Genomic DNA, 43,472 nt, shown 5'->3' on the forward strand with positions numbered 1-43,472 from the left:
TGGGATAGTTACACCCAGTTCTTGTGCAGCTTCGATTTTCAATTGTTGCAGTGCTGAGTTTGCTTGAGGTACCACCAAGTTGTTAGAACGAGATCCTTGAGCCATATTTAAAATCTCCCTTCAATCTGTGTCTGTAATGTAATTGCAAGCTTGCAAGATTATTATGGCTCGTGCGCTTCAGGTTATACGGAATTTCATCAAATTTCTATATGGAGGTTTTTCCCAATGAGCAAAGGTTTATCGCTATGGTTTGCATTCTCTTCGATTATGTTGTTAGCGGTTACGGCGATTATGATCTCTTACTCCGGCTGGTTGGCTACGCTGCTGTTTGTCGTGTCCGTTGCCAACATCGGCTGGGGATTCGTTATTCGTGCAAAAAAAGAGCGTCGTGAAGCACGTACCACCTCGGAAACCGCCTCTTGACCGGTAAACTTCATAGGTATAGTACGAAACGATAATAAAGAGGAGCCCCATCAGGGCTCCTCTTTATTATGTGAACGATTCATCTACTTTAAGTTACTTGCCTCGTCCAACTACAACGTACGTCTAGGAACAAACCCCATACGTTCTTTAACCGCATTAAGTGTCTGAGAAGCCACCGCTTCTGCCCGACGAGCTGAAGTTTCCAGGATGTCTGCTAATTCGCCAGACTCACGAATCTCACGATACCGTTCCTGTAAAGGTTCAATAACGGATACGACCACTTCAGCCAGTTCTTTTTTGAACGGACCATACATTTTGCCTTCATAGCGCTCCGCTACTTCTTTCAATGACAGACCTGCGCATTCAGCGTAGATACTCATCAGGTTGCTGACCTCAGGTTTGTTTGCCGGATCATATACAACTTCACGACCGGAATCGGTTGTGGCACGACTGATTTTTTTGCGGATGACATCTGGCGGATCAAGCAAGGCAATGTAGCTGCCTGCATTGGGATTACTTTTGCTCATTTTGGAAGATGCATCATCCAGTGACATTACACGAGCACCCACCTGTGGAATATAAGGGTCTGGAATCGTGAAATACTCACTATAACGGTGGTTAAAACGTCCCGCCAGATCGCGTGTCAGTTCCAGATGCTGCTTCTGATCCTCTCCTACAGGCACAAGATCAGCATTATACAGCAAAATATCAGCAGCCATTAATGAAGGATAGACAAACAGCCCGGCGCCAACGGAATCTTTACCGGATGATTTGTCCTTGAACTGAGTCATGCGTTCGAGCTCGCCCATCGATGTCAGTGTAGTCATCAACCAGCCCAATTCCGCGTGCTGCGGTACATGGGATTGCAGAAACACATTGGATTTCGTAGGATCGATTCCTGCTGCGATGAATAAGGCAGCTACCGCCTCAGATTGCTCACGCAGCGCTGCTGGCTCTTGAGCTACCGTTACAGCGTGAAGATCAACCACCATGAAGTGACATTGGTAGTCATGCTGCAATTTCACAAAGTTCTTAATTGCTCCGATGTAGTTGCCCAATGTGAGCTTGCCACTCGGCTGAATTCCCGAAAGTACTGTTTTCATTTCACATAACGCCTCCTATTTGTTTTGTTCCTATTCTCCGCGAACGCAAAAAGGCCCCACATCCGCAAGGGACGTGAGACCGTGGTGCCACCCTTATTCGCATTTCTCCATTCCTCTAGACCTGATTAAATCATGTAGAAGAAATGCCTTCATTTCTCCGTAACGTGGAGTATACGTCCAATTCTACTAAGGATAGCCCAAGATCAGACTTCGCCTGTTCAAACCAGCACTCAAGGGTCCATTCGGTAAAGAGTTCACACCGGTTCACATCACCCACCGGCTTTCTGAAGAGAGTTCTCTTGGCTTACTTGTCCCTGTCATCGCTTTGCTTATCATTCATTGGATAAAACGCATCGTTCAGAATACCATCTTAATCCGCACGAAGCAGAATGTCAAAATGGGAATAGCTTTTTTTACCCACTTAACAGAAATCTGTTATGATGGAATTGCTTATCCTAATCACCAGCATTCATTCGGTATGCTAATGGGATAAGTGGCATGTACACAATGACACGCCTGCAACGGCAGATAGGAATGGTCGTTTGCAGACAGATTTCAAGTGGGAAAAGGAGCATCGATATGAAAAAAGTGACCAAAGGCCAATGGAATGGTTACGACACGTATATCCTACATAGCCGTGAATTGGAGATTACCCTGCTGCCACGTCTTGGAAATAATATTATTTCGATTCGCGATTTAGTGCAGGGCCGCGATGTCGTTCGCAGTCCGGAAGAAGACGAACTTGCCTTTTATTTGCAGAAGCCGTATCACTTCGGCGTTCCGCTTCTTGTTCCGCCAGGCCGCATTCATCGAGGACAATTCGAATATGAGGGAGTTCATTACCAATTCGATCAGAATACGGCCAATGACAACCATATTCACGGCCTCCACCGCAGCCAGTCCTGGTGTGTCAGCGACATCGAAGAAGATGAAGATGGCTGTGCAATTACAACGGAATTATTAACTGAAAATGAAAAGCATTGGATGGCTCAATTTCCAATTCCTTTGAAGCTTGAGATGACGTTCAGACTACAAAACGCGGTGTTAAGCCAGCGTCTGCGTGTGACCAATCTGAGCTCTACTCCTGCTCCTTTTGGAATGGGATATCATACATGGTTTCTGCTTGACGGCAAACCTGCCGAATGGTCACTTCAACTTCCTGTGTCCGGAATTTACGCTCAGAATGAAGAACAACTGCCTACTGGTGAGATTGAATCTCTCGGAGAATGGTCTTCTTTGAACGAAGGCATGAACATGCAAGGACGAAACTGGGATACCATTTTGAAAGCTGCCGAAGGGCAACCAGCAGTAGCTCACTTGCGCAGACAGGATGGATATACGCTGAAATATTCAGCGGATGAGGCATATTTCAAACATTGGGTCCTCTTTACAAAGGGCGAATCCGATCAATTTCTATGCATTGAACCTTATACCTGGCTTCCTGATGCACCCAATTTGAATTTAACAGACGAGCAAACGGGACTGATTCGTCTAGAACCTAAACAGCCCGTTGAGCTATTTACACGTATTGAGATTGTTCCGCCAACCGAGTAGTAATCTTGTACTCTCAGGGATCTTCTAGGGAACATAACCCCTATTTTTTCCTTTTATTCTACGTAGCCGATCCATACTGGGTCGGCTTTTTTCATGTTATATCTCATTTCTATTATCCAAATTTTCCCTTACGCCATATCATGCATATTTCCTCATTCTCTAACCATACTAACATCACCAAGCCATAAGGAGGTGACACACATGTACGGAGGTCAAAACCAAGGTAGCGGAAGCCGCTCCAACAATCTGGTTGTTCCCCAAGCAAACGCAGCATTGCAACAATTGAAAATTGAAGCTGCACAAGAGCTGGGTGTAACTATTCCCCAAGACGGTTACTACGGTAACTACACTTCCCGTGAGACAGGTTCTCTGGGTGGTTACATCACTAAACGTCTGGTCCAAATCGCTGAGCAGCAATTATCGGGTCGTTCGTAAGCTCGTAATTTGTGCTCGTATATGCAACAACAAAAAGCGGCCTTCCTCGGAAGTGCCGCTTTCCTGTGCTCATCACAATTATGAAGACGACTCCATGCCTGAATCCATGTATGTATTGGTTCTTGGATAACGAATCATCAGGTTCGCCATATTATAGTTGGACTCCATCGTGGCATCAACCAAAATCATGCCTTGTCTTACCGTAAAATCATATGCAATTTCTCCATGAGTCCAATTTCGCTTGAATTTCAAAGTTTCCAGTGCCATTGCGCGGAAAGAAGAGCGCTGGGTTTCGTTTAATCCACCGTCCTCCACTTCCATTTGACCGTCTCGTCCGGTTATCGGATTATGTCGAATCCCAAACTTCCCAATTACATTATTTCGTATTTGCACAAAAACCACACCTGAATCTAACCCTGATAATTCATGATCAAGCTCTTTGAACACCAAATCCAACTGTCGTGCTAATGAAAGCTGGTCAATTTTTACCATAACGCTCCTCCTTTATGCACTTCATCCTACAAAACAAGGACTTACGACTCATTATATGACAACAAATGTGGTCATTCAACAAAGTCAAACAAACTTGGGTAATTATAACTATAATTTGCACAATTAATTGCCATTTTGCGTCCTTTTAGCGAGTTATTTCTCTCAATTGCGACAAAATATTTAGTGGGACCTTAACTTAAAAAAACACAAAAAGGGCCGCAACCCCGTATGCATTTACACAGGATTGCAGCCTCATTTCATATATAGGAATACTATTTTGCGGATTCTGTCATCTCAAGAAATTGATCAATATCGGCAATGACCAGGTTCGCTGCATTTTGCCAGAAATCAGGTTGTGTGAGATCAGTACCCAGATGTTTCTGAGCCAGTTCTTCTACCGTCATTCGGCCTGTATCTCGCAACAAATCATCGTATTTATCGGCAAATGCCGTGCCTTCCTCCTGCGCTCTAGCGTAGATGCCTGCACTGAACATATATCCGAACGTATACGGGAAATTGTAGAATGGTACACCTGTCAGATAGAAATGCAGCTTGGAAGCCCAGAAATGCGGATGATCAGATGCAAGCGCACCACAGAACGCTTCTTGCTGTGCTTCCACCATCAGTTTGGACAACTCATCTGCATTTACCAAACCTTGTTTGCGTTGCTCATAGAAGCGATTTTCGAACAGGAAACGAGCGTGAATATTCATGAAGAACGCAACGCTTCGTTGAATCTTGTCTTCGAGCAGAGCAAGCTTCTCTTGCTCATCCGTTGCTGCCTGAACCAGTGCATCAGCTACAATCAACTCAGCAAAGGTAGATGCCGTTTCCGCCACATTCATGGCGTAGCGTTGATTCAAGGCTGGCAGTTCTTCCATAATGTGCTGATGATATCCGTGACCAAGTTCATGGGCAAGTGTCGACACATTCGACGGCGTCCCAGAGAAGGTCATGAAAATACGTGTTGCTTTGCTGAGTGGCAAGGACGTACAGAATCCCCCTGGACGCTTGCCAGGACGGTCCTCTGCTTCGATCCAACGTTTCTCAAACGCCATCTCTGCAAATTTGGAAAGTTTGGGACTGAACTTGGCGAATTGATCAACAATATTGATGGCTGCCTCGTCATATGTGACTTTTCCACCCGACTTGCCTACGGGTGCATCAACGTCACTCCAACTGAGTTTCTCTACTCCAAGCAGTTTCGCCTTGCGCTCCAAATATCGAACCAACGCAGGTTTGGCACCATTAATTACATCCCACATCGTATCAAGCGTCTGACGCGACATCCGGTTGATCGCCAAAGGTTCCTTGAGAATATCATCCCAGCCGCGCTTCTCATACAATTTGAGACGGAAGCCTGCGAGATGGTTTAATGTATCTGCACAGAAGTCTTCGACATCGGTCCAAGCTTGTTCCCAATTGGCGAATACAGTCTCGCGTACATTCCGGTCACTGTCGCTCAGCTTGTTGGAAGCCTGGCCTGCGGACAGCATAACCGTTTCACCATTTTGCTCAAAGGGAATGTTAACCTTGCTCACAATGGTGTTATAGAATTTGCCCCAGCCATGGTAACCATCGACGCCCAAATCAAGCGCAAGACCTTCAAGCTCAGGAGACAGTTTCTCACGAGCTTGCGTGCGGCTCTCATTCAATGCAAAGGCAAGCGGCTGAATATCCTCCCGAGCAATCCATGCTTCCCATACAGAGTCTGTCGTTTGGCTAAGCGTATTATCGAATTGGGACTTGGTACTGTTCAACATCGCGCCAAGAGAACTCATGGTTCCCTGAAGCTGAACTGCTTTTTTATCATTTTGGTTTTGTGAAGAAAGACAGGACACAAATGCGGACCCTTCCGAAATTCGGATATAACAGCTCTGAAGCAGTTCAAGGATCGGATCAAATGCATTCGTTTCTTCCAGCGACTTGGGTGCAGGTGTTTCTTTCAAAAGAGCTTGCAGCTTGCGTACATCCTGCTCCAGCTCAATCAAATACGCAGCGAACGACTCGGAGGCAGAACCTCCACTAAAAATGGACTCCAGATCCCAGACGGGTTGTAATGGTGTTTTCATTTAAATAAGGCACCTCTCTCAGTAGAATGGATAATTAACCTTGAATTAGAACTGGTTTTATAAGCGCTATATCTCTATACTAGAGAAATAGTTTAAGCTATTTTCAGGAGGTAATCGTATGAAACCTTTACAAGTCTCGGCTGACACAGCCGTCAAATTAGCAGAATCCCTGGGTGTTCCCCTCGAACATCTGATGCATATGCCGCAGCATATTCTGATGCAGAAAATCGCCGAGTTGGCCAAAGAAGAAGCGGCTAAACCTGCCTCTACGGAAGGCGAGCAAGAATGATCCCCTTTGAGAACAGCTGGCCTTACGATATTGTAATGGGGGACATTTATGTACAGCAATGTCCGTACTGCCATGCAAACAATGTACTGCTGCCGCTCAAACCGAAGGAGCTTGTACGCATTCGCGAAGGAAAAAAGAAATTGCTGGTCTTTCCTTGTTGTAATGCCAGCATGACCGTGATCGACAACGATAGTGATTACCTGCTGTCCAGTCGTCCTGTCCGCAATTAGAGAACAACTGTCACTTATCAAATGGGGCTGCGTTTCGCAGCCTCTTTGTCTGCTTCAATCATTTCATCTGGCAATTCCAGCTTGCTCGAAATCATCTGTTCCCGCAGTAATGCCCACTGCTCTCGCGAAGCTCGAATCATGGCAGCATCGGTAATGCGCTTGTCATGAATAACCCTGCCGAACCATTTTACAGCCTCATGGAATCGACCTACCCTGCGGTTCAACTCTCCCAACAGATAAAGAAGCTTGGCTTCATTCCCGCCAGTACCTTCCCGTTCATAAACCTTTACATAAGCCTCAAGGCTAAATTCAAGAAAACGGTTTTCCTGGGTATGATCCTCCATGTACCGATACAGCCAGGCAATATGATGCAGCAGACCCGCAACGACACGATCTTTCTCCTGAATAACCTGCGCAACCAACAGTCCAAGCTTGTACGAATCCATCGCCTGTTCCAGTGTCCGTGCTCCGCTATAGTCTCGTTTCACCCAACGATTGCCGATCTGCTCCTTAAAAGCCTTTCGCTGTTTATCGTTTAATTGTTCTGTCGAATTCTCTGTCGAAGCAAATCCACACTCAGGACAAATTCGAACAACATAGAAATCCGGATTTTCCCGCTTGTAGTACGCACAAAAATCGGAATCCGTCCGATATGGCCGTTTTAAGCTTGGTCTTACGCGTGAGGTATCATACTCAGTCTCGCAATAATGACACTTCACCTTTACCTTATACAGAGGCTCTAATTCCACTCATTCCATCCCTCTCCCATAAGCTTGTAATCGGAACTAAGGTGTATTCACAAAATGATGTGCTGGCCCCGACAATCGCTGCAGGACGAAAGAATGTAACGGCTCTTCCACACCAACTTGTGTCAACGCCTGATCCATACATGCAAGCCAAGCTTCTGCCCGTTCAACTGTCACTTCAAAGTGCATATGGCGGGCACGCATCATCGGATGACCAAAAGCTTCGGAAAACAATGCAGGACCACCGAAGAACTGAGACAAAAACATGTATTGCTTGTCGATTACCGGCTGAATATTCTCCGGAAAAAGAGGTGCCAGCTTCTCATTCTGCTGAACAATCGGATAGAAAGCTTCGACCAGTGCACGAACGCCTGCCTCTCCACCAAGATTGTCGTAGATGCTCAAACTAGGATTCATTCCGCTTTTCCCTCCTTTCAGATGTCGAATTTTGACATATATTACACTCCCATGCTTAATTATGAAAGGAGATTGAAGAACAAGGCCACGAACGCCTTTATCTTCATTCTATCAAAAAAATCCCAAAAGTCCTATATAACATGAAAGGATTATGGTCCCACATAGCCATGACTCATACAGGTCTATCTCGTGCTGAAGGCACAAAAAAAGCGCCAAACAAGAGGTTTGGCGCACCAGATATTTCATTAATAACTTCGCCAGTCCTCTTCTTCAGAGCGCACAAGCGAGGCACGTATAACATAAACAAAAGCACAAACCAGGATTCCGGTGACAAGACTCATAATCATCACTCCATCCGATTTAATTCCACCTTCAAGGTAATTAGGTGACGTTCAGGCGTTTTTATCATTTTAGCATACATCTCTTAAAAACACAGCCACTTTTGCAAGCGCTTTCTAAACATTAATTTGTACTGTTTGTCCGCTTTGTCTCATATATTGATAGCAAAAGCACCTGCGTTCTGCTGCACACTGACCATTCCAAAAATAAAGGAGAAGAATTCATGGCCGCTTCACAACGAATCACCCATGTCCTGATCCCACTAGCTCTCCTGATCCTGTGTGTGTTGATGGTGCTGTTTCCTGCGGAAACCTGGCATGCAGGTGTACGTGGACTATCCATTTGGTGGGACGTGCTGTTTCCCTCCCTTTTTCCCTTTCTGGTGCTCTCCGAGCTGCTTCTTGGCTTCGGCATTGTTCATTTTTTGGGTACACTCTTAAATCCATTGATGCGTCCGCTATTTCGCGTTCCCGGAAGCGGCGGCTTTGTGTTTGCCGTCAGTTGCGCCTCCGGTTATCCCACTGGAGCCAAATTGACTGCACAATTGTGGGAACAAAAATTGCTTACTCGGGAAGAAGGTGAACGCCTCGTTGCTTTCACCACATCATCCGATCCCATCTTCATGATTGGAGCCGTATCGGTCGGTTTTTTTCATAATGTAGCTATTGCTCCCATACTGGTCACATCACATTATGGTGCTGCATTTCTTGTGGGCCTGCTCATGCGGTTCCATGGCGGCATCTCCGCAAAGGATAAACAGCCGAACAACAACTCTCCCTCCGACTCTGAGGAGGTACACAAAAACAGACTGCTCCGAGCCATTTATGCCATGCACGAGGCAAGAAAGGCTGATGGACGGGCATTTGGTGAATTGCTGCGCCAGGCAGTCTCCTCATCCCTTCGCCTTATTATTATCGTAGGAGGGTTAGTTGTATTCTTCTCCGTTATGATGGAATTACTCGTTCAAACTGGATGGCTAGGCGGGTTATACGCCATTACGGAACAACTGCTTTTATATACAGGATTCCCCCCTGCCTTATCCCACAGCCTCGTAGGCGGATTATTTGAAGTCACTTTGGGAGCTAAAGAAGCAGGAGGGGCGGGCATATCCATTCCGCTCGTGTACAAAGCTGCTGCTGTTGCATTTGTCCTCTCCTGGGGAGGATTATCCGTTCACGCCCAGATCATGAGTGTCCTGAGCAACACACCGATGAGATATGGCCCCTTTCTGTTTGCCAGAGCAATCCATGCTCTCATTGCACCCATACTTGTACTTTTGTTATGGATGCCGATGATGGGTGATTCAGATTGGCCTGTTTTGTTCCAAACCGGTGCCAAATCAGAATTATTTTCGTATACACCAGACTGGGGACAGATCTTTTTTTCGGGAGTAGGTGTACTTGGAGGCGTATTACTTTTCCTGCTGATACTTTCTCTACTAAGTCCCTTTTTCTTACCTCGACGTATAAAAAAATAAGCCCTCCTGTGCGTTTATATACAACTGAATATCAATCCAACGTTGTGTTCTTCCCTGGAATTGATTATCATCGGTAGTATAATGACCACAAAGGAGCTTTCATCTTGAGATACTATGTTCAAGACCGCGGAGACCAGTTATCGATTGATCTCAGTCAGCAGTTTCATGCGCTGGCAAAAGAGGAAGGGTTTAAGCTGGATGCAGAATCGCCGGAGATTGTCATCTCCATCGGAGGCGATGGTACGATGCTGCAAGCATTTCACAATTTCATCGACCGCATCCCGGACATTGCTTTTGTTGGGGTTCATACAGGCCATCTCGGCTTTTATGCCGATTGGAAGAAGGAAGAATTACGTGAATTGGTTCGATTGATGAGCGGCAAAGGCGACCCGGAACGACTCAAACCACGAATTGTGGAGTATCCACTGCTGGAGCTTGAGATTCGTAAAAAGTCGGGCAATACCTCTTATATCGCACTGAACGAATTTACGTTAAAAGGTGTAGACGGTACAGTCGTTGCTCAGGTCGACATTAATGACGTGACGTTTGAGATGTTCCGGGGAGACGGTATCTGTGTATCAACACCTTCAGGCAGTACGGCATACAACAAGGCGCTTGGCGGCGCTATGGTGCATCCCACAATCGAGGCTATTCAGATCGCCGAGATTGCTTCGATTAATAACCGCGTCTATCGGACGCTGGGTTCACCGGTTATTTTGCCCAAGCATCATCACTGTGATATCTTCTCACGCAAGGATCAGCGGTTGCTGCTTACCATTGACCACGTAAACGTTATGGTGGAAGATCTCATATCCGTACGCTGCCAGGTGGCCCGTCACAAGGTCAGTTTTGCCCGTTTCCGGCCCTATCCGTTTTGGAACAGAGTTCGCACAGCTTTTTTGGACTAAAATATACGCAACAAAAAAAGCGGTCCTTCTCAGGAACCGCTTTTTGCTTTGGCTTGAGGCTGATCTTTGCTCTTCTGAAGCACAAAGTACGCACAGCCAAAGTTGCAATATTCATTGATATAGTCCACCATGCTGGAGATCGTGGAATCCTTCGTTGCTTTGGGATGGTTGTCCCGGTAAAAACCTTTCAACCGCAGCTGGCTGTAACCCCAGTCCCCAATAATGTAATCGTACCGCTCCAGCACTTCGCTGTAACGGTCACGGAAGACTTCAGGATTCCAGCCTTCTTTGTGGTTTTGTACGATTTCATAATTCTTTCCGCCGATTTGAACAATAACCGGTTCTTGGGGTTTGTCCTGAGCCGATTCTTGGGCTAATTCCTGAACCTGTTCTGTGCTATTATCTTCTTCCAATCCGGTATCCTCCATCATGCGTGTGTTGCCGCCTGTTCAGCATGTTTTGTAGCAGATTTTACCTGTTCGTGCGCACGGTAGGAACTACGTACCATCGGTGCAGATTCAACGTGGCTGAATCCACGCTTTAGTCCTTCCTGCTTCAATGCTGCGAACTCTTCTGGCGGATAGTACTTCTCCACAAACAGATGTTTCTCTGATGGCTGCAGGTATTGACCAATCGTCATAATATCACAATCCACAGCTCGCAAATCATCCATCGTTTGCAGAATTTCATGATATTCTTCCCCTACACCAAGCATGATGCTCGATTTCGTCGGGATATTTGGCTGCATTTCCTTGGCACGAGCAAGCAGTTCGAGTGAACGCTTGTATTTCGCCTTGGCACGGACTCTGTCCGATAGCCGCTCTACTGTCTCAATGTTATGATTCAAGATGTCCGGTTTGACATCCATCACAATCTGCAAGGAATCCCGGTCACCCAAAAAGTCCGGAATCAGCACTTCTACGCTACATAAAGGCAAACGACGACGAACGGCCTTCACCGTCTCCGCAAAAATCGTCGCTCCTCCATCCTTCAGGTCGTCACGCGCCACGCTCGTAATTACGCAGTGCTGCAGATTCATCTGTTCTGCCGCTTCTGCCACGCGTTCTGGTTCCTGCAAATCAAGTTCCGTTGGCAAGCCGGTATTTACCGCGCAAAAACGGCATGCCCGTGTGCAAATGTCGCCCAAAATCATAAAAGTAGCCGTCCGATTAGCCCAACATTCGTAAATATTCGGGCACCGTGCTTCCTCACATACTGTATGCAGCGTTTTGGAACGCATCATCGTTTTCATTTCCTGATAGTTATCGCCGGTTGTCAATTTGATCCGAATCCAGTCCGGTTTCGGTTCTTTAACACGTTTAGCCAATGCATAAACCTTCTTTCTACTGAAGTTAGGCTGTTGCTCGGAACATATTATACCATGAAAGCGCTGGAAAAACCCCCATTTGTCACATCTTGTGCATTCATGTCTTACATGGATAAAATGAAGACTTTTGAAGAACGCTAGGTTATAGCTTGGTTCACCGGGCACCATGTGCATCATCTCATTGGAAAGGGGGCTGCTTCCCTGTGCAAGATCGCTTTACATCGCGGTTAACTTATTCCTTTTGGATCAAAACATTACTTGCAGGCACACTGCTTCTCCCATTCTTGCCTGTTGATGTTTACGGTGAACCCACCGCCGCTGATTCCAAACCTCAGGCTGTAGAGCAAAAACCAGCGGACATTTTCGCATCGCGCCGACATCTATATGAAAGCATTGGTCAGATGACCCAAATTCCCTGGTACAGGCTCGCAGCGATTGATCAATATGAACGAACCATCTCGCGTGCTCATCCGAAAGATCGTAAACATCCGGAACGGCTGACCGGCATATTCATGACCTCCCCAGCCTGGAGAGGCTGGCTAAATCCGAATGAAACGGATCAACAACCGGGTTCCATTGTTTTTTTCAATGGATATGGTCGTGACGGTTCTGGTGATGGCGTAGCAGATGCCAATAATGACCTGGACGTACTTTACAGCATGGCTTCCATTGTTCAGAATTATGGGAACAAGCCGGAGGACTTCAACATCGCTCTGTGGGAATATTATCATAACTCCCGGGCTGTGCAGCGCATTCAGCAATTCGCGAAATTATATGAGCATTTTGACAGCCTCGATCTCTTTGGTCACGCCTTTCCCGTCCCTCTCGGAACCAACTATTCATATCGCAGCACCTGGGGAACCAAACGCAGTTGGGGCGGGTACCGTATTCATGAGGGCACAGATATTTTTGCACCGCATGGCCTGCCTGTGCGCAGTACCTGTTACGGTGTCGTGGAAATCAAAGGCTGGAATCCGTTTGGCGGCTGGCGTATCGGTATTCGTGATCTGAACAACCATTACCACTATTACGCTCATCTATCCGGCTTCGACAAAAACGCCCATATCGGCGAAGTGGTTACCCCTGGTCAGGTTTTGGGCTGGGTGGGCAGTTCAGGGTATGGAAAACCAGGTACACAAGGAAAGTTTCCTCCTCATCTGCACTATGGCATCTATCGTGATAGCGGGCTGAATGAATGGTCGTTCGACCCTTACCCGAATCTGAAGCATTGGGAGCAGGAAGAACGTAAACAGAAGAAAGCCAAAAGCAAATGAGGCAAAATGAGGTTGGAATAAAGGATAAAAAGTATCTACTTAGTATTCAGATGAATTTTAATACAAAGCGGGACCTCTATCTTAGGGGCCCCTTTTTGTATTCGATATTTACCTTTGACTCATTAGTGGTTTACATCCACGTCAAGCTGCAATCCCTCATTGGGATCAGACAAATCCGGCTCAACCTCCAGTCCATTTCCGTTCAGACCGTTTGCTGGAGCCTGCTGCTGATTGGGAGAGGTTGAATTAGGCGTTCCTCCATGACCACTCGAAACACCCGTCTGACCCGATGGCAGTGCAATCGCGGGTGCATTGCTGCCGTTGCTGCCTACCGGTTTGCCCTGATTATCGTAGTAGTACATCGGCACATCCCCGACCACCAACAGGTAAGATATCGGAATTTCCGTATCAACGGTCTCAGGTTCCATGTCAAAGGGCACCACTACCGCGACTTCGGCAATGATGTGAATGTACACTTCCACCAGAATCATGTTTATACCGGCGTTCTGCTGACGGGTGTTCAGATCCACCTTGACGGCTCCCTGAGGCTCAATACGAACCGGTATACTTGGACCAAAGGATGCCAGTACCGGGCTGCCCAACGCCTGCCCCAGCGGAATTTTTTCTTTTAACATATGCACATTCTGCAAAGTGGATTGCACGATGTTCATCGTACTCGCAGTGATCCGCATATGCTCATCGTAATTCAGCATGAATCCGGACACTTTCCCAGCCGTATCGGTTTTCCAGTCAATCAATCCTTCGGTGGATTTGCCTTCGGAAACCTGCGCTGTAATCGCCTTGTTGATCGCTTCCGTTGCAATCTGCTTTACTCTGATTTTGGCCAGATGCATGATGGGTGGTTTCATTTTCTTATCCACATAGGCAAAACCCTGCATCAAACAAAACGCTGTTACCAATAAAATAATCAACCACATTTTGCGCCTGCCACTTGGCGGCTTGCGGCGTCTTCGGCTTCGCCATCGTCTTCTCATCATCGGGCGTCCCTCCCCTGCGGGATGAGCTATAGGCTATATACTATCCTTATGCACTGTTGTCCCGAAAAAGAAGGACAGCACCTGCTCGTACGGGGATATCATCACTTACAACTCAACTAAAAAAGCCTTCCACCAGCAGATTTTGTCTGCATGACGGAAGGCTTTTTAATGGAATATGGCTCTGAGGAATCAGATCCCTGTCCACATTTTATTATTTCGGAACGGACTCCCAATCTTTCAGGAAGCGCTCAATGCCGCTGTCTGTCAGCGGGTGTTTCCACAATGTTGGCAGGAGCGAACCCGGAATGGTCGCGATATGCGCACCAGAAAGAGCTGCATCCTCGACATGTTTGATATTACGGATGCTTGCTGCAATAATTTCGGAAGGCAAATCATACGTATCCAGAATGAGACGCAGATCGCGAATCAGCTTCATGCCATCCACCGCAATATCATCCAGACGGCCAACAAATGGACTGATGTATGTTGCGCCAGCTTTTGCCGCCATCAGACCCTGTGCTGCAGAGAAGATCAGCGTTACATTGGTTTTAATTCCTTTTTGGGTCAGTTCATGACAAGCATAGAGTCCATCTTCGGTCATCGGTAGTTTAATCACTACATTCGGTGCCCATTCTGCAATTTCATAAGCTTCCTTCAACATATCCTCGGCTTTAAGTCCGATCACTTCAGCACTGACCGGGCCTTTAACAACGCCACAGATCTCCTGAATCACTTCTTTAAATACGCGACCTTCTTTGGCAATCAAAGACGGGTTGGTCGTGACTCCATCCACCAGACCCAGACGTTCGATCCGTTTGATTTCTTCAACATTACCTGTATCTAAGAAAAATTTCATGATATGTTCCCTCCACTTGATGAATTTTATAAACAGCTATACTCATCATTACCCGATTATCCGTATATGTTAACAGTTATATATGAATTAATTTTTTTCTACAGCGTGACCGCCAAATTCATTACGCAATGCTGCAACAACTTTACCTGTGAACGTGTCTGTTTCCAGGGAGCGGTAACGCATCAACAGGGACAACGCGATAACTGGCGTAGCAGTTTGCAGATCAAATGCTGTTTCAACTGTCCAACGTCCTTCACCGGAAGAATGCATAACACCTTTAATTTCGTCCAGGTTAGCATCTTTGGAGAATGCACGCTCTGTCAATTCCATCAACCAAGAACGAATAACGGAACCGTTGTTCCATACGCGAGCAACTTGTTCGAAGTCGAAATCGAAGCCGCTTTTCTCCAATACGTCGAAGCCTTCACCGATGGAAGCCATCATACCGTACTCGATACCGTTGTGAACCATTTTCAGGAAGTGACCGCTACCTGCTTTACCTGCATACAGGTAACCATTTTCAACGGAAGTATCCTTGAACGCAGGCTCAACTACTGCCCAAGCTTCAGGATCGCCACCGATCATGTAACATGCGCCATTACGTGCGCCTTCCATACCGCCGGATGTACCAGCATCCATGTAGTGAATGCCTTTAGGTTTCATTTCTTCGTAACGACGGATGGACTCTTTGTAGTGCGAGTTACCCGCTTCGATGATGATGTCGCCTTTGGACAACAGTGGGCTTACTTCAGCCAGTACAGCGTCAACCACGTTGTGAGGAACCATGATCCACAATACACGTGGGGATTCAAGAGAAGCGACCATTTCAGCATAAGAAGATACGCCTGCTGCGCCGTATTCTTTCATTTCATTAACAGCTTCAGCGTTCAGGTCAAAAGCAACCACTTCATGTTTGTGGTCAATCAGGTTTCTACCCAGGTTCAATCCCATTTTACCTAATCCAATAAGTCCAAGTTTCATTGCTAAGTTCCTCCTGTTATGAACAATGTTTAAATTTCATCTTTGTTGCAGAGCACCAGACTACATTCCCGTTTCGCTGCAACCGTTCCGGTTACGGATCGTTCTTTCGATCGCTGTTGTATCCAAATTTCTTTTCATCAACCTTTAATTGATGAAATTTGGATACAAAGGCGAACGCTTCGCTTCTACAGAATCGATTTCGTCCCCTACACTACGTCGCTACTTAGGCAAATCAAGTGCGTCGGCCATCTATATTTAAAAATTTTCGCGGCCTTCCGAGTATTACCGGAAGGACTTATGCAAAATTGGAACGGTGTAATTCATAAAAATTTGTATATTATTGAGCAGAACAGACTGTAGTGTTCTCTTCTCTGATGCTGCTCTTACAATACTTTTACCACCAACGGTAGCCGTTCTCTGCAATCAGACGATCTGCTGACTCCGGTCCTTGCGAACCTGCGCTGTACGTATCAAGTGGCACACTGCCCTCCTGGAATGCTTCCAAGATCGGCTGTACCCATTGCCAAGCCAGTTCAACTTCGTTCCAGTGAGCAAAGAATGTAGAATCGCCACGCATTGCGTCAAAGATCAGGTTTTCATAAGCTTCCGGAATGTTGCGTTCACCTGAGTTGAAGCTCATATGCATAGGTTCCACTTCGCCTTGGTTGAGTGGGTTTTTCGCATTTAATTGAAGCGAGATGCTTTCTTTCGGACCAATTTCAATCGTCAGCAAGTTAGGCTCTGTTGTATTTTCGGATTCATGACCTGTTTTCAGTGGAGCCTTGAATTCAACAACAATTCTGGTTGATTTCTCAGCCAGACGTTTGCCTGTACGAATGTAAAATGGAACTTCACTCCAGAATGGATCATCGATCCACAGTCTCGCGGCAACATATGTTTCATTCTGAGAACCAGCTGGAATGTCAGGCTCGTCCAGATATCCAACAACAGAAGTACCTTGCAGTTCGCCTGCTCCATATTGGGCACGAACGACTTCGGAAGCGATATTCTCTTTCGTCAATGGACGAAGAGCTTCAGCGATCTTCTGCTTTTTGAATTGAATTTCTTCTGGTGTGCAGCGTTTTGGCAAATGCAAACCAATCATCATCAGCAACTGAAGCATATGGTTTTGGAACATGTCACGAAGGGCACCGCTTTGGTCATAATACGCGGCACGCTCTTCGACACCAACCGTTTCACTTGCTGTAATCTGTACATTTGCAATGTAACGATTGGACCACAAAGCCTGAATGACCGGATTCGCGTAAGTGAGGGTTTCAATATTTTGAACCATCGGTTTACCAAGGAAATGGTCAATACGGTAAATTTCTTCTTCCGCAAAAGTATTGCTCAATTTTTCGTTCAGATCACGAGCAGATTGCAAATCGTGTCCGAATGGTTTTTCGATGATGAGTTTCTTCCAGCCTTTGGTGTTACCCAAGCCGCTTTCTTGAATGTTCAGTGCGATTGGCTCAAAGAATTCCGGTGCAACCGACATGTAGAACATGCGATTCTCGGGAATATTGAGCTCTTGTTCACGTTTCTGAACCAGTTCCAGCAATTTGGTGTAATCTTCAAGCTTCGTATTATTTAAAGAACAATAACGAAAAGCACCAATAAAGTCGCGAACTTGAGCTTCTTCTTCCGGTGTTTGACGGGAGAAGGTATGCAATGACTTTTCGACATTCGCCTGGAAGTCAGCATCCGACAATTCACGCCGTCCAAGACCAATAACGGAGAAGGATTTCGGCATTTTCGAATCAATGTACAAATTATATAATGCAGGGTAAATCTTACGTTTGGCTAAATCGCCTGTTGCCCCGAAGAGGACAAATGTCATTGCGTCCATTGGAGTGCCTCCTGTGATCTGTGCAGTATAGTATATGATGATACAAAATGTTCAAATCCAAGCATGACAAAAGACGGAATTAGTGGGGGAGTTCCCCGCCTTACCTCCGCTTGTGTATCTGACCTGAATTAAACATGGAACATTCCTTCTCTCCACAACCTTAATCAAGGTTATAAATTGTAACCAATTGAATTGACGTTACCCATCTTACACCTGTCGTCACAATTCGTCAACAATCGTGTCCAACCTGTGAACACCAGTGTTTATAGGGTTTTTATTTAATGTTAACGCTTTATGTGGTAACATTAAGAACAATTGGTATGTGACATTTTACACATAGGGCTTGTGGACACTCAGGTTACAATAAGTATACTAATGCTATAATAAGCATAACTAAATCAAAGGAGTACTATTATGAGCGATGATGAGAATGCCAAGCAAATATGCGAAAAGGTGGAACAGTCTTATCAGATCATTGGCCGGAAATGGGTAGCCCTCATTATTCATACTTTGATGGAAGAACCCAAACGATTCAGTGAAATTCACGCTTATATCCCGGACCTGAGCAAACGGGTACTTAATGAACGGATGAAGGAACTGGAGGAAGAGGGACTTGTCGTGCGTCATGTGGTTACGGAACGCCCTGTTCGGACAGAATATATGTTGTCCCGCAAAGGCACAGAGCTGGGGCGCGCATTAAGCTCCGTAGAACGATGGGCCGATAAGTGGCTGTAGCACGTACTTTTGAGGAAAGTATAGGTGTCTCATTCTATTTTAGAGAAGGAACTTATTTCACTTTTACTTACGACATATTGAGAATTTTAAAATAACGCTTTAAATTTCATTACGATAATGTGCTGACGCTACTTTTAATAACATCAGCAGTTACACTCATGTAATTTAATGTCTGCTGCTGCGTTCAAAATGCTGCCGATACTGTAGCGGAGTGGTTCCTGCCGACTTGCGAAATAATTGAATGAAATAAGATCCATTGGGAAATCCAGCTCGTCTGCCAATCTCTTCAACGGAAAGAGTTGTCGTTTCCAGCAGAAGATATGCCTGCTTGAGTCTTCGGGCGGTGACGTAGTCCGTAATACTGCTTCCTGTTTCTTGCTGAAAGATACGGGAAGCATAAGACTTGGATAAATGAATATCATTCGCCATATGATCCAGTCTGATTTCATCTATGTAGTGCTCTTCAATCCAATGCATCATCTTCTCCGCATGCCTTAATTGACGTGATTCGACCAAGTGTGGTTGACTCGCCTGTTCCCCGTCATTTTGTTGATCCAAAATATTCAATAGTTGTAGCAAAAACAGCACCGATTCCTCCCATTCTCCCCCAACCCGACTGCGTGACTGGTGATAACTTTTGTATATCCAATCCACCTGATCCATAGATGAACTTAGATCAAAAACCTGCTGTTGATTTCTTCCTTTCCATAACCTCGAAAAAAAAGCACGGCGATGTGGGAACGCTCCCAAATATCGGTCCATTACAATGGGCTCTACATAGAAAATGTTCCTTTCATATGGTGTATCTGGATGAACCTCGGCATAGACGTGATGCAGCTGATATGGCTGAAAAAAGAAGAGCATTCCTTTACGAATGGGATAGGTATGATTATTCAATACCACAATGCCTTGCCCTTCATGGACATAGAGAATTTCCCCGCATTGATGCCAATGATAATATCCTTTGAATTCGTTTACCGATTTAATTTGATAATCCCATACCAAAGTATTTCCCTCAAAGTTCACAGGTTCAAACACTCTCGTTCCCCCTTCTTCACAAATGACAACAGAGCAACATTTCTTCATATCCTAACACAACTTTTAAGGTTTTTAAAAAGATATAATCTCCTTATAGGAAAGCGTTATCTTATTTCTAATTAACCCTAAGGAGGTTATCTAATGGCCAAGGCAGAATCCGCCGTAACTACGACATATTGGCAGGAAGTCATGCAGAAGCTCGAAAACAAATTGCCAGGGATGAAAAAAAACATTGGGGATAAATGTCCTCATTTTGCCGGTGATAATGGGAAGTATGATAACATCAATACCGATTGGTGGGTTTCAGGTTTCTGGCCGGGTATACTGTGGATTATGTACGATATGACAGGAGAGGAAAGCTACCGGGATGCGGCATGGTCGTGGGATGAAACTTTGGAGCAATGGTTTATAAGACCAACAGGAGAGCTTCATCACGATGTTGGCTTCCAGTTTCTCTCTACTGCTGTTATCAAACATAAAATTACAGGTGATGAAGACGCTCTCAGACGTGGTCTGGAGGCAGCCAATTTCCTTGCAGGACGCTATAACCCGGCAGGCAAATTCATTCGTGCGTGGAATGAAGACAAATATGGCTGGGCCATCATTGATTGCATGCTGAATATCTCTTTGTTGTTCTGGGCTTCAGAAGTGACGGGAGATCCCCGCTACAAACATATTGCCATTAGCCATGCAGAGACGACCATGCAGTATGGTGTTCGTGAAGACGGATCGACCAAACATATCCTTTCCTTTGACCCGGAGGATGGTCGTTATATTGAATGTTTTGGCGGACAGGGATATGCTCCTGAATCCTCATGGAGTCGTGGTACCTCATGGGGATTATATGGGTTTGCCAATACGTATCGTTATACCCAGGATGAGCGTTTCCTGAACACAGCGAAACGAATCGCCCATTACTTTATTGCTGCGCTGCCAGAGGATCATGTACCTTACTGGGATTTCAGACTTCCGACTTTGGAGGATCAGTCCCGAGATAGCTCTGCAGCAGCAATCGCCGCATCCGGTCTGCTGGAACTGGCCGCCGCCGTTCCTGAAGGTGAAAAACGACTCTATGCCGATGCAGCCGAACGAATCCTACGTTCCTTAACAGAGAACTATGCGGTCTGGAATCAGCCAGAGCATGAATCGATTCTGCTGCATGCCACAGGCAGCGGCAATTCCTTCATCGATGTCTCCCTGATCTATGGAGATTATTATTATCTGGAGGCCATCGCGAAGTTGAATGGATGGAAACATCGGGTGTATTGATTTTGTTTTGTGAGTAGGACTCCAATAAAATGAAGCCAGATCTCACAATATCTGTGGGACTGGCCTCTTTTCCATGTTTATTTAACTACGACTCCAACTTTCTCCCTAACGTAATATCCACATCCTCGAAGTTCTCCACGGCTGTCTTTTTTTCATAAAAATGCACCGCATTTTCCATAATCCCTTCCCTTGTATAGAAAGCATCCTCTGCCTCTAGTGGAAAAGTAACCTTCTCTCCCGTACTAGCCGATTTATAGATACCAACAATGAGTTCCAGTGTATTCCGACCACTCTTCCCATCCACCAGAAGCGGTGATTCTGTCTCAATGGCGTTTAGCACATTCTCTACTTGCCCGGTATGCCCCACATGAGTAACATCTGGTAATTCGTCAGCGAGTTTCTGAATCTGTTGTTCCAGATCTGGATTGGGTTCTGGGAATCCATTCGTTCGTGCCGTAGAAGCAACGACCTTCCAAGGCGCAGATACCCTGGCCTCTTTACCCTGAAAAATCAACTGCTGCTCCTCTCCGTGGTGTACCACGGAACTGGTGATCATACCAAGTGCTCCTTCTTGGAATCGAAGCATCGCCATGGAAATATCCTCTACTTCGGCATTATCATGCGCCGTATTCGCCATCATGGCCTGCAATTCCACCGGAGGACCCATCATCCAAAGCATCGCATCAATATGATGTACCGCATGATTAAGAGTACAGCCTCCACCTTCCTTTTCCCATGTACCACGCCACCACAGATCATAATAATTATGGCCCCGCCACCAGAACGAATCGACCTGTACGTGGACAATGGGACCCATAAGTTTGCTATCCAACACATCTTTTAGTTTCATCATCGGTGTCGTAAAACGATTCTGCGCCACAACCGATAGCAGCTTACCACTCTTTTGCGCCGCTTCCAGCATCATATCCGCCTCTTGCAAAGAAGAGGCCATTGGTTTTTCGACAAGCACATGTGTACTTGCATGCAGAAAATCACATGTGATCGTTGCATGGGTATACGGAGGGGTACATACCGAAACCAAGTCAATGTTTTGATCCAGCAATTCATGATAATCGGTAAAAGCTCGTGCTCCTTTCAACCCATATTCGTTAATTTGTTTCTGTGCTTTTTCCGTGTACATATCCACCACAGCTACGATCTGACATCGTTTAGGAAATGCCAAATACGCTGTAATATGCGCTGCACTGATCGCGCCTGCTCCAATAATGGCTACTTTTAACATGAATGCATACCTCCCTTATTCCCTTCACAATACACAATAATAAAGCGCTTTTATGCGTTCATCTTGTGATAAAATGAAACTATATTGCGCTCTTGAAGGGGAGGCATTCCTAATGGCCATCATCACTGAGGATCAATTTAATCTGGCATGCCGTCGCACCTCCACCACTGCGTTCCGAGAGGTTTTTCACGCTCATTCACAGATGGAAATCACGTATATCCATGATGGATATGGACAGCTAATAACCGAGGGTCAGGCATTCTCCCTTGAACCGGGTACGCTGATGATATTCCGCCCTTTTCAGCTGCATCAGATCCAGATTCAAGTCACGAAAGAACATCCCTTTATCCGCAGCGTACTAATGTATGAGCAGCACCTGCTGAACCCGCACTCTCGGCAATTTGCCGTATCAAATCGTTTTACAATGGACCTTCTCGGGCAAACATCTCCGCTTCAACCGATTCGTCTTTCCCCTTCATCCCAAATGGTTCAGATGATTGAGCAATTTGCCGATATTCTACCTACATTACTTCCACATGAAGTGGAAGAGGATACACGAGTCTTTTTACTTGGACTGCTCGCACAACTTCGCTACCTTTGGAAAGACAGGCAGTATCCCAGCTCTACTACGCTCCCAACGAGTCCTCCCGCTCTGCATCCTCATGCTGAGGCTGTCATGCAGTGGATTGAAGAGCACTACAATGAACCGTTTCGTCTGGAGGATATCGCAGATACACTGCATCTCTCACCTTATCATTTGTCCCATATATTTAAAAAAGCTACCGGTACCACCATCGTTGCTTACGCCCAAGCTACACGTATTCGTCATGCTTGTGTGTTACTCACAAGTACCACACATACTGTTCCGGAAATTGGCCACCGTGTAGGCATATCCAGCCCATCTTATTTTTGCAAAGTCTTCCGCAATGCAACAGGCACTACGCCGCATCAATATCGGCTGAATATGCAACGCAGATAAGAAGATTATCTACAAAATCATTTCTACAAAATAAAAAAGGAGAAAAAGGAATAAAACCCCTTTCGCTCCTCAGCCCCTAACACTACCTAAGCTACTCACCCGGTTTGCGTACATCCAGTCCCAACTTCTCCAAGAAAGGAAAAATCTGCTCCCGTACCTGCGTCAGTTCTTCCTTCTGCTCCGCAGACAATCGTTCTTCATGCATGTTCCCATCCTGATCCATCACCATGGCTTCATAATGCTTCATCTGTTCATACAACGATTTGAACTCGGTAAACTGCTCCTTGGAAAACTTCGTCTCTGCCATTGCTAGCTGTTCCTTCCAAAATTGTTCCTGGTCCTTAGGTTCTTTTGGAGAGTCTGCACTTGCTGCTTCCAGCTTTTCAAAAAAAGGTTCCAGTTCTGCAGTAAGACGATTAAACTCCGTCTGTTGTGTGACACTCCATTGCTCGGGGTGCATCTCTCCCTGTTGATCCGCATTCTTCAAAGCCATTTGCCCCATTTGCTTCATCAGATCCATAAATTGAATGAATTCCTCTTCACTTAAATGTGCTTTGGCTGTCTGGAGCTTCTCTTCCAGTCTCATATAATCCTCCGATGTTCCACCCACCGCTGATATATTTTCCTGTGAACCATACATTTCGTTAGCCAAATAGGTATACCCCGCATAGGCTCCCGTAGGAATGATGAGCACAGCAGCCAGCAGCACAGTAACCAGCCATTTTTTCCGATGTCTTTTGAGATGTGATTCACTTCGTATAGCATTCATGATTTTATGTTTTGTTCTCTCAGGAATTGTCCAGTCTTTAGTCTCTTTCTGGTAGGCTGTTCGCAGCTGTTCATCGAGATTCATGTAAATCCTCCACCTTTCCCCGAATACCTAGGTCCAACTTCTGATTCTGCCTCAGCTTGGTTAATGCCGCATGAATACGCGATTTCACCGTTCCTAGCGGAATGCCCAATATACATGAAATCTCTTCTTGTGTGTACTCGTTCAAATAGTGAAGAGTGATGGCCTGCTGCAGCTTGTATGGCAATCGGTGCACCTGTTCAAGCAGAGGGCGATTTGCCAGTTTGTTGATTAAGTCACCGGAAAAATCATATTCCAGCCCCGTATCAGACTTCTCCATCCGCTTGCTAAAACGAAATTGAGTCAATCGTCTGCGCCGGTAACTTCGAACCTGCCGCATCGTCACACCCATTAACCAGGGACGAAACGCTCTCTCCGAATCGTATCCCTCTAAGGACCGGTAGGCCTGAATATAAATTTCCTGTACCAGATCTTCCGCGTCAGATGAGTCACGAATCAGAAAACGCACAGTGCGATACACATCCTTCACCGTTTGCTCATATAACTCCCCGTATGCTTCGTAATCTCCAGCCCGGGTTAATTCCACAAGTTTTATGTACTTTTCTGCCTCACTCATTATCCATCCCCTTCCTCCTTACACTATATATTGGCATACCAGCTCCATATCGTTCGATTTATTTATTTCAACTTCTCCGACTATACAAAAAAAGCCTATTCCTCACTCATCGGTCGAGTAGGAATAAGCTTATATTTCTTACTTCATATGAACATGAAGTATATTATTCATGGGCTAAACCATCCGCTGCCTCATTACCTCAAACAACAAGATCGTCGCCGCCATCGCGGCATTAAGTGACTCTGCCTGTCCCTGCATCGGAATTGTAATTGCATCGTCCACCAGTTGTGCAGTAGACTCCGATATGCCCTTGCCTTCATTACCGATCACAAGCCACACCGATTGTGTAAAATCATAACTGTAGCACGAATACTCCGCCTGTAAAGACGTACTAACCAACTTTACACCCGCAGCCTTCGCTTCAGGCAGCAACGACTCCAGCTGACCTTCTACAATTGGCAAATGAAACAATGACCCCATCGTTGAACGGATCGTTTTCGGATTATAGACATCCGCACAACCAGCACCGAGCACAACTCCTGCCGCTCCCGCTGCATCCGCACTGCGAATGATCGTTCCCACATTACCAGGGTCCTGAACATTGTCCAATACAACGACCAGCCCCTTGGAGGAAGACAACAAGCTTTGAAGCGGCTCACGACCTTTATGTACAACGGCAAAAACAGGTTGGGGTGTCATTGTATCCGTACACTTGGCGATAACTGCAGGAGATACACTGATCCATTCCACACGCTGAAGTGGAGCCTCCAGTCCAGCCAGTTCCTTGGGTACACCCTGTTCCCCATCGTAAACGATGCATTCCAGATTTGCCCCGGCACGCAGCGCTTCCTGTACGAGATGAATACCTTCAATAATATATTTATGTTGACGGGTACGGTGCTTTTTCTCCAGCAGCTGTGCCCATTCCTTCACACGTGTATTTTGCGGTGATACAATATCCATCTTTCCATCCTTCCCGTCTGCGGGATTTTTTATCAACATGTTACATGACGAATTGAAATTTCCCGCCTAAAGATTGCTTCATCATCCTATCATTATACTTATCACTTTGGATACGCAAGCTCCATTTTCGTCAAATGGTCTTTGTGACCAACAATGATCAGCACATCCCCGTCCGCAATCCGATCTTCCGCATACGGAGAGATATTCATCGAATTCCCACTGCGGATCGCCATCACGTTACACCCGAAACGAGCACGAATATTTAGCTCCAGCAAATTTTTACCAATCATTTGCTCGGACGCTCTCATCTCCAAAATGCTATAATCCTCAGATAACTCGATGTAATCGAGAATGTTTGGAGATGTCAGATGATGGGCTACACGCAGTCCCATATCCCTCTCAGGATAAATTACCTTGTCCGCTCCGATCTTCTGCAGTACTTTACCATGAAGCTCATTTTGTGCTTTTACAATCAGAACAGGTACACCCATATCCTTCAGAATAAGGGTCGTGAGAATACTCGACTGAATATCTTCACCAATCGCCACAACGACGACATCAAAATTCCGTATACCCAGCGCACGCAGCGCTTCTTCATCTGTAGAATCTGCCGATACGGCATGAGTCACCACATTGGACATTTCCTGGGTTCGCTGCTCGTCCGCATCAATTGCAAGTACGTCGAATCCCATGCCGCTCAGCGCATTGGCTACACTTGATCCGAACCGTCCCATGCCAATGACGGCATATTGTTTTTTTCCCATTAGGGTCTAACCTCCCGCTGCACTTCAGCATTACGCATCTATTGGTAGTCCATTTTTCAATTAAAGGGTGAATGTTTACTTAAATATCCTTCGTAGTATACCACAAAGCCCAATAAACTTGAATGCGCTCACGCTTCCCAGGGAACAGTATTAGAGCAGCCGAATATACGAGGAGGGACTTGCGATGCCAATTACATTAAGCCTGCGTGAAGCGATTGTTCATAAGGTTCATGATAAAAGTGATGATCAGCTCCGGGAGATGATCGAAGGTTCTGTAGATGGACCGGAAGCAGCATTACCCGGACTTGGTGCCATTTTCGAAATGATCTGGAAGAACACGGAACCTGCCAAGCAGGAAGAATTAATTCAAATCGCGCAGGAGCATCTGCACACCATTCCCGTTCAACCCATCAGATAATTGAAGCCTTGGAGGGAAAGGTACCATCATCACGTTGTTCTGTCTGCAAAGAAGGATTTTGGCTCATTGGTCAGGATAATGCCTTGCTCCAAGAGTAAGGCAGTTATATCCCATTAGACTAATTAGGCTCCTCAACCAAACAAGGTACAGCCACTGAGCAAAACTCAGGAGGTTGTACCTTGTTTGTGTATACCAGTATTTTAGAAAAGGAAAAAGTTGTTCAATTAAATATTTTAGCGATTTTATCAAATAAAGCTGATATTTCTTCATCTCCAGCAGTGGATGTATCCGTATTCCCCCATGCATTCTTAAGTGCAGCCAGAAGATCATTCTCATCATCCTCACCCGAAGAGGCAGCCCCTGATCCCGAGCTGGTAATGAGACTTTGCAACTCACTCAGCAAGGATTTCTTTTCATCAACAGTAAGCGCGTTGTTCATTGTGTTATCTTGGTTCTGCTCGTTAGAATTTTCTTGAATATTCCATGCAAATGGCGGCATAATCCCACCCATAGCTTGCATCATTGGAGGTGTTCCATTGCGATCAGAACGCGATGAATCATTTGCTGGCGGAGGTTCAGGGCGTTGGCTTTGAATCATTTCAGCTACCTGGTCAAACAGATCGGAGATATCCTCATCCGTTGCTGATGAGAGGTCCTGACCGGATAACAAATCAGATATGGAAGCCAAAGGGGTCACCGTGCTGCCACCAATCTCATTTGTTACTGCTGAAGCATCTGAAGAAGACAGATAACTTTGCAGATCAGATAACAGAGATTTCTGTTGATCCGTCGTCAGTATAAACGCGTCCTCGCTTCGATTGTACGTTCTGCTGTAGTTTTCTGTTGGGAGTGAGGACTGTACCCCTCCAGCATATTCTGCAAATTCTTTGCTTAATTCAAGTGAATCAGCAGCCTTTCTTTGCGCAGTGTCGTAGTCCAGGCTATTTAACTTGTTTTCGTTTGCCTTTACTGAATGATCATAGGACGTTGTGATCGAATGCCTGTTAATGGATAGTGACAAAATAGATCTCCTCTCTCTGTGTACATATATTAGTAGCCGTACCGTACACTTCAATTTAATCGGTTGCCAAACTGAATTTAACCTGAGAGCAGACTGAATGATGACTGAATGTTATTCTCCCTTTTCCCTATGCGGGTGAAACCTTAATGAGATATAAACGCTGGGAACGACAAAAATGACCTAAACCCCTCTGATCAGGGATTAGGTCATTTGTTTCTGCTGTCTTTACTAGTTTAGGAAGAAACGGCTTATGGAGCTGTCTCCAGGAATTTCGCCGTCGGGTTTTTGTCCATTGCGGTTCTCATCGCGTATTCATTTTCGAACAGGACAACATAATTACCCTTTTTATCTTTTACCAGAGTGGAGTTGATCCGGAATTTACTTGGGTCCAAGTTCTCGTCCACGATCCAGCGCGCGAATTGATAAGGCATGCGCTGCAATTGCACGTCTACCCCATACTCGCCCTTCATCCGGTATTCGAATACTTCGAACTGGAGTTGACCAATTACGCCGAGAATGGTCTCGTCGAAACTTACGGTCTGGAACACCTGAATGGTTCCTTCCTCCGTCAACTGGTCAATCCCTTTTTGGTACTGTTTATGTTTCAACGCATTTTTCACGGTAACTTTGGCGAAAATCTCTGGTGAGAATGTTGGCAATTCCTCAAATATAACTTCGCTGCCTTGGCTCAGTGAATCTCCAATCCGGAAGATACCTGGGTCGAACAAACCGATAATATCGCCTGCATACGCCTCTTCCACAATATCCCGGTCTTGTGCCAGGAACTGCTGTGGTTGGGACAACTTGATCTCTTTGCCCACACGGTTATGCTTCACACTCATCCCACGTTGGAACTTGCCTGACACAATACGCAGGAACGCAATACGATCGCGGTGTGCAGGGTTCATGTTCGCCTGGATTTTGAAGACATAACCGCTGAATTTCTCATTCGTCGGCTGAATCTCTCCTGCTGTACTACGACGAGGTTCAGGCTTCGGTGCGAGTTGCAGGAAATTCTCCAAAAACGTCTGCACGCCGAAATTATTGATGGCACTACCGAAGAATATAGGTGTCAGTTCCCCACGCTGTACTTTCTCCATGTCGAACTGGTCTCCCGCTACATCAAGCAGTTCCAGGTCCTGACACAGTTGATCATGCAGATACTCCCCTGCCATCTCGCGGATAATCGGATCTTTGTAGCCATCTACTTTTTGTACTCTAATGGTCGAATGATCGTCCCCTTGGAACAATTCCACCTGATTTTTCATTCGGTCATATACACCGCACAGCTCGCGACCTGTACCAATTGGCCAGTTCATCGGTACCGAGCGGATACCCAGTACATTTTCGAGTTCTTCCATCAGATCAAACGGGCTTTGTCCTTCACGATCCAGCTTGTTGATGAACGTAAAGATGGGAATACCACGCTTCGCACAAACCTGGAACAATTTGATCGTCTGTGCCTCGACGCCTTTCGCCACGTCAATCAACATCACCGCGCTATCCGCAGCTGTCAGTGTACGATACGTATCTTCACTGAAGTCCTGGTGACCTGGTGTATCCAGAATATTGACACGATGATCCAGATAATCAAACTGCATGACGGAAGATGTAACCGAGATCCCCCGTTGCTTCTCAATTTCCATCCAGTCACTTGTTGCATGTTTGCTTGCTTTCCGAGCTTTTACTGTACCGGCAAGACGAATCGCGCCCCCGAACAGCAATAGTTTCTCGGTCAATGTCGTTTTACCCGCATCCGGGTGAGAGATAATGGCAAACGTCCGGCGTTTGTCCACTTCCTGTTGAAGAATGTTATCTGCAGCTTTGCTCATAGATTCTATCCCTTTCGTCCGTTCATTCACGTTAATCCGGCAAGGCCGGTCTACCATTCAATCTTTATGCAATCCGGCTATGCCGGTTGATTGTACATTCGCATTTCGCATATGAGGCAATTAAGCATCCTATGTTAATTTTACACATTTACAACGGAGTTCATCCTCCCTAAGCATTGTGCTTCCATTCATGCCGTAGACCTGATTTAGTATCCAACTTTCCTATTGTACCATAATCTTTACCGAAAATAACCGATTACGTACAGCAGATTCTTCTCTTTTCCGATTGCAAAAAAAGAGCACCCTTCCGCCATCATTATGGCATCCAGGTACTCATTATTCATTTCGCTTGCCGCTCTTAGAAAATTAATGCGTCCAGTGCGTATTGTCCTCCACCTGTCAAAGCTATTGCTACACCAACCACCAGGATCGCAAGGTTATATTCAAATCCGTTTTGCGTGGACCAGTATCCGTTCGCACCATGAACCTTCACAATCGCAATAACCATAGTCAGAGCAATCAGAATGCCGCCTACCGGTGTGAGCAAACCCAGAGCCAGCAGCAATCCGCCACCGAATTCAGCCAGCCCTGCCAGTAACGCAACCAATGCGCCGGGTTTCATCCCCATCGATTCAAACCAGCCGCCCGTTCCCTTGATTCCATATCCCCCGAACCATCCAAACAATTTCTGAGCCCCGTGCGCCATAAACGACAATCCAATCACCAAACGAATCAACAACAATCCTACATCCAACATTTTCTTTTCCTCCATTCAATATATACAAAATAGTATTCTTAGATTAAAGATATTATGCTAAATTTTTTTTCTTCATGAATGTATTTCGTAACCCCTTCACGTGGTTCACATTTTATCTCATGAATGATGTACGTATCCGATTCGTCATCGGGTTTCGTATGTCTTTTGCGTAATCTCTTTATCTCTTGAGTTGAGTATAAGTTATATACTTACTTTTTGTCAATAACTTATTTTATTATATGCACATTTTTACATCCTACACTTCTCTATCGCAAAAAAGACCTGAAAAGATCGCATCTCTGCGTTCTTCCCAAGCCTTCTTTATAACAGTGTTAATCTTATCACCAATAAAATGACTTCGCTCTAATAAAATCCTGCCACTCATAAGTGATACTCCCGCGATTAATTATTCACTTGCCAGACGACACTGTCTTCGTCCTGACCGTTCACCGGCCACCAGTGGAAGCCGTCCTGTTCCAGCAGTTTGCCTGTTGCTTCAGGACCCCACGTACCTGCCGGATACGTGTGCAGCTCACCATGATTCTCCGCCCAAGCCGCCGCAATCCGGTCAACGAAGGACCACGCTGTAGCAACTTCATCCCAACGGGTAAAGTAAGTGGAGTCTCCTTCTGCTGCATCATGCAGCAGACGTTCATACGCCTCCGGCGAGTTGATTCCAATCATGCAGCTCTGACAGAAGTCCATCGCCAGCGGCTGAATCTCGGAGTCGGACCCCGGCTTCTTGGCATTGATTTTAATATAAATACCTTCCATCGGATTAACCCGAATGACGAGCAAATTCGGCTCCAGTTTATACTTTTTGCCCAGATAGACGTTACTCGGCATGGATTTGAATTCAACCACGATTTCGGTCGTTTTCACCGGAAGGCGCTTGCCTGTCCGAATATAGAACGGCACACCCGCCCAGCGGAAATTATCCACAAATACACGTGCGGCAAAATAAGTCTCCGTATTGGATTCCGGATCAACCTTGTCCTCCTGGCGATAACCGGGAAGCAGCTTGCCACGATACTCCCCTTCCGTATACTGCCCGCGCACAACGTTAGTGCTTACTTCTTCATTAGAGGTAAATGCACGCAGAGAACGCAGTACCTTAACCTTCTCATCCCGGATATCCTCTGGGAATAGACGACTTGGCGGCTCCATGGCAATCATCGTCAGCATCTGCAGCATATGGTTCTGTCCCATATCGCGCAATGCTCCCGAATGATCGTAGTATCCACCACGTTCTTCCACACCAACCGTCTCTCCCAGAGTAATCTGGACGTTGGAAATATGTTTATTGTTCCAAAGCGGTTCGAAAAAGGCATTACCAAAGCGAATGACCTCGATATTCTGTACCATTTCCTTGCCCAGATAGTGGTCAATGCGATAAATCTCTTCCTCACGGAACACTTCACGAATCTGCTCATTCAGATGCTCCGCAGATTGCAGATCATATCCAAATGGTTTCTCAATCACCAGTCGATTCCACCCGCGGCTCTCCAGCATTCCACCATCACGCAAACTATATGACACGCTGCCGAAGAGCTCAGGTGCCAGCGCCAGATAGAACAGACGGTTACCCGGTGTGTTAAACTTCGCTTCCAAACTCTCTGTCTGCTCACGTAATTCTTTGAAACCATCCACGTTATTGATATCTAGTGATTTATACTCAAAATGTTCGACAAAAGCGTTCCACTCATCGGGTTCCCCCGCTGGATAGCGGCAGAACTCCTTAATGGATTCATAGATGTCTTCCCGGAATTCTTCTGGTGACCTCGGACGACGCGCTACACCAATAACCGCAAAGTCTTCGGCTAATTTACCTTCGCGGTAGAGACTGTAGATAGCCGGAAACAGCTTCCGGCGGGCCAAATCACCCGTTGCTCCAAAAATGAAAAATACTGCACCTGGTGTCTGCACTTCATCTTGCATTTGTTTTTCGACCATGGGCTCCTCTTTCTTTCCGGGAAGACATCTCCACACTCTCCCCGAGCTATGTAATGGTGTTATATACGCAACATACAACCGTCAATTACCAGCAAATTCCCTTCTTGGATGTGATGCCATTTTAGCATAAAGCCCCATGGGTTGCACTAATTTTCCTGAGAAATGTTATCAATATTTTTCCACAATTCATGGAAATTTCATCTATAAAAATTCATGATCAAACTTATAAATCTGCTTTAATATTGCATTAATATTCAATCGTGATCACCGGGAAACCTACTGTAACTCGATTGGTCCCCTTTTCATCATCCTGATGGACCGCCAGCTGCATGTTCAAGAGATGCGTACCGCTTTTAATCACTATGGGCAAATCCGATGCCTCATATGACACGCTGGCAGTGCTGTTATCCGTATAACGTTCTATCGCTTGCATATTCATATCTCCAGACAGCTGTTGCTCGATTTGCTGCAATTGATTGCTGGCGCCACTTTCCATTGCTCCTGTGCCCTGCACAGCGAAATTCCAAGCCGCCTTCATTCCGGAGTCTGTGAGCAACTGGGATACTTGTTCATGCAATGTGATCAATAAACGTTGGTCCGTATGTTCATTGCCTGATAACTGGACGATCGCGTAGTATTTATTTTCCCCCGTAACGACAACATTGACCAGAATGCCTGCGTGCTGAGCATCAGCAGCCATCTCACTGCGATACACATCATGCCCCGTCTGAACACCGTGTTCAGGCTGTTGCAATCCTAGCCGATGAGCAAGCAGCTCCGCCTGGTCTTTTGCATCTCCACGGCCTTCCCCTTGCCATTTGATGACTAGACGCTCCACATGATCGATTGCTGTATCGGCAGTCTTCATCAATTGTTCCAGCTTGCCTGCTTCGGATTCCGTCTTCTCAGCGTACACATGAGTCATGCCTACAAGTATAATGATTGCTAATGCGAGTGTGCCTACTGTCATCCATCGATTTAACATTCGAATTCCTCCGCTCTTTCTTACATTCTATGAATCTATCAACAGCATGCCCCCATTACTCATTTGCTAAACTTCTTTTTGGCACACAAAAAAAGCCCTATCCACCATCTTCATGGCTGAACGGACCTTATATCATCTTATGGCAGAACAGACTTTCGAATCGTGCTCCACCGATTGCTTAACTTCACTTGGGCACTCAACAAACCAATAGTGCATGCCTCAACCTTCACACGCTTCTTTTTCTATTCCGCAAGTCCATTCTTATAAGCATAGATGGCTGCCTGTGTACGGTCATCCACGCCCAATTTTGCTAGTATGTTCGTGACATGGAATTTGACTGTCTTGATCCCAATAATCAGATCATCTGCGATGTCCTGGTTCGATTTGCCTTTAGCGACTAACCGGAGTACATCCATCTCCCGATCCGTCAATTCATCATGAGCTGGTGCCACTGCCTGCGGCTGTCGGAAACGATTCATCATTTTGGACGCCACTTGTGACTCCAAAACCGATTGCCCCCGAGCTGCAGCGCGAATCGCATCTGCGACCTCATTGGCTCTCGATGTTTTTAGCAGATAACTGAAGGCTCCTGCCTCGATAACCGGATACATTTTTTCATCATCCAGATAACTGGTCAGTACAATGACCTTGCATTCCGGATACATTTTGAGCAGCTGACGGGTGGCTTCAATGCCGTCCATCCCTTCCATGACGAGATCCATCAGGACAACATCAGGCTTATACTCCTGTGCCAAGCGAATACCTTCCTCACCGCTACCTGCTTCCCCCACCACTTCAATGCCATCTTCGGTATCCAGCACCGCAGCGAGGCCAATACGTACCATTTCATGATCATCCACGAGCAACACTTTGATCGACGTTTCCACTTCCGTCTCCGTTTCTATTCCCGTCTCCATTGACATGTTCTTCCCCGCTTTCATCGTTCATCAAAGGTATTGTAATCTCAATTCGTGTTCCTTTGCCCGGCGCCGTTACAAATTGAATGGCTCCGCCAATTTCAGTCACACGTTCACGCATATTAGTCAAACCATAGGAGGCCTGTTTCTGATCGTCGAGATCAAATCCCTGACCATCATCGCGAATCAGTACCCGAATGGCATCTACCCGGCGCTGAAGTCGAATTTCCATCTTTTCTGCCTTCGCATGACGTAATGTATTGGACATCGCTTCCTGAACAATACGGAACAGATGATTCTCAATGCCTTTGATCAAATGAATGTCTTCATCCATTTCGAGCACAATGTCCATAGGTACTTTTGTTTTCAACTCCATCACAAGATCACGCAAACCTTGTTCGAGATGTTTACCCTCCAGGTAGACAGGTCGCAAATGTAATAGCAACGCCCGCATCTCAGATTGAGCTACCGACGCCATCTCTTCAATCAGGGCCACCTGCCGCTGGGCACGTGCAAAATCCTTTTCCATTCTTCGTCCAACCGCTGTTGCGGTCATGGAAATGGCGAACAACTGCTGCGATACCGCATCATGCAATTCTCGTGCCAACCGCTGCCGTTCCTCCACAATGGCCGTTATTCTTGCCTGTTCAGCCAACTGCGCGTTATTCGTAGACAACCTTTGTAAAGAAGAGACCTGATCTTCCCACTTTTTGCCGATACGTCCAAGCTGCTCACTTAATCGCCCGACATCATCAATGCCGAGGTCCGGCACAGTACGTGAGAGTGACCCCTTTTCCCATTGCAGCAGCGTCTCTCGCAATAGTTCAAGCCTGCGTTTGACCCGGTAACTCTGATAGAAGCCGAAGGCCGCACCCATACCGACCAAGAGCAATAGTAACGCAAGACCCGATTGAATCAGATGCCTCCACCCTGCAAACGGAGCAAGATAACCATATGTATACAATACATACAAGATTACTATGAGCACAATGAAAACAAGGAGGATCCCTTCACCCATACTTCGGGTTACCATGTCGGTATGTCGTTTTGTCTTCATCCGGGTCTCCTCCTTCTTCACCTATTTAACTTATTACGGATTACTGATGTTTAGGTCGCCAACAATATAAGAAATGACAAATTTTGCTTTATGTTCACTGGACTCATATCCAGGAGTTCTCCATACCAATTTGTTCATCATGCCACTATCCTGCTCTCCATTCAGGCTAATCCGTCCAAAGAGTACAGATGCCTCAATTTCAACACCATAATCTTCAGGCAGTATCAGACGAACATTCCCCATAACTCCCTGCAAAAGTACAATCGTTTGTTTCTCTTCCGGGAGGGAAAGTGACAGATCTGCATTAATCTCACCCATGGCATGCCATAGGCTCATACTCCGCAATGTCCATGGTGCTTGATCCCAATAGTACCGGGCCATGAAGTTTTGCTTGCGCATGATATTCCCATCTAGATGAATCTTTTTGTTTTTGGAATAAAAATAGGCCAGCGAAGCCAATACAATCAAAAATACAATCATTAGATTATCAAGCAACAACAGAGCGGCACCGATACCGAGGTATCGATAACCTTTATGTGTATCGCCCTTACGAACTTGTACCATACCTATCGTTAACAGAATCAGTGCGGCGACGGTCAGCAGGTTAATATTTCGGTTCAGTAACATCAGCATGCCGATCACAATGATTACTACAGCAAGCCATTGACCCTTCTTATTCATCTCTGCCGCACCTCCTCTGTAAGTTAATCTTCCCAATTCGACGGAAAAGCCATATCAGGCTTTGAACACCTGTATGGCTTAACCTTTGTTCTAGAAACCGTTCTTTATTCACGATTTATAGAATATCATATTGTCTGCTGAGCGAACAGTTATTCTTTTGAAGTACCGCCCGTTTCATTTTTGGCACCATTGCCAATTTTGTTTTTCAGAGCTTGCAGCTGTTGATCCACTTTGAATTGCTTTTCGGTATCTACAGGGTTAGTGTACGTAGATTGTGTATTACGATAAGGTGCACGGCTCACATCAGCTTCAGCTTCCATTTGCATGATTTTCTCTTCCATGCGGTGGAATCCAAGGGATGCACCACCACTCTCGATCGAGTGCAAGCTGTTGATTTGAGACATTTGTTTTTTGGCTTTCGCCATCTGTGCACGGGATACGAGTTCATTACGTTTGTTACGCATTTTGTAGAACTCATCTTTCATGTCATGCAGCTGTTGCAGCAAATCTTTGGCTTGAGCTTCGGATTGAGCATGAAGTTCTCTGTATTCCGTAATTTTTTGATCGAAGTAGATTTTCTCTTCCACAATTTACGAGCCACTTCTTCCTGACCATTAGCCAGTGCAGCCTCTGCCTGAGACTCACGTTGTACCGATGTACGTTCTGCTTCGTCCAGACGCTGTTTCATGCGACGCTCGTTCGCCATTTGTTTGGCGACTGTTACCTCTGCCTCATGAATTTCAGCCTCCATGTCACGCAAGTACTGGTTCAACATTACAATCGGGTCTTCCACTTTATCCAACATATCATTTACCGACGCTTTAGTCATATCCTTAATCCGTTTAAATACTCCCATTTTACTTTTCTCCCTTCTCGTAACGAGATAATTTTTGGCGAAGCTCTTCAACTTCTTTTTTCAATGCTTTTTTCTCAATATCTTTCATCATGGAATCAAGTTCACTTTCTTGCTGTGACCCTGCTCCGTAAGCGTTATTGTCGTAAGAACGTGGACCAGACTGAGGTCTGCTGTTGTATCCTGGGCCAGGACCAAAGTTTCCAGGGCCTTGATTATGATTGTTTTGGAAAGGACCTCTTGGCGGCTCGTGATCAAAGTTGTTGTATCCTCTACCAGCGCCAGGACCAGGGCCCGGACCATAGCCGTATGGATCATAAGGTGGATATGGCTCTTTTGGCACCACCAGTGCTGCGATGAAGTAGATTAACAACGACGTGCCGCCAGTTACGAAGATACTGATGACGAAGATGATACGCAGCAAGGTTGAATCCATGCCGATCGACTCGGATATCCCACCACATAATCCTGTCAGCATCCGGTCACGTGTTGAGCGATATAATTTGCTCATGTGCTTACTCCTTTCGTTTACTTGTATCCTCTTACGTGATCAGCACCATAAGTGTATGGATCAGCGTGATAGGGTTCTTTTGGCACTACCAATGCAGCGATGAAGTAGATCAACAATGATGTACCCCCCGTAGCGAAAATACTGATGAAGAAAATGATACGCAGCAGCGTGGAACTAAATCCAAGATTTTCAGATATGCCGCCAATCAAACCTGTCAGCATACGATTACGCGATGAGCGGTAAAGTTTATTCATGTGTCTACTCCTTTCTGTCATTGTTCAGCTTTTGTTTCAGCCGTTCCAGTTCTTTGTCCAGCGTAGAGGATGACATGGTGCCAGACGTACCTGACCCATCCTGACTCATCCGCCGCAAATCCCGGAGACTTTGTGCCTCATATTCGAGATCAGAAACTTGATCGTCCAGCCGGTTGAACATACGGGGTACATTCTGACCGTTGTAGTGACCTCTCTGATTCATTCGTTGCTGCAATTGAATCGTCTGCATACGAGCGTAGTAATATTGGCGTTTGCTGTATACATTTTGATACTCCACTTTCAGTTGGTCGATCTGTTCGTCCAGTTCCTGTAAAGCCGCGTTGCTTTGTGCGTATAATTCATTGTATTGCTCCATTTTTTCCTCGTGGAGGATTTTCTCCTGTAAAGCAAGTTTAGCTAAATGCTCCTCGCCTGCTTTCAGAGCCATGGAAGCTTGTTCTTCCCGTTTGTGTACCATACCTGCTGCCTGATCCGCTTGTTGTTTCATTTGTCTGGTATGGCTTGCATATTGATGACGAAGCTTCTCGGCTTCACCGATGTCTTGGCGGGTCGAGACCAGAAACTGATCAATCAGTTTGACTGGATCCTGACTTTGCTCCAGATGTTCGTTTAAATTAGCTACGGTAATATCCCGCATTCGACGAAATACACTCATTTTGTCTGTCCTCCTTATCATAATCGTGAAAGCTTAGTAACGGCCACGACGACTGCGATTATTACTCAACATGGAGAATCCGAAGATGATTAACCCAATCGCGATGATCGGTCCGATCAGCCAGGCTAGTTTACCCAGCAATGAGAGGATACCGATGAAGAGAACAATCCATCCAAGCAGTACATTTCCTCGTTTAACTCCGTAGTAGCCAAGTGCAATCATCAGGATCGGAATTAGATAACCCATTAAATGTCCCAGTAGAGGAGTTAACTTCCCGAAGAGGAGGAGTGCACCCAATGCAATCAGTACAACCGCCCAGCCATTTCCTTTATTCCATCTCATAATTATTGTTCACCACCCTTTCGGTTCGTTAATTTTGGTTTGTGTGTTTGTTCGTTTGTTTCTTGTTTAACCTTATGTCCTTATTCTAGGGGAAACTGCGACTTTTCAAAACAGACCGTGGACGGTTTTTCATCCTAGACTCAGGTCGGGGATCGGGTTGGACCTTTGACTGTCCCTGGATCAGACCATTGGCCACTATACCGAATAAAGGCCTTAAATATCCCTTATTAACCTTCTTCAAAGCCGTTTCACCCCGTATGAATACGACGTCCATACCTCTTATCTACGTTCTCCCTCGACTGACGTTTCCCATTATGCCTTCCATTAAAGATAAAACGACCTCAATTATAATTTGAACGATTTCATGATCATCATTTCCACTTGAATTTTTATTACTTTTTTATCCAAATAAACAAAATTTAGATTGTTCTATATGTAAGCGTTTACTAAAATAGAAAGTGTTACTAATCCAAAAGTCAGGAGTGGACCTGTGCGATCATTCAGCTATCTACATAAAATGATAGTCTTCGGAATCTTGTTAAGTACCCTGCCCATTCTGTTGACGGGAATCGCCGCTTTTATCTATTCTTCAAAACAATCAGAGCTGCATCGTGCTCAAGCCAATAAACAACTGTTAATCCAAATGCAAACCAACGTGGAGCACAAACTTGCAACCGTAAGCTATATGCTCGATCAGGCCGTTCGGTCACCGGACACGCTCCATTCGCTAACTTCATCATCATCGGTTCAGGGCACCGGGCCTTTGTTTGCTGAGAAGTTACAGACCGAATTCAAGAATATGAGATCATGGGAGCCTCTAATGGATATTACACTCGTAAATCAGACCCAGGATTGGCTTATCGATCATGCTGGCCTGTACCTGAATACTGATTTTCCAATGGCTCTGCCCATGAAAGACTTATTATCGAACACACTCACATCCGGTTGGCAGCTTACACCATCATCCGTGTTTAACAATAATGAACGCCCGATGGATTCAGGCTGCATTTACCATATTGCACTCGCCAGATCGATACCCGATGTAAATGTTTCTTCTGACGCTGCCCTGATTGCGGGAATTCCCGCATGTTCACTGCAAAAACCACTGGAAGAGGATTCACCAGACAGCTCTAAGGCCGGACTAATCATTTTGAATCGTGAACAACGCATCATGGTCCACCCCGATCCCGAATATATTGGTCAGCCATTGGCTGCAGCAGGAATAAAAGATAGCGCGTCCGGTACCAATCTTAGCGAGCTGTTATCTATCCGTGGATTCGCTGCCTCTTCAGGCCAACGGGAGGTACGTATTGCAGATACACGTTACTCGCTGTCCTATACGCATTCTTCTCTAAAAGGGTGGACATATATTCTCATTTCGCCTACGAATATTCTTACTCACGAGTATGTTCAAATTGGGTTGCACACCATGTATATCAGTGTCGCTATGCTACTGCTTTCACTGTTGCTCTCATGGGCAGGCTCGAGAAGAATGGTTATACCCATACGCAAGCTTCTCGTACAACTTGGTGATAAACGCTTATCCAAGGGTAACTTGGAAACCAATTCTACCCTTCATATGGATGAATTTGAGCAAATCAGAGCTGGCGTTTCACAGCTGTCTGCTTCTCGATCCCAACTTGAAAGCAAATTGAATCAGTATAAGTTGCAGATCCGCACTCATTTTCTAATCAACCTGCTTCTGGGAAAAAATGCTCCATCCACTCTTCATGACACACTCAGAGAGAATGGTTATGGTACACAGCTTCAAGAGTGGCAACAAATAGCCGTCATTGCAGTCCAGGCTGATCTTATGAATCACACCAAATATCATGCCAAGGATCGTGATCTGTTGCTGTTTGCCGTTCAGAATATACTGGAGGAGAGTGTTTATGCAGAACAACAGTTACTTCCTGTCGTATATGAACAAGCCGTCATTACAATTATCGGTACCCCTGAGCAAGATCGTGTTCGCTTTTCACAGCATCTGTATACGTTAACGGAACAGCTACAACATCAAATCAGTGGGATCCTTAGTCTCCAGGTAAGCATTGGCTTTAGTCAGCCCCACGCCTCCCTATTTCAGATACCGCAAGCTTATACGGAGGCCCTTGAAGCGCTCAAGCATCGAATGAAACTGGGAGCAGGCATCATCTTTCAATTTGAGGCGATCGATAATCGTACCTCCCATTGGGCACTGCCATATCCAGAATCACTGGAGTATACGCTGATTCAGGCTATCCAAAATGCCGATGAAGCCCAGGCCTCCTCTCACCTCCATCAGTTGCTTGAAGTGCTGTTCGGCATGGAATGTACACCGGAAGAATATCAGGTAGCACTTACCCGATTGTTAACACATATTTTGCAGATGATGCAGGAATCCGGTATACGATTGGGACAGATCTCCAAAGGCCATGGGTCTATCTTCAATGAACTTCATGCTCTACAGTACGCAGCTGAGGTTGAGCAATGGTTTAACAATCATATCATCACACCGATCATTCTCATTTTGAAAGAAAGACAGTACGCCCAATATCAGCACATATCCGAGAAAATGATTGCCATCATCCAGCAAGAATACGATAAGGATCTGACGTTGGAGGAATGCGCATCCAGACTTCACTACAATGCCAACTACCTAAGTAGTGTGTTCCGCAAAGAGACAGGCTGTGCTTTCAGTGAGTATCTGACGAAGTACCGCTTCAGTATAGCTAAAAAGTGGCTTGACGAAAGCGAGCTAGCGGTCAAGGATATTGCCGCACGGCTTCGTTATAACAACCCGCAGAACTTTATCCGTTCTTTTCGAAAATGGGAAGGGATCACTCCTGGACAGTATAGGGAACGAAAGCATAAGCCTGATCTATCCATAAAGCAATAATTGGCTCTTTTGGTGATGAAGTACGACGGTTATAACTATTTCTATCTATAGAAGAAGAACGTTTGTTATTTAGTCGAAGAATAAGTTGTTTTATATATGAACATCAAAAGGGAGCAGTATAACTGTTCCCTTTGCTCCCTTAAAATTTCATCTAAATTGATTATTGCTGAAATGGGTCTACTGTTACTTGGGCCGTAACACTTTCATATTCGGTTGCTCCAATTGAATCAGAATTTTACCGAACTTCCCTCCGCGTGAGAATGTAACCATACCATCCTTGTAAGTGTCTCTAATATATTGCTCAGCCAAGGCAAGTGAACCTTCATCCGTTGGCAGTTTGTGCGTACTAAGCCACTCCTGAAGCTTATCAACGACTTCCTCAACAGGCATCTCCATATAACTTGTTTCTTTAGTGATCAAGGTGGTGTAAGAATAATCTTTCAGGTACAGCAGCTGTTGTATATATCCCATATCTCCAGCGTTGTATGATGGAAAGACACCTAGTATCTCTTTAAGCTCATCTATTAGTGTGTGCTCTCTCGGTCCAGCCATCGTGCTGATATAAACATACTTTCGGGCAGTGCTGATCGCCTGTTCAATCGTTTCCCAATTCGACATTGCCGGGCACATGGATGCAAATGCAAAATCATATTTCTTCTCCCAACCCTTGTCCTGAATCGATATGTCCTCGAACCGCTCTGAAACGATATCAATACTGGATGTAAGGGATGCAGGAATTGTCTCCTTCATTAATGAAACTAACAGTTCAGAGGGCTCTACAGCTGTAACGGTCGCTCCTTTGGTTGCAAAAGGAATCGTAAAGATGCCCGACGCTGCTCCAATGTCTAATATCGATAACCCGTCAAAACTCACTCCCTGATTTTCAATCCAGCCTATGATGCGTCCGGATCGCTGCTTTCCTTCTTCTGTAAACGATTGTTGATGATATTCTCTAGCCCATCGTTCAAACGCTGATTTCGCGTCAAACGCTGCGCTCTTCATTTTGTATGTTGAAGCTGTGGACTGATTCTTCCACGCTTCTTCCCACATAGATAGATCGAATAATATTTCAGAATGCTTGGATATATGTTTTTCCTCAGACACGTTGCTTCCCTCCATTTCTTTTATAAAATATAAATCCGCTCGCAAAAAGGATATTATCTTGTTTTGATAAGCATCTTTTATATGTTTAAAAGAGCTATAATATCCATAATTATTCAAAATAATATCAGAGACTTTATATGTCTACAATATACTCATTGAAGTTATGCGTCAATACATAAACAAAAATAACTTCATCTCCTTCTATAAGCCATAAGAAATTAGGGGATGAAATTGACGCAGTAGCACAGCAATTGAAAGGTCGCCAATTTACAGGTAAAGCACTACTTTGAATCTAGAGATACCAGAATGTCGCGTATTTGCCCAAGCACATCATGCTGAATTCCCCTGCAGTAATTGTTGTGGTGACCTACAAGAATCCATTCAGGATCCCCCTCTTTGCCTAAGTACCACAAGTCATCTTTCAACCCATCAAATAAAAAAAGCTCATTAGATTTTGCATCTAATGAGCTTTTCCTTACTTGCTTGAATACCGGCGAGAGGACTCGAACCTCCACGGTTTCCCACTCGATTTTGAGTCGAGCGCGTCTGCCATTCCGCCACGCCGGCATATGATGTTTTTATAAAAATATACTGGAGGCGCCACCCAGATTCGAACTGGGGATAAAGCTTTTGCAGAGCTGTGCCTTACCACTTGGCTATGGCGCCATATTTTGGAGCGGACGACGGGAATCGAACCCGCGACCCTCGCCTTGGCAAGGCGATGCTCTACCGCTGAGCCACGTCCGCATAATGGCTGGGGATATAGGATTTGAACCTATGCATGACGGAGTCAAAGTCCGTTGCCTTACCGCTTGGCTAATCCCCAAAAAACAAAAGGGCGATCGAGGGGAATTGAACCCCCGAATGCCGGATCCACAAACCGGTGCGTTAACCACTTCGCCACGACCGCCATAATACAATATGCTCTTAAAAGTTAATTGGCAGGGGCAGCAGGAATTGAACCCACACCAACGGTTTTGGAGACCGTTGTTCTACCTTTAAACTATGCCCCTAAAAACTGGTGGAGGATGATGGATTCGAACCA

44 protein-coding genes, 6 tRNA genes, 1 pseudogene and 1 other annotated feature are annotated in these 43,472 nt (G+C 45.6%); of the genes and pseudogenes, 13 read left to right on the plus strand and 38 right to left on the minus strand.

Going from position 1 to position 43,472, the window contains the following annotated elements:
- On the minus strand, positions 1-105 hold a 105-nt coding region (locus A6049_RS34155; protein WP_236703616.1), incomplete at its 3' end, for an alpha/beta-type small acid-soluble spore protein.
- A 120-nt stretch (positions 106-225) separates the two neighbouring features.
- Here A6049_RS34155 and A6049_RS18795 point away from each other — a divergent pair.
- Positions 226-423, plus strand: coding sequence for a hypothetical protein (locus tag A6049_RS18795; RefSeq protein WP_063566137.1), 198 nt, complete (start codon positions 226-228; stop codon positions 421-423).
- 110 nt (positions 424-533) lie between these two features.
- Here the strand turns inward: A6049_RS18795 and trpS are convergent, their stop codons facing one another.
- Positions 534-1,526, minus strand: a complete 993-nt coding sequence (trpS, locus tag A6049_RS18800; RefSeq protein ID WP_063566138.1) for a tryptophan--tRNA ligase — start codon at positions 1,524-1,526, stop codon at positions 534-536.
- Positions 1,527-1,590: 64 nt separating this feature from the next.
- Positions 1,591-1,856 (minus strand) — a binding site (T-box leader).
- Between the two features lie 249 nt (positions 1,857-2,105).
- On the opposite strand from trpS, the gene A6049_RS18805 reads away from it, so the two are divergent.
- Together A6049_RS18805 and A6049_RS18810 are read left to right on the plus strand one after the other, a co-directional pair.
- Positions 2,106-3,080, plus strand: a complete 975-nt coding sequence (locus A6049_RS18805; RefSeq protein WP_063566139.1) for an aldose 1-epimerase — start codon at positions 2,106-2,108, stop codon at positions 3,078-3,080.
- A 201-nt stretch (positions 3,081-3,281) separates the two neighbouring features.
- Positions 3,282-3,515, plus strand: a complete 234-nt coding sequence (locus A6049_RS18810) for an alpha/beta-type small acid-soluble spore protein (RefSeq protein ID WP_063566140.1) — start codon at positions 3,282-3,284, stop codon at positions 3,513-3,515.
- Between the two features lie 78 nt (positions 3,516-3,593).
- Here the strand turns inward: A6049_RS18810 and A6049_RS18815 are convergent, their stop codons facing one another.
- Together A6049_RS18815 and A6049_RS18820 are read right to left on the minus strand one after the other, a co-directional pair.
- Positions 3,594-4,007 carry a hypothetical protein gene (locus A6049_RS18815; protein WP_063566141.1) on the minus strand — a complete coding sequence of 138 codons (414 nt, stop codon included), beginning with the start codon at positions 4,005-4,007 and terminating at the stop codon, positions 3,594-3,596.
- Between the two features lie 272 nt (positions 4,008-4,279).
- The gene (locus tag A6049_RS18820) at positions 4,280-6,079 is read right to left on the minus strand and encodes a M3 family oligoendopeptidase (protein ID WP_063566142.1); all 1,800 of its coding nucleotides are present in this window, start codon (positions 6,077-6,079) and stop codon (positions 4,280-4,282) included.
- Positions 6,080-6,197: 118 nt separating this feature from the next.
- On the opposite strand from A6049_RS18820, the gene A6049_RS32395 reads away from it, so the two are divergent.
- A complete protein-coding gene (locus tag A6049_RS32395) occupies positions 6,198-6,368 on the plus strand; it encodes a YycC family protein (RefSeq protein WP_064506463.1) in 171 nt (56 codons plus the stop codon).
- Complete coding sequence (locus A6049_RS18825; protein ID WP_063566143.1) at positions 6,365-6,598, plus strand: hypothetical protein; 234 nt, start codon at positions 6,365-6,367, stop codon at positions 6,596-6,598. The genes A6049_RS32395 and A6049_RS18825 overlap by 4 nt, the downstream gene beginning before the upstream one ends.
- Positions 6,599-6,615: 17 nt before the next feature.
- Here A6049_RS18825 and A6049_RS18830 read toward each other — a convergent pair whose 3' ends face one another.
- Complete coding sequence (locus A6049_RS18830) at positions 6,616-7,347, minus strand: DUF2225 domain-containing protein (RefSeq protein ID WP_063566144.1); 732 nt, start codon at positions 7,345-7,347, stop codon at positions 6,616-6,618.
- Between the two features lie 36 nt (positions 7,348-7,383).
- Entirely contained in the window at positions 7,384-7,761 is a 378-nt protein-coding gene (locus A6049_RS18835; protein WP_024634405.1) for a globin domain-containing protein, read from the minus strand.
- Between the two features lie 562 nt (positions 7,762-8,323).
- Between A6049_RS18835 and ylbJ the strand changes: the two genes are divergently transcribed.
- A complete protein-coding gene (gene ylbJ / locus A6049_RS18840) occupies positions 8,324-9,577 on the plus strand; it encodes a sporulation integral membrane protein YlbJ (protein WP_063566145.1) in 1,254 nt (417 codons plus the stop codon).
- A gap of 104 nt (positions 9,578-9,681) precedes the next feature.
- The gene (locus A6049_RS18845; RefSeq protein ID WP_024634403.1) at positions 9,682-10,485 is read left to right on the plus strand and encodes an NAD kinase; all 804 of its coding nucleotides are present in this window, start codon (positions 9,682-9,684) and stop codon (positions 10,483-10,485) included.
- 29 nt (positions 10,486-10,514) lie between these two features.
- Here the strand turns inward: A6049_RS18845 and A6049_RS18850 are convergent, their stop codons facing one another.
- Both A6049_RS18850 and lipA read right to left on the minus strand, forming a co-directional pair.
- Positions 10,515-10,916 carry a YutD family protein gene (locus A6049_RS18850; protein WP_240321485.1) on the minus strand — a complete coding sequence of 134 codons (402 nt, stop codon included), beginning with the start codon at positions 10,914-10,916 and terminating at the stop codon, positions 10,515-10,517.
- Positions 10,913-11,812: a lipoyl synthase gene (gene lipA, locus A6049_RS18855; RefSeq protein ID WP_063566146.1), complete on the minus strand. Its 900-nt coding sequence runs from the start codon at positions 11,810-11,812 to the stop codon at positions 10,913-10,915. The genes A6049_RS18850 and lipA overlap by 4 nt, the downstream gene beginning before the upstream one ends.
- A 203-nt stretch (positions 11,813-12,015) precedes the next feature.
- Between lipA and A6049_RS18860 the strand changes: the two genes are divergently transcribed.
- Positions 12,016-13,086, plus strand: a complete 1,071-nt coding sequence (locus tag A6049_RS18860; RefSeq protein WP_063566147.1) for a M23 family metallopeptidase — start codon at positions 12,016-12,018, stop codon at positions 13,084-13,086.
- 122 nt (positions 13,087-13,208) lie between these two features.
- On the opposite strand, the gene yunB is transcribed toward A6049_RS18860, so the two are convergent.
- The 4 genes from yunB to zwf (A6049_RS18880) all read right to left on the minus strand — a co-directional run bounded on the left by yunB (position 13,209) and on the right by zwf (A6049_RS18880) (position 17,770).
- The gene (gene yunB, locus A6049_RS18865; RefSeq protein WP_063566148.1) at positions 13,209-14,084 is read right to left on the minus strand and encodes a sporulation protein YunB; all 876 of its coding nucleotides are present in this window, start codon (positions 14,082-14,084) and stop codon (positions 13,209-13,211) included.
- Positions 14,085-14,295: 211 nt separating this feature from the next.
- Positions 14,296-14,940, minus strand: coding sequence for a fructose-6-phosphate aldolase (gene fsa / locus A6049_RS18870; RefSeq protein WP_024632668.1), 645 nt, complete (start codon positions 14,938-14,940; stop codon positions 14,296-14,298).
- Positions 14,941-15,027: 87 nt separating this feature from the next.
- A complete protein-coding gene (gene gnd / locus A6049_RS18875; RefSeq protein WP_063566149.1) occupies positions 15,028-15,921 on the minus strand; it encodes a phosphogluconate dehydrogenase (NAD(+)-dependent, decarboxylating) in 894 nt (297 codons plus the stop codon).
- Positions 15,922-16,315: 394 nt separating this feature from the next.
- Positions 16,316-17,770 carry a glucose-6-phosphate dehydrogenase gene (gene zwf, locus A6049_RS18880; protein WP_063566150.1) on the minus strand — a complete coding sequence of 485 codons (1,455 nt, stop codon included), beginning with the start codon at positions 17,768-17,770 and terminating at the stop codon, positions 16,316-16,318.
- A 414-nt stretch (positions 17,771-18,184) separates the two neighbouring features.
- Between zwf (A6049_RS18880) and A6049_RS18885 the strand changes: the two genes are divergently transcribed.
- Positions 18,185-18,505, plus strand: coding sequence for a winged helix-turn-helix transcriptional regulator (locus A6049_RS18885; RefSeq protein ID WP_063566151.1), 321 nt, complete (start codon positions 18,185-18,187; stop codon positions 18,503-18,505).
- A gap of 165 nt (positions 18,506-18,670) precedes the next feature.
- On the opposite strand, the gene A6049_RS18890 is transcribed toward A6049_RS18885, so the two are convergent.
- Complete coding sequence (locus A6049_RS18890; RefSeq protein ID WP_063566152.1) at positions 18,671-19,543, minus strand: helix-turn-helix domain-containing protein; 873 nt, start codon at positions 19,541-19,543, stop codon at positions 18,671-18,673.
- Between the two features lie 141 nt (positions 19,544-19,684).
- Between A6049_RS18890 and A6049_RS18895 the strand changes: the two genes are divergently transcribed.
- Complete coding sequence (locus A6049_RS18895; protein WP_063566153.1) at positions 19,685-20,812, plus strand: glycoside hydrolase family 88 protein; 1,128 nt, start codon at positions 19,685-19,687, stop codon at positions 20,810-20,812.
- Positions 20,813-20,897: 85 nt separating this feature from the next.
- Here A6049_RS18895 and A6049_RS18900 read toward each other — a convergent pair whose 3' ends face one another.
- A complete protein-coding gene (locus tag A6049_RS18900) occupies positions 20,898-22,055 on the minus strand; it encodes a Gfo/Idh/MocA family protein (protein WP_063566154.1) in 1,158 nt (385 codons plus the stop codon).
- A 112-nt stretch (positions 22,056-22,167) separates the two neighbouring features.
- Between A6049_RS18900 and A6049_RS18905 the strand changes: the two genes are divergently transcribed.
- On the plus strand, positions 22,168-23,034 hold the full coding sequence (locus tag A6049_RS18905) for an AraC family transcriptional regulator (protein WP_063566155.1): 867 nt from the start codon (positions 22,168-22,170) through the stop codon (positions 23,032-23,034).
- Positions 23,035-23,125: 91 nt separating this feature from the next.
- Here the strand turns inward: A6049_RS18905 and A6049_RS18910 are convergent, their stop codons facing one another.
- The 4 genes from A6049_RS18910 to A6049_RS18925 all read right to left on the minus strand — a co-directional run bounded on the left by A6049_RS18910 (position 23,126) and on the right by A6049_RS18925 (position 26,188).
- Entirely contained in the window at positions 23,126-23,887 is a 762-nt protein-coding gene (locus A6049_RS18910; protein WP_063566156.1) for a DUF3600 domain-containing protein, read from the minus strand.
- Complete coding sequence (locus A6049_RS18915) at positions 23,874-24,461, minus strand: sigma-70 family RNA polymerase sigma factor (RefSeq protein WP_063566157.1); 588 nt, start codon at positions 24,459-24,461, stop codon at positions 23,874-23,876. Before A6049_RS18915 ends, A6049_RS18910 begins: the two co-directional genes overlap by 14 nt.
- 174 nt (positions 24,462-24,635) lie before the next feature.
- Positions 24,636-25,424 carry a TrmH family RNA methyltransferase gene (locus A6049_RS18920; protein WP_063566158.1) on the minus strand — a complete coding sequence of 263 codons (789 nt, stop codon included), beginning with the start codon at positions 25,422-25,424 and terminating at the stop codon, positions 24,636-24,638.
- Between the two features lie 101 nt (positions 25,425-25,525).
- Entirely contained in the window at positions 25,526-26,188 is a 663-nt protein-coding gene (locus tag A6049_RS18925) for a potassium channel family protein (protein WP_063566159.1), read from the minus strand.
- Between the two features lie 184 nt (positions 26,189-26,372).
- Between A6049_RS18925 and sspI the strand changes: the two genes are divergently transcribed.
- Positions 26,373-26,606 carry a small acid-soluble spore protein SspI gene (sspI, locus tag A6049_RS18930; RefSeq protein ID WP_062324046.1) on the plus strand — a complete coding sequence of 78 codons (234 nt, stop codon included), beginning with the start codon at positions 26,373-26,375 and terminating at the stop codon, positions 26,604-26,606.
- Between the two features lie 220 nt (positions 26,607-26,826).
- Here sspI and A6049_RS18935 read toward each other — a convergent pair whose 3' ends face one another.
- The 13 genes and pseudogenes from A6049_RS18935 to A6049_RS18995 all read right to left on the minus strand — a co-directional run bounded on the left by A6049_RS18935 (position 26,827) and on the right by A6049_RS18995 (position 38,445).
- Positions 26,827-27,627, minus strand: coding sequence for a hypothetical protein (locus tag A6049_RS18935; protein ID WP_063566160.1), 801 nt, complete (start codon positions 27,625-27,627; stop codon positions 26,827-26,829).
- Between the two features lie 248 nt (positions 27,628-27,875).
- Entirely contained in the window at positions 27,876-29,459 is a 1,584-nt protein-coding gene (locus A6049_RS18940) for a peptide chain release factor 3 (RefSeq protein ID WP_063566161.1), read from the minus strand.
- A gap of 358 nt (positions 29,460-29,817) precedes the next feature.
- Positions 29,818-30,216 (minus strand): DoxX family protein, encoded by a 399-nt coding sequence (locus tag A6049_RS18945; protein WP_063566162.1) that lies wholly within the window; start codon positions 30,214-30,216, stop codon positions 29,818-29,820.
- A 402-nt stretch (positions 30,217-30,618) separates the two neighbouring features.
- Complete coding sequence (zwf, locus tag A6049_RS18950; RefSeq protein WP_063566163.1) at positions 30,619-32,169, minus strand: glucose-6-phosphate dehydrogenase; 1,551 nt, start codon at positions 32,167-32,169, stop codon at positions 30,619-30,621.
- A gap of 247 nt (positions 32,170-32,416) precedes the next feature.
- On the minus strand, positions 32,417-33,154 hold the full coding sequence (locus A6049_RS18955) for a YwmB family TATA-box binding protein (RefSeq protein ID WP_063566164.1): 738 nt from the start codon (positions 33,152-33,154) through the stop codon (positions 32,417-32,419).
- Between the two features lie 242 nt (positions 33,155-33,396).
- The gene (locus A6049_RS18960; protein ID WP_176854774.1) at positions 33,397-34,071 is read right to left on the minus strand and encodes a response regulator transcription factor; all 675 of its coding nucleotides are present in this window, start codon (positions 34,069-34,071) and stop codon (positions 33,397-33,399) included.
- Entirely contained in the window at positions 34,007-35,128 is a 1,122-nt protein-coding gene (locus A6049_RS18965; RefSeq protein WP_063566166.1) for a sensor histidine kinase, read from the minus strand. The genes A6049_RS18960 and A6049_RS18965 overlap by 65 nt, the downstream gene beginning before the upstream one ends.
- 33 nt (positions 35,129-35,161) lie before the next feature.
- Positions 35,162-35,809 carry a cell wall-active antibiotics response protein LiaF gene (gene liaF / locus A6049_RS18970; RefSeq protein ID WP_063566167.1) on the minus strand — a complete coding sequence of 216 codons (648 nt, stop codon included), beginning with the start codon at positions 35,807-35,809 and terminating at the stop codon, positions 35,162-35,164.
- A gap of 149 nt (positions 35,810-35,958) precedes the next feature.
- Positions 35,959-36,602, minus strand: a pseudogene (locus A6049_RS18975) (PspA/IM30 family protein).
- A gap of 64 nt (positions 36,603-36,666) precedes the next feature.
- Complete coding sequence (locus A6049_RS18980; protein ID WP_063566168.1) at positions 36,667-37,173, minus strand: PspC domain-containing protein; 507 nt, start codon at positions 37,171-37,173, stop codon at positions 36,667-36,669.
- A gap of 17 nt (positions 37,174-37,190) precedes the next feature.
- The gene (locus A6049_RS18985; RefSeq protein WP_063566169.1) at positions 37,191-37,427 is read right to left on the minus strand and encodes a PspC domain-containing protein; all 237 of its coding nucleotides are present in this window, start codon (positions 37,425-37,427) and stop codon (positions 37,191-37,193) included.
- A gap of 4 nt (positions 37,428-37,431) precedes the next feature.
- Positions 37,432-38,103, minus strand: a complete 672-nt coding sequence (locus A6049_RS18990; protein WP_063566170.1) for a PspA/IM30 family protein — start codon at positions 38,101-38,103, stop codon at positions 37,432-37,434.
- A gap of 33 nt (positions 38,104-38,136) precedes the next feature.
- Positions 38,137-38,445: a LiaF transmembrane domain-containing protein gene (locus A6049_RS18995; RefSeq protein ID WP_062324034.1), complete on the minus strand. Its 309-nt coding sequence runs from the start codon at positions 38,443-38,445 to the stop codon at positions 38,137-38,139.
- 490 nt (positions 38,446-38,935) lie between these two features.
- Between A6049_RS18995 and A6049_RS19000 the strand changes: the two genes are divergently transcribed.
- Entirely contained in the window at positions 38,936-41,323 is a 2,388-nt protein-coding gene (locus tag A6049_RS19000; protein ID WP_063566171.1) for a helix-turn-helix domain-containing protein, read from the plus strand.
- Between the two features lie 183 nt (positions 41,324-41,506).
- Here the strand turns inward: A6049_RS19000 and A6049_RS19005 are convergent, their stop codons facing one another.
- From A6049_RS19005 to A6049_RS19035, 7 genes are all read right to left on the minus strand, one after another.
- On the minus strand, positions 41,507-42,427 hold the full coding sequence (locus A6049_RS19005) for a class I SAM-dependent methyltransferase (protein ID WP_095206151.1): 921 nt from the start codon (positions 42,425-42,427) through the stop codon (positions 41,507-41,509).
- A 488-nt stretch (positions 42,428-42,915) separates the two neighbouring features.
- A tRNA-Leu gene (locus tag A6049_RS19010) sits at positions 42,916-42,994 on the minus strand.
- A gap of 25 nt (positions 42,995-43,019) precedes the next feature.
- Positions 43,020-43,093: transfer RNA gene (locus A6049_RS19015), tRNA-Cys, on the minus strand.
- Positions 43,094-43,099: 6 nt separating this feature from the next.
- Positions 43,100-43,174, minus strand: a tRNA-Gly gene (locus A6049_RS19020).
- A gap of 4 nt (positions 43,175-43,178) precedes the next feature.
- Positions 43,179-43,253 (minus strand) — tRNA-Gln (locus A6049_RS19025).
- A gap of 11 nt (positions 43,254-43,264) precedes the next feature.
- Positions 43,265-43,337: transfer RNA gene (locus A6049_RS19030), tRNA-His, on the minus strand.
- A 29-nt stretch (positions 43,338-43,366) separates the two neighbouring features.
- Positions 43,367-43,440, minus strand: a tRNA-Trp gene (locus A6049_RS19035).
- Between the last annotated feature and the right edge of the window lie 32 nt (positions 43,441-43,472).

This window comes from Paenibacillus sp. O199 (genome assembly GCF_001636635.1).
In the GTDB taxonomy this organism is placed as follows: Bacteria; Bacillota; Bacilli; order Paenibacillales; family Paenibacillaceae; genus Paenibacillus; species Paenibacillus marchantiae.

Bases quoted from the DNA above. Each gene is read 5' to 3' on its own strand.
- A6049_RS18795 (WP_063566137.1), top strand. From the start codon at position 226: ATGAGCAAAGGTTTATCGCTATGGTTTGCATTCTCTTCGATTATGTTG.
- trpS (WP_063566138.1), bottom strand. From the start codon at position 1,526: ATGAAAACAGTACTTTCGGGAATTCAGCCGAGTGGCAAGCTCACATTG.
- A6049_RS18805 (WP_063566139.1), top strand. From the start codon at position 2,106: ATGAAAAAAGTGACCAAAGGCCAATGGAATGGTTACGACACGTATATC.
- A6049_RS18810 (WP_063566140.1), top strand. From the start codon at position 3,282: ATGTACGGAGGTCAAAACCAAGGTAGCGGAAGCCGCTCCAACAATCTG.
- A6049_RS18815 (WP_063566141.1), bottom strand. From the start codon at position 4,007: ATGGTAAAAATTGACCAGCTTTCATTAGCACGACAGTTGGATTTGGTG.
- A6049_RS18820 (WP_063566142.1), bottom strand. From the start codon at position 6,079: ATGAAAACACCATTACAACCCGTCTGGGATCTGGAGTCCATTTTTAGT.
- A6049_RS32395 (WP_064506463.1), top strand. From the start codon at position 6,198: ATGAAACCTTTACAAGTCTCGGCTGACACAGCCGTCAAATTAGCAGAA.
- A6049_RS18825 (WP_063566143.1), top strand. From the start codon at position 6,365: ATGATCCCCTTTGAGAACAGCTGGCCTTACGATATTGTAATGGGGGAC.
- A6049_RS18835 (WP_024634405.1), bottom strand. From the start codon at position 7,761: ATGAATCCTAGTTTGAGCATCTACGACAATCTTGGTGGAGAGGCAGGC.
- ylbJ (WP_063566145.1), top strand. From the start codon at position 8,324: ATGGCCGCTTCACAACGAATCACCCATGTCCTGATCCCACTAGCTCTC.
- A6049_RS18850 (WP_240321485.1), bottom strand. From the start codon at position 10,916: ATGATGGAGGATACCGGATTGGAAGAAGATAATAGCACAGAACAGGTT.
- yunB (WP_063566148.1), bottom strand. From the start codon at position 14,084: ATGATGAGAAGACGATGGCGAAGCCGAAGACGCCGCAAGCCGCCAAGT.
- fsa (WP_024632668.1), bottom strand. From the start codon at position 14,940: ATGAAATTTTTCTTAGATACAGGTAATGTTGAAGAAATCAAACGGATC.
- gnd (WP_063566149.1), bottom strand. From the start codon at position 15,921: ATGAAACTTGGACTTATTGGATTAGGTAAAATGGGATTGAACCTGGGT.
- zwf (WP_063566150.1), bottom strand. From the start codon at position 17,770: ATGGACGCAATGACATTTGTCCTCTTCGGGGCAACAGGCGATTTAGCC.
- A6049_RS18885 (WP_063566151.1), top strand. From the start codon at position 18,185: ATGAGCGATGATGAGAATGCCAAGCAAATATGCGAAAAGGTGGAACAG.
- A6049_RS18895 (WP_063566153.1), top strand. From the start codon at position 19,685: ATGGCCAAGGCAGAATCCGCCGTAACTACGACATATTGGCAGGAAGTC.
- A6049_RS18900 (WP_063566154.1), bottom strand. From the start codon at position 22,055: ATGTTAAAAGTAGCCATTATTGGAGCAGGCGCGATCAGTGCAGCGCAT.
- A6049_RS18905 (WP_063566155.1), top strand. From the start codon at position 22,168: ATGGCCATCATCACTGAGGATCAATTTAATCTGGCATGCCGTCGCACC.
- A6049_RS18910 (WP_063566156.1), bottom strand. From the start codon at position 23,887: ATGAATCTCGATGAACAGCTGCGAACAGCCTACCAGAAAGAGACTAAA.
- A6049_RS18915 (WP_063566157.1), bottom strand. From the start codon at position 24,461: ATGAGTGAGGCAGAAAAGTACATAAAACTTGTGGAATTAACCCGGGCT.
- A6049_RS18920 (WP_063566158.1), bottom strand. From the start codon at position 25,424: ATGGATATTGTATCACCGCAAAATACACGTGTGAAGGAATGGGCACAG.
- A6049_RS18925 (WP_063566159.1), bottom strand. From the start codon at position 26,188: ATGGGAAAAAAACAATATGCCGTCATTGGCATGGGACGGTTCGGATCA.
- sspI (WP_062324046.1), top strand. From the start codon at position 26,373: ATGCCAATTACATTAAGCCTGCGTGAAGCGATTGTTCATAAGGTTCAT.
- A6049_RS18940 (WP_063566161.1), bottom strand. From the start codon at position 29,459: ATGAGCAAAGCTGCAGATAACATTCTTCAACAGGAAGTGGACAAACGC.
- A6049_RS18945 (WP_063566162.1), bottom strand. From the start codon at position 30,216: ATGTTGGATGTAGGATTGTTGTTGATTCGTTTGGTGATTGGATTGTCG.
- zwf (WP_063566163.1), bottom strand. From the start codon at position 32,169: ATGGTCGAAAAACAAATGCAAGATGAAGTGCAGACACCAGGTGCAGTA.
- A6049_RS18955 (WP_063566164.1), bottom strand. From the start codon at position 33,154: ATGTTAAATCGATGGATGACAGTAGGCACACTCGCATTAGCAATCATT.
- A6049_RS18960 (WP_176854774.1), bottom strand. From the start codon at position 34,071: ATGGAGACGGGAATAGAAACGGAGACGGAAGTGGAAACGTCGATCAAA.
- A6049_RS18965 (WP_063566166.1), bottom strand. From the start codon at position 35,128: ATGAAGACAAAACGACATACCGACATGGTAACCCGAAGTATGGGTGAA.
- liaF (WP_063566167.1), bottom strand. From the start codon at position 35,809: ATGAATAAGAAGGGTCAATGGCTTGCTGTAGTAATCATTGTGATCGGC.
- A6049_RS18980 (WP_063566168.1), bottom strand. From the start codon at position 37,173: ATGAGCAAATTATATCGCTCAACACGTGACCGGATGCTGACAGGATTA.
- A6049_RS18985 (WP_063566169.1), bottom strand. From the start codon at position 37,427: ATGAATAAACTTTACCGCTCATCGCGTAATCGTATGCTGACAGGTTTG.
- A6049_RS18990 (WP_063566170.1), bottom strand. From the start codon at position 38,103: ATGAGTGTATTTCGTCGAATGCGGGATATTACCGTAGCTAATTTAAAC.
- A6049_RS18995 (WP_062324034.1), bottom strand. From the start codon at position 38,445: ATGAGATGGAATAAAGGAAATGGCTGGGCGGTTGTACTGATTGCATTG.